Here is a 43,248-nt window from a genome sequence, read left to right as displayed (position 1 = left end):
TCGTGGCTGGGAATGCCGTGTTTGAGCTCCAGAAACTCCCGCAACAGTTCCTCTCGGCCCCTCCCGAAGAATTCGAACTCGGTACAGCTCTTGGCGCCAGCCAGCGTTGCCGCCAAAGCGATGATGACGATATCAGCCAGCGCGTGCCGCGAGTTATCGGCGCGTGGATCCTTGAGAGGTCGGAGCAGGCGCCTGAGTTTGCGCATTTGGGTCTCCCTCGACAATCGAGAGAAACCCAAAGAATCCAGTTCAAATCGCTTTGCAATACACTACCAACGCCATATGCGATTCCCCTACCTGGAGGGGGAGGGTCGACACGCGATCGAGCGTAGCGAGATTGCGTGACGGGGTGGGGTGACGGTCTCTCCACGTCGAACACTGCCCGAGTGGAGAGATCACCCCACCCCGCTCGCGCTGCGCGCGATCGACCCTCCCCCTCCAGGGCACCCCTCCAGGGGAGGGTGAGAGCGCGGATGCGGCGTTACTCAACACGACCTGCTCTGCAATTGCTGCCTCGCCGCGGAATGGGTAATCTGGCGTTCAGGCCACACCCGTGCGACGGGAGCGGCTCAGAACAGGGAGGCAGACCATGGCCAGGCAAAAGGCATCGAGGCCCGCATTGAAGACCGCGGTGAAGAAGCGGAGCGGCGCCAAGCCGGCGGCGCGATCCTCTGCACGCAAGGCCGTGAAGGCGAAGGCGCGCACTGCCGCGCCGAAGAAGCCCTCACGTCCGAAGCAGCGCATCGCCGTCAGCCATCACCGCGAGGAGGACTTCAAGGCCGACGGCCTGCGCGCCTACGCGAAGTATCGCGACCTCGGCATTGCCGAGGCGACCCATGGTCTCGCGCAGGCGCATGTGATCCGCTTGCAAGGCCCCTGCAACCCGGCCGAGGTGTCCAAGCTCCACTATCACGACGTCGAATTCCAGATGGTCTACGTGCTCAAGGGCTGGGTGAAGACCTATATGGAAGGGCAGGGTGAGACCTTGATGAAGCAAGGCAGCGCCTGGACCCAGCCGCCGAAGATCAGGCACATGATCCTGGACTATTCGGACGACGTGGAGCTGCTGGAGGTGATCCTCCCGGCTGAGTTCAAGACGGTGGAGTTGAAGGCCTAAGCACGTCTCTCCGCCCGTCATTGCGAGGAGCACTTGCGACGAAGCAATCCAGACTGTTGCCGCGGATACATTTTGGATTGCTTCGCTTCGCTCGCAATGACAAGCGGAGAGACCTACGCCAGCACCCCCACCACCGCCCCCATCAGACACGTCGTCAGCGTCCCCGACACGATCGACTTCAACCCGAGCGCGTTGATCTCCTCGCGCCGCTCGGGCGCCATCACCCCTAAGCCGCCGATCATGATACCGAGGCTGGCGAAATTGGCGAAGCCGCACATTGCATAGAGCATGATCAGGCGCGAGCGCGGATCGAGCGTATCGGGCGGCAGCTTCGAGAAGTCGACATAGGCGATCAATTCGTTGAGCACGGTCTTGGTGCCCATCAGGCTGCCGGCGGTGATCGCTTGATCCCACGGCAACCCCATCAGCCAGCACACCGGCGCCATGACGAGGCCGAGCAGCCGCTGCAGCGAGATCGCGGCGCCGCCGACGTGCGGGAGCAGGCCGAGGATTGCGTTGATGAGATAGACCAGCGCCACCAGCACCAGCAGCATCGCGACGATGTTGATCAGCAGCTCGATGCCCGCGCTGGTGCCTTTCACGATCGCGTCCATCGTGCTGGCGACCTCCATTTGCGGATCCTCCAGCGCGCCGCCGGTGCGCTTGTCGGATGTTTCGGGCACCATGATCAGGCTGACCAGGATCGCCGCCGGCGCGCCGAGCACGGAGGCGATGACGAAATGCGCGGCGGCGTCGGGGATAAGCGGGGCCAGCAGCGTCGCATAGAGCACCAGCACGGTGCCGGCGATGCCGGCCATGCCGCCGGTCATGACCAGGAACAACTCGCTGCGCGTCATCTGTGCCAGATATGGCCGCACGAACAGCGGCGCCTCGACCATGCCGAGGAAGATGTTGGCGGCGGTCGAGAGCCCGACCGCGCCGCCGACGCCGAGCGTGCGCTCCAGCAGCCAGGCCATGCCGCGGACGATCGGTGGCAGCACGCGCCAATAGAACAACAGCGTCGTCAACACGCTCATGACCAGCACGATCGGCAGCGCCTGGAACGCCAGGATGAAGTCCGCGCCCGGCACTTTCAGGTCGAAGGGCAGGGGCCCGCCGCCGATGTAGCCGAACACGAAGGAGGAGCCGGCCCGCGAGGCCGCCGAGATCGCGCCGACTGCGTCGTTGATAGCACCGAAAGCATGGGCGACGACCGGCAGCTTCAGGAGCACGAGCGCGGTGACGAAGGTCGCGACGAGGCCGATCGCCGCCTGGCGCAGCGACACGGCGCGCCGATTCTCCGCCAGCGCGAAGGCGATCAACAGCAATGCGAAAATGCCGAGTGCCGATTGCAAGCGCAGCATGGTGTCCCCAAACCCTCAATGATTATGGCCGCGCCTGCGCTGCAAAGGCAATGCCGGGAGCAGCTGAAACGCCCCAGTGTTGACAAGCGGGGCCACCTCGGCCACGCGGGAGGCCTTCAACATCGAGGGAAAGAGCGGTCCGAGGGTGACCCAACAGGTGATGCCAGAGCAGCCAATATCCGGACATCGGCCGGTCAGCGCCGGCGCGCTTCTCGCCCACCGCGCCTTCCTGTTCTTCCTGCTCTCGCGTAGCCTGTCGCGCTTTTCCAGCCAGATCGCGGCGGTCGCGATCGGTTGGCAGATCTACGATCTCACCGGCTCAGCCTTCGACCTCGGCATGGTCGGCCTCGTCCAGTTCCTGCCTACCGCGCTTCTGGTGTTCGTCGCCGGCCACGCCGCCGATCGCTACGAGCGTAAGCGCGTGGTCCAGCTCTGCCAGCTCGTGGAGGCCGCGACCGCGCTCTATCTCGCGACCATCACCTATCTCGGCGCGGTCAGCGAGGTGCAGATCTTCATTGCAACCTTCTTGCTCGGGATCGCCGGCGCGTTCGAGAGCCCGACCACGGCGGCGCTGCTGCCGCTGATCGCCCCGCAGGGCTCGCTCCAGCGCGCGACCGCCGTCTCCAGTGGGGCGGCGCAGGTCGCGACCATCACGGGACCTGCGCTCGGCGGGCTTGCCTACGCGGTCGCCCCGCACCTTGCCTATGCCGTGATGGCCCTGTTCTGGGTTTTGGGGATGATATTGACCGGCTTCATCCGCCCGCGCCCGCAGGCGATCGCAAAGGAGGGGATGGACTCGGACAACATCTTCGCCGGCGTCCGCTTCATCCGCAGCAATCCGGCAATCCTCGGTACCATCTCGCTCGATTTGTTCGCCGTGCTGTTCGGCGGCGTCACGGCGCTGCTGCCGATCTATGCCCGCGACATCCTCCAGACCGGCCCGGTCGGGTTAGGGGTGCTGCGCGCCGCGCCCGCGGTCGGTGCCTTGCTGATGACCATGGTGCTAGCGCGATACGCCATCTCCCGGCATATGGGCCTTCGCATGTTCCAGGCCGTCATCGTGTTCGGCCTCGCCACCATCGTGTTCGCGTTGTCGTCCTGGATGTGGCTGTCGGTGCTGTCGCTCGCCGTTTTGGGTGCCGCCGACACGATTAGCGTCGTGATCCGGTTCTCGCTGGTGCAGCTGTCGACGCCCGATGAGATGCGCGGCCGGGTCGGTGCGGTGAATTTCCTGTTCATCAACGCCTCGAATCAGCTCGGCCAATTCGAGAGCGGCCTCACCGCCGCCCTGTTCGGCGCCATGCCCGCCGCCGTGCTCGGCGGCGTCTGCACCGTCGCGATAGCACTGCTCTGGATGAAGCTGTTTCCCAGCCTGCGCAAGGTGGAGAGCTTGGAGTAGGCTTCCGCTCTCTCCACGTCATTGCGAGGAGCTCTTGCGACGAAGCAATCCAGAATCTCGCCGCGTAGGCAGCCTGGATTGCTTCGCTGCGCTCGCAATGACGATTGTGGAGGCGGCGCGGGGATTTAGCTGACGTCACCCCGCGCGCTTGATGGCCATTGCAATCCCACGCCGCCTACTGTGCATGGGGTTGTTTTCGCGTTTTTTGTTCAGCCGCGCCCGACGAACGGCATCTTGGTCGCCATCACCGTCATGGTCAGCACGTTGGCATCGAGCGGCAGGCTGGCCATATAGGCCACCGCGTCGCCGACGGCCTTGGCGTCCATGCGCGGCTCGTGCTTGGTAGTGCCGTCGGGCTGCAGCACGCCGGGGCCATTGACCATGCGGTCGGTCATTGGGGTCGCGGCATTGCCGATGTCGATCTGGCCGACGGCGATGTCGTACATGCGGCCGTCGAGATTGCTGGCCTTGGTGAGGCCGGTGATGGCATGCTTGGTCGAGGTATAGGCCGCCGAGAACGGCCGCGGCGCGTGGGCCGAGATCGAGCCGTTGTTGATGATGCGGCCGCCGCGCGGGGTCTGGTCCTTCATGATGCGGAAGGCGTGCTGGGTGCACAGGAACGGGCCGGTGAGGTTGGTGTTCACCACGGCCTGCCATTGCTCGAGGCTGAGGTCCTCGAAGTTGACGGCCGGCGCGCCCATGCCGGCATTGTTGAAGAGCACGTCGAGGCGGCCATAGGTCGCCTTCACCTTGTCGAACAGTGCGGCGATGGAGTCGGGCTTCGTCATGTCGGCGGTGACGCAGAGGCTTTTCCCCGCGGGACCGAGCTTTGCCGTTTCCTCGAGCATGTCGAGCCGGCGGCCTGTGAGCACCACGGTGAAGCCGGTGTTCATCAGTGCCAGCGACGCCGCGCGCCCGACGCCAGTGCCGGCGCCCGTCACCAAGGCGATCTTGTTCGCTTCACTCATCGTTTCCTGCCTTTTCTCTTCTGCTGTCAGGTTTTGGGTTCTTTGTCGTTCTTGTAGGGTGGGCGCGGAATGTTCTGATGAGCCGCGCGCAAGGCCGCCGACCAGCGTGAGCGAAGGTCGTGGAAATAAGGCTCGCCCGCCTCGATGCGATGGTTGAGATCGGCTTCGCAGGCATCGTTGCGCACCACCAGCACGTCGATCGGCAGGCCGACGCCGAGGTTCGAGCGCATCGTCGAATCCATCGAGATCAGGCCGGTCTTCAGCGCCTCATAGAGCTCGACGTCGTAATGCATGGCGCGGTCGAGCACCGGCTTGCCGTATTTGTGCTCGCCGATCTGCAGGTAGGGCGTGTCGGTGGTGCACTCGATGAAATTGCCGGCGGTGTAGACCATGAACAGGCGCATCCGCGCGCCCTTGATCTGGCCGCCGAACAAGAAGGAGACGTCGAAGGAGACGTCCTCGGATTTCAGCGCCGGCCCTTCGGTGGCGTGCACCGCCCGGATCGCCCGGCCGATGCGCTGGGCGGCCTGGAACATGGTCGGCGCGTTCATCAGCGTCTCGATCTCGCCCGTGTTGGGGTCTTCGAGGCCCTCGGTCAGCGTCGACAGCACCGACTGGCTGATGGCGAGGTTGCCGGCACTGGCGATCGCCATGATGCGCTCGCCGGGCTTGGAGAAGATGTGCAGCTTGCGGAAGGTCGAGACGTTGTCGAGGCCGGCATTGGTGCGGGTATCGGCGATCATCACCAGACCGTCCCGAACCAGGATTCCGCAGCAATAGGTCATTTCCAGTCCCCGAACGCGTTTGCGCGGAATTACTAGCCAATTTCAGGGGCCGCTCCAACCCCCGATTGGGTCCGTCATTCCGGGGCGCGACGAAGTCGCGAGCCCGGAATCCATTCATCCACGAACTCTGCGGCCAGATGGATTCCGGGTTCGCGCGACGTGCGCCCCGGAATGACGGTGTGAGACAGCAATCTAGTCCGCCGCATCGACGAGAAACGCCTCATCAACCGGCACGCCGAGCGCCGTCACCAGCCGGTTCGTCTCCGCGGCCATGCCGACGATGGCGAGCAGCTCGCCATATTCGGCCTCGCTCATGCCCCTGGCCCGGGCCGCGGCCGTGTGGGAGTGGATGCAGTAGCTGCAGCCATGCGCGATCGACACCGCAACATAGAGCATTTCCTTGACCTTGGGATCGAGCGCGCCGGGAGCCATCACCTCCTTGATGCTCTCCCAGGTCCGCCGCAGCGTCTTCGGATCATGGGCCAGTGCGCGCCAGAAATTGTTGACGAAGTCCGATTTCCGCACCCTGCGGATATCGTCGAAGACGGCGCGCGCCTCGGCCGAGAGTTCATCGTCCGAAAGCAGTTTCACAGTCGCCATGGCTACCTCGCGGGTCTGATCTGACGCCGCAATTGTAGCACGCCGAATGTGTTGGGCTGGCGGCCCCTAGCTCTGCCGCTGGGACTGCGATTGCGACTGCCCGCCGCGGCCGGCCTGTTCGACCTTCACCGCCACCGTCAGCGTTTCCGTGCCGCCGCCGTAGCGCGTGCCGCGCACCGGGGCCGCGCCGAGATAGTCGAGCCCGATCGCGAGGCGGACATGAGCGTCGGTGGCGCAGATGCTGTTGGCGGGATCGAAGCCGACCCAGCCGAGATCGGGCACGTAGGCCTCCGCCCAGGCATGGCCGGCCTCCTGGTGCACGGTGTCGTCCGCACGCAGAAAATGCCCGGAGACGAAGCGCGCCGGCACGCCGCCGGCGCGGGCGCAGGCGATGAAGATGTGCGCGTAATCCTGGCAGACGCCGCGCTTGAGCGTGAACGCCTCCGCTGCGGACGTGCCGCTGTTGGTGGGGTCCTCGTCGAACGTCATGTGATCGGCCACCTGCGTCATCAGCGTGTGCAGGAAGCCGAGCGTGTCGCCCTCGGCCTCGCTGCGCAATTGGCGCGCGACCGCCGCCATCGCCGGATTGACCGAGGTGAGGTCGGTGGAGCGCAGGAACATGCCCGGGGGGAAGCGCTCATCGCTGCCGCGCAGCACGCCGCCGGTGTCGTGGGTCTCGATCAGCCCTTCGGCCGTGATCTGGATGTCGCCGACAGGGCCGCAGGACAGCACGTGGGTGACGTTGCCGAACGCGTCCTCATGCATGTCGAGCTTGGTGTCGGTGGAGACATCGATCTGCCATTCCGCGACGTACTGCCCGTCATGGCTGCCCGGCGTCATGCGCAGGATCTGGATCACGCTGGTGGCCGGCGGCTCGTAGCGATAGGTCGTGGTGTGCTGGATTCGCAGGCGCATGGTGAATTATGTGCTCCGTCATTCCGGGGCGATGCGCCAGCATCGAACCCGGAATCTCGAGATTCCGGGTTCGCCCTTCGGGCGCCCCGGAATGACTAAAGATCAGATCAAATACTGCTTCGTGATGATTTCGCCCAGCCTGGAATTGTCCGCGATGAATTCCTGAATGAATTCATGCACGCCATGCTGGAAAATGTCATTCATGTTGCTGTGTTCCAGCCGGTTGCGGATGCCGCGGGCGTGGCGCTGGGCCGGGCCCTGGCGGCCATAGGCGACGCCGATCTGGTCGAGGTTGCGGACGAGGTTGCCGTAGCAGCTGGCGAGCGAGCGCGGCAGCGTGTCGTTGAGGATCAAGAGGTCCGCGATCAGCCAGGGCTTCAGCGTCTCGCGATAGACCCAGTGATAGGCCGTCAGCGCCGAGACCGAGCGCAGGATCGAGCTCCACTGATAGAAATCGAGCGGCCCGCCGACATGCTCCTCCTCGGGCAGCAGCACGTGGTACTTTACGTCGAGGATGCGCGCGGTGTTGTCGGCGCGCTCGAGGTGCACACCCATGCGCGAGAACCAATAGGCGTCGTTGCGCAGCATGGTCCGATAGGCCGAGCCGTCGAAGCGGAGCGAGGTCTCCTGCACGAAGCGAAGGAACTTGGCGAGATCTTCGCGCGTCGAGGTGCCCTTGCTCCACACCGCCTGAAGCTCGATCCAGGCCGAGTTGATCGTGTCCCACATCTCGCTGGTGAGCGCGGTGCGCACCGAGCGCGAGTTCAGCCGCGCCGCTTCGATGCAGTTTCGGATCGAGGACGGGTTGTTCTGTGAGAACGAGAGATACTCGACGACGTTGTGCTCGTTGGCTTCCTCATAGGCCTGATAGAAGCTCGCGGCGACGCCGGCGGTGAGCAGCGCCGAATCCCATTCATTGGTCTTGCCGATATAGGCGGCGGGAAGCGCAGTGACGCGCAGCGTCGCATCGATGGTGCGCGCGAGATATTCGGCCCGCTCGACGTAGCGGGCGAGCCAGTAGAGGTTTTCGGCGGTTCGCGACAGCATCTCTCTACTCGTCCAGAATCCAGGTGTCCTTGGTGCCGCCGCCCTGGCTCGAGTTCACCACCAGCGAGCCTTCCTTGAGCGCGACGCGTGTGAGCCCGCCGGGCACGATGGTCGTGCTCTTGCTGCCCGTGAGCACGAAGGGGCGAAGATCGACGTGACGTGGAGCGAGGCCCGACGCCGTGCAGGTCGGGCAGGTCGAAAGCGCCAGCGTCGGCTGGGCGATGAAACCTTCCGGCTCGCGCTTGAGCTTGTCGCGGAACGCTTCGATCGTCGCCTTGGTCGCGGCGGGGCCGATCAGCATGCCGTAGCCGCCGGAGCCGTGCACTTCCTTGACGACGAGCTCGCTCAAATTGTCCAGCACATAAGCGAGGTCCTTCGGCTCGCGGCAGCGCCAGGTCGGCACGTTCTTCAGGATCGGCTCCTCGCCGAGATAGAATTTCACGATGTCGGGCATGTAGGAGTAGATCGCCTTGTCGTCGGCGATGCCGGTGCCGACGGCGTTGGCGAGCGTGATGTTGCCGGCCGCATAGGCCGACATCAGTCCGGGGACGCCGAGCACCGAATCGGGACGGAAGGTGAGCGGATCGAGGAAGTCGTCGTCGACGCGCCGATAGATCACGTCGACCCGCTTCAGCCCTTCCGTCGTCCGCATGAACACTTCGTTGTTCTTGACCACGAGGTCGCGGCCTTCGACCAGCTCGATGCCGAGCTTGTCGGCGAGGAAGGAGTGCTCGTAATAGGCGGAGTTGTAGACGCCGGGCGTGAGCAGGGCCACGGTCGGCTCGCTGGATGCGCTTTGCGGCGCGACCGAGCGGAGCGCTGCGAGCAGCTCGTCGGGATAGCGCTCGACCGGCGCCACCTTGTGGCGGGCGAACAGATCCGGAAACAGCCGCATCATGATCTCGCGGTTTTCCAGCATGTAGGACACGCCGGACGGCGTGCGGGCGTTGTCCTCCAGGACGATGAAGTCCTCGGCGTCGACCCGGACGATGTCGATGCCGGCGATGTGCACGTAGACGTCGTGCGGCACCTGCTGCCCGTTCATCTCGGGACGGAACACCGGGTTCTGGAAGATCAGATCGTCGGGCACGATGTCGGCGCGGAGGATGTCGCGGCCGTGATAGATGTCGCGCAGGAACATGTTGAGCGCGCGCACGCGCTGCTTCAGGCCCTTCTCCAGCACCGCCCATTCCTTGGCGGACATGATCCGTGGAATCACATCGAAGGGAATCAGGCGCTCGGTGGACTCGGAATCGCCGTAGACCGCGAAGGTGATGCCGATCCGGCGGAACAGGAGCTCGGCCTCCTGGCGGCGATATTCGAGCGCCTCGGGAGGCGTCTCCTTGAGCCAGCGTGCCAGCTCCTGATAGGCGGGGCGGAGGTCCCCGCCGGGAATGTTCATTTCATCAAACGCGACTGCCATAGATCCCGACTTGTCTCCGCAAGGCGTTGCGCCATGAGCCAGGTCGCGTCGGCCTTGATGAGACCGCAACGTCCTGTGGCCATGCGTCAACAGTGCATGACTTTCATGTGGTAGCAAGGGCCGGGCCAGCGCGATAAGCATGGAGAGGGGGCATTTGCCGGGGACGGCCGGCGGCGTGCCTGAAAAAATGGCTGAAGACTGCTTATTTCAGAAGCAAAACCGCGTGACTTCAACGCGTTACCTCGGCAAAGTCGGCGTCACAGGTGAGGGACTTAAGGCATGAGCGAGATCGTCACGGCGGGCATTCTGGTCATTGGAGACGAAATCCTGTCCGGCCGGACCAAGGACAAGAATATCGGCTTCATCGCCGAATACCTGACCAATATCGGCATCGACCTGAAGGAGGTCCGAATCGTCTCCGACGACGAGCCCGATATCATCGCTGCACTGGATGCATTGCGGCATCGCTACACCTACGTCTTCACCACGGGCGGCATCGGACCGACCCATGACGACATCACCGCAGATAGCGTCGCCAAGGCGTTCGGCGTCGGCATCGATCATCACCCGGAAGTGGTCGCCCGCTTCCGCGAGCGCTGGAGCGAGCAGGACCTCAACGAGGCCCGCCTGCGCATGGCCCGCATCCCCGACGGTGCCGAGCTGATCCAGAGCGCGACCATCCTCGCGCCCGGCTTCAAGATCGGCAATGTCATCGTCATGGCCGGCGTGCCCTCGATCATGCAGGCGATGATGGACATCGTCGCGCCCAAGCTGAAGTCGGGCGTGCGCATGCTGTCGGAGTCGGTCCGCGCCAATGCGCGCGAGGGTGACATCGGCGGCCCGCTGCGCGCGATCGCAGCTGCCCATCCCGACACCATCATCGGCAGCTATCCCTTCATGGACGAGGAGCAGAAGCCCAACACCAACCTGGTGGTGCGCTCGCGCGATCCGGAGAAGCTCGCGGCGGCAATGGGCGCGGTGAAGGAAATGCTGGCGGGATTGAACGTCAACCGCTAGCAGGGAATTGCCGGACGAGATTGCAGGAGAAAGGTGATGGCTGGTGAAGCACCGGAACTGAATGCGCAGGAGAAGGCCGGCAAGGCGTTCCCGGTGTCCTGGGACCAGTTCCACCGGGATTGCCGGGCGCTGACCTGGCGGCTCAACGAGGTCGGCCCGTTCCATGCGGTGATTGCGATCACCCGCGGCGGCCTGGTGCCCGCCGCGATCGTGGCGCGCGAGTTGGGGGTGCGCGTGATCGATACGGTCTGCATCGCCAGCTATGACCACACCAAGCAGGGCGAGCTCCAGGTCCTCAAGGGCATTTCGGACGCGACCATGACGCTCGGCGGCGGCACCGGCAAGGGCCTGTTGATCGTCGACGACCTCGTCGACACCGGCAAGACGGGCAGGATGGTGCGCGAGATGCTCCCCGATGCGCATTTCGCCACGGTCTACGCCAAGCCCATGGGACGCCCGCTGGTCGACACTTTCATTACCGAGGTGTCGCAGGACACCTGGATCTTCTTCCCCTGGGACACCGCGCTGTCCTACCACCCGCCACTGCGCGACGGCGCGGCGTGAGCTTCTTCACCTCGCCCCGCTTGCGGGGAGAGGTCGCGCCGAAGGCGCGGGTGAGGGGGACTCTCCGCGAGTCCCATAGTCACCGAATTCGCGGAAGCAGCCCCTCACCCCGACCCTCTCCCCGTAAGAACGGGGAGAGGGAGTGGACTCTCACCATGCCCCTCCAAAACCGCGTCACGCCCACCGGCGACATCATCGCCACGCCGCACCGCGGCCTGTTCACAGGCAATCGCGGCATCATCCACGATCCCGCGACCAAGACGCTGTTGAAGAACCGCTGGTCGACGCCGGCCTGGATCACATGCCTGTGCGAATTCCGCGGCTGGCGGCGGCCGGTGATGGCGCGGCGGAGCTGGACCGAGCTGTTCTTCCTCGACGAGGCGACGGCCTTTGCGGCCGGACACCGGCCCTGCTTCTTTTGCCGGCGCGACGACGCCAAGCGATTTCGCGCGGCGTGGGAGAAGGGCAATGGCGCGAGCGACGTCAGCGCCAAGGCGATGGATGCCGTTCTGCATCGAGAGCGTCTCGATCGCGGCCGCAAGCGATTGCACTCGCTCCCGATGCCGCTGGCGGACCTGCCCGACGGCGCGATGGTGCAGCAGGGCGAAGACAGCTTTCTGGTGATGCAGGGACAGGCGCTACTGTGGTCGCCGGCGGGCTACGCGTCGCATACACGCGTGGTCGATCAGGCGATGTTGCTGACGCCGCCTTCCACTCTGCGCGCCATCATGGCCGGCTATCGGCCCGTGCTGCATCCGACGGCGTCGTGCTGAAGCACCGAGGCCTCGTGATCACCCCAGTCTCTCGCGCGCCAGCGCCGCCCCCGCGCCAAGCGCCATCAGCTTGGCTTCGGCGATCTCGCGCCGCATCGGCGCCATGCCGCAATTGGTGGTGGCGATGATGTTGCTCTTCGGTACGAATTGCGACACCGCCTCGATCACCTTCACGACGTCCTCGGCGGTCTCGACCGTGTCGCTGGCGACGTCGATGACGCCGGCCTGCACGATCTTGTTCTTCAGCAGCGCGAGCAGATCGAGCGGCACTTTGGAATTGCGGCACTCGATCGCGACCTGCTGGATCGGGCTCGCATCGATCGCCGGAAAGATCTGCTCGTATTGCCGCCATTGGCTGCCGAGCGTCTCCTTCCAGTCCGTATTGGCCTTGATGCCGTAGCCGTAGCAGATGTGCACGGCGGTGGCGCAGCTGAGGCCCTGCGCGGCGCGCTCGAGCGCCTTGATGCCCCAATCGTTCACCTCGTCCATGTAGACGTTGAAGGCGGGCTCGTCGAACTGCACGAGATCGACGCCGTCGGCCTGCAAGGCCTTGGCTTCCTCGTTCAAGAGCTCGGCGAAGGCAAAGGCCATCTTCACCCGATCGCCATAATAGCGGTCGGCAATGGTATCGATGATGGTCATCGGGCCGGGCAGGGTGAATTTCAGCTGCTTCTTCGTGTGCGTGCGCGCGACGCGCGCCTCGAAGTCATGGACGCGGCCCTTCAACTGAAGCGGGGCCACCACCTGCGGCACCATCGCCTTGTAGCGATCTTTCCGGATGCCCATCTCGACCTTGTGGGCGAAATCAATGCCCTCGATCTTCTCCAGGAAGCCGTGCACGAAATGCTGCCGGGCCTGCTCGCCCTCGGTCACGATGTCGATGCCGGCGTCCTCCTGGATCTTCAGCCAGATCAGCGTCGCGTCGCGCTTGGCGCGGGCAAGCTCGTCGCCTTCAGCCTTCCAGGGCGCCCAGAGCATGTTGGGCTCGGCGAGCCATTCCGGCTTCGGCAAGGAGCCGGCGATCGTGGTTGGAAACAGCATGGCGGCCCTCCCGGCAGGTTGTTGCGCCCCTTCCTGCCATGTCCTAACGTCGAGGTACAGAACAACGAAAGTCGGCCGCAGGTCCGCGCCGGAAGGAAACAGGCCTCCGCTCTTCCCCCCGTCATTGCGAGGAGCCCTTGCGACGAAGCAATCCAGGCTGTCTCGGCAGAAAGATTCTGGATTGCTTCGCTTCGCTCGCAATGACGGAAGACAGAGTGTGCCGAATACAAGAAAAGGAAACCCCATGATCGAATTCTTCTTCGACTGCTCCAGCCCCTGGACCTATCTCGCCTTCCACAACATCCGGCCGCTGGCGAAAGAGCTCGGCGCCGACATCACCTGGCGTCCGATCCTCGTCGGCGGCATCTTCAACACCGTCAATCCGAGCGTCTACGCCCAGCGCGAGAAGCCGGTGCCGCTGAAGGCGCGCTACATGAAGAAGGATCTCGCCGACTGGGCGCGCTCTGCGGGCCTTGCGATCAAGATGCCGCCGACGGTGTTTCCGGTGAACAGCGTCAAGGCGATGCGCGGCTGCCTCTGGCTTGGTCAGGGCATGGTGCCGTTCGCGACCTCAGTGTTCGAGGCCTATTGGGGCGAGGACAAGGACATCTCGCAGGATGGGGTGCTCGCGGAGCTCTGCAGGAAAGTCGGCATCGACGAGCAGAAGTTCTTCGCCGGCATTGCCGAGCAGGACATCAAGGACCAGCTCAAGGCCAATACCGAGGAGGTCATCGCGCGCGGCGGCTTCGGGTCGCCGACGATCTTCGTGAACAAGACCGACATGTATTTCGGCAATGACCGCCTGTCGCTGATCCGCGAAGCGCTTTTGCGCAGCAAGGCGAGCGCGGCCTGATGGTGCGCGCCGTCGTCTGCCGCGAGCTCGGCCCGCCCGAGGGTTTGCTGCTGGAGGAGTTTCCGCCGCGCGCGCTGAAGCCGGGCGAGGTCCGCGTCGCCATCCGCGCCGCCGGTCTGAACTTTCCCGACGTGCTGATGGCTGCCGGCGAATACCAGCTCAAGCCGGAGCTGCCGTTCACGCCGGGTGTGGAAGCTGCCGGCGATGTCACCGAGGTCGGGCAGGAGGCAACGGGCGTTGCGGTTGGCGACAAGGTCATCGTGAAGATGCGCTTTGGCGCATTCACCGATGAAGCGGTGGTGACGCCGTCGCAGCTCACCCCAAAACCGTCCACGTTCGACTATGCGGAGGCCGCGACCTATCTCGCCGGCCACGGCACGGCCTATCATGCCTTGATCGATCGCGGCCGGGTCGCGCCGGGCGAGGTGCTGCTGGTTCACGGCGCCGGCGGCGGCGTCGGACTTGCCGCGGTCGAGATCGGCAAGATGCTGGGTGCGACCGTGATCGCGACCGCCTCCAGCGACGAGAAGCTCGCGATCGCGAAATCGCGCGGCGCCGATCATCTCATCCGCTACGACCGCGAGCCATTTCGCGATGCCGTCAAGCGCATCACCGACGGCCGCGGCGCGGACGTCGTGTTCGACCCCGTCGGTGGCCAGGTTTTTGAAGATTCGATGCGCTGCATCGCCTGGGGCGCGCGGCTGTTGGTGATTGGCTTCACCGGTGGCATCGGCTCGGCCAAGACCAATCTCTTGCTGATCAAGGGCGCCAGCGTGCTCGGCGTGCGCGCCGGCGAAGCGGTGCGCAAGAATCCTGCGCTCGGCGAGGTCCGCCTGAAGGCGCTCTTGCGATGGGCGGAGGAGGGCAAGCTGCGCCCCAACGTCTCGCACCGCCTACCGCTGGAAGACTACGCGAAGGCGATGCGGCTGCTGATCGATCGCAAGGCGATCGGGCGGGTCGCGCTACTGATGTGACGCCCGCGCGACGGTGTCGCGGCCGCCCGGCCCGTAGCCGAGGCAGGTCCGCACGATCTGGCCGCAGACGGCGTCACGCGCATTTCCGATGTCGGTATTCCCGGCATATTGCACGTCCGTGACCTTGCCGCGCGCAAAGCGCAACTGGACGCGACAATAGCCCGAAGGCGCTTGGCCTCCGATGTTCAGGCCGGGTGGAAGCGTGAGCGTGGGCGGCGCGATGCCGCCGGGAGGGCTCGCCGCGTGCTCGTACATCCAGATCTCGCCCGAACCGTCCTTGGCGGTTCCGGCCGGCAGGCCGGCGCACATGCGGATCGCCGACTGGTCGAGACCGATCAAGCTGGCTCGTCCGCGCTGCGCCCACTCGGCGTCCTGCTCGGCACAGCCGACAAGGACGAGTGGCGCGAGAGCCGCCATTCGCAGGCAAAGTTGCATCGGCATCGCTTCCTGTGCGGTGCGGACGATAACGCAAGGTGGTTTTGCGATGCAGCAGGCTGTCGGCCGACTGTCCATGCGCACTTGGCATGGATCAAACAGCCAAGTTGCGCGTTATGGCGCGCTAGGCGCTCGTCACTTGTACTCGCGCTCCGTCCACCACGGGAAATAATCCGGCATGTCGGTCGAGACCTTGTTCTTGAACTGCGCCGGACGCTTCTCCAGGAACGCCACCACGCCTTCCTTCACGTCCTCCGAGCGGCCGCGGGCATAGATGCCGCGGCTGTCGACCTTGTGGGCTTCCATGGGATCGTCGGCCCCCATCATGCGCCACATCATCTGGCGGATCAGCGCGACCGAGACCGGCGCGGTCTTGACGCAAAACTCTTTGGCCAGCGCACGTGCGGTCGGCAGCAGATCGTCCGGCGGGACCACCTTGCTGACGAGGCGGCCGGCAAGCGCTTCCTCCGCCGGGAAGACGCGGCCTGAATAGCACCATTCCAGCGCCTGCGAGATGCCGACGATGCGCGGCAAGAACCAGCTCGAGGCGGCTTCCGGCACGATGCCACGCTGGGAGAACACGAAGCCGAACCGCGCGGCCTCCGAGGCGATGCGGATGTCCATCGCGAGCTGCATGGTGACGCCGATGCCGACGGCCGGGCCGTTCACCGCGGCGATCACGGGCTTGAGGCACTTGAAGATGCGCAAGGTCACCTGGCCGCCGCCGTCGCGCACCTGCGGATCGCTGTAATCGACCTTGCCGTCGGCCAGGCGCTTCACCGGTCCGCGCCGCGCGTCGCGGTCGAACGTGTCGGCGCCGGACGAGAGATCGGCGCCCGCGCAAAAGCCGCGGCCGGCGCCAGTGACGATGATGGCGCGGACATTGTCATCCTTGTCGGCGGCGTCGAACGCGTCGATCAGCTCTCCTTGCATCTGCGCGTTGAAGGCGTTGAGCTTGTCGGGCCGGTTCAGCGTGATGGTGAGGATCTGATCGGCGACCTCGTACTTGATCGTCTCATACGCCATGGTGGTTTCCTTCCTTGTTTCTTTGCCGCTCTCTCTAGCACGTCATTCCGGGGCGCGCGAAGCGCGAGGCCGGAATCCATCCATCCAGCATTTGCGCGGATGAATGGATTCCGGGCTTGCGCCAAGAGGGCGCAACCCGGAATGACGAGCGAGCGTTCTTACGCCGGCGGCTTCGGCCAGGGCCGCTGCGGGCCGCGCAGACCTTCGAAAGCCTTGGCCATGCCGAGCACGCCGATGTCGTCGAAGCGGCGGCCGACGATCTGCACGCCGATGGGAAAACCTTTTGCGTCGAAGCCGCCGTTGATGGAGATCGCCGGGTTCTCCGCCATATTCCACGGCACGGTATAGGCGATGTGCTCGAACGGCTTCATGGGATCGTTGGTGGGCGAGGCCCATTCCGCCGGAAAGTTCACGTTCGGCGCGGTCGGCGAGATCACGTAGTCCAGCTCGCAAAAGAGCTTCGCCGCAGCCGCGCGGATCGCCATGGTCTGGTTGAAGCCGCGGATGACGTCGACGCCCGAGAGCTTCGCCCCGGACTCGCCCCACTTGAAGATATAGGGCAGCACCTTGGCCTGCTCGGCCGGCGTCAGCCTGGACAGATCGTCCCACATCCGCGCACGCCAGAAATTGTCGAGACCGTCGAGCATCTCGCGCGTCAGGATGCCGTCGACTTCCTTCACGACTGCGCCCGCGGATTCGAACGCGTTCGCGGCCTTCACCGCGACCTCGCGCACCGGTGGCTCCAGCGCCAGGCCGCAGCCGGGATCGAGCATCAACCCGATGCGCAGCTTTCGCGGAGATTTCTCCAGCCCCTTCCAGTTCAGCAGCTCGGCCGGCAGGCTCATGCCGTCGCGCCGGTCGGGCTTTGCGATCGCGCTCATCATCAGCGCGCAATCGTCGACCGTGCGGGTCATCGGGCCTGCGACACGGCCGACATAGGTGGGGTCGATCGGCACGCGGCCAAAACTCGGCTTCAGGCCGACGAGGCCGCACCAGCCGGCGGGCAGGCGAACCGAGCCGCCGATATCGGTGCCGAGATGCAACGGGCCGTAGCCGGCCGCAGCCGCGGCGCCGGCGCCGGCGCTGGAGCCGCCCGGGTTCTTGCTGAGGTCCCACGGGTTGCGCGCCAGCGCATGGAACGAGGAGAGCCCGGAGGACAGCATGCCGTAATCGGGCATGGTGGTCTTGGCGAAGATGATGCTGCCGGCCTCACGCAGCCGCGCGGCCGGCGGCGCATCCTTCTCGGCCGGCACGAGCTTGACGCTGGCTGCTCCCAGCGGCACCGGCACGCCCTTGGTCGCGATGTTGTCCTTCACGGTGACGGGCACGCCGTCGAGCGGGCCGGAGGGCTCGCCGCCGGTCCAGCGCGCGGTCGAGGCCTTTGCGGCCTCGCGCGCGCCATCGGGGTCGAACGCATAGAGCGCCTTCAGATGCGGTTCCCACGCCGCGACATGCGCGAGCACGTCCTCCAGCACCTCGCTCGGCGAGAACTGCTTGGCGCGATAGCCCGCGATGAGGTCGACCGCGGACAGATCGTGCAGCGAGGTGACCGTTTCCTCGACGCTCTTCTTATGCATTGCCACCCACCGGCATGCGCGTCTCGACGATGCGGGCGAACATGCTGGCGCCGATCGGCAGGATCTTGTCGTCGAGCACGAAACCGGGATTGTGCACGGGCACCGAGCCGTCATGTCCGACCCAGAAATAGGCGCCGGGAATGGTCTGCAGCATGTCGGCGAAATCCTCGCTGCCCATTTTTGGCTGGGTGCGGGTGATCACGTTGGCGGGATCGACGATGGTGCGCGCGACCTCCTCGACCACCTTGGACTGCTCGACCTGGTTGACCAGGACACCGAACGTGTCGCGGATGTCGGCTTCGATCGTGCACTGATACGCGGCCGCGATGCCGGCGCAGATGGTGCGAATGCGTTCGGCGATCAGGGCGCGGACTTCATTGGAGAAGGTGCGGATGGTGCCGCACAGATGCGCATCGCCCGGAATGACGTTGTAAGCGGAGCCGGCATGAATCTGGGTGATCGAGATCACCGCGGCCTGCAGCGGGTCGACGTTGCGGCTGACGATGGTCTGGATCGCCTGCGCCAGCGTCGTCGCGATGATCACCGCATCCTTGGAGCGCTCGGGCATCGCGCCGTGCGCGCCGTAGCCGGTGATGCGCAGGTCGAAGAAATCGGCGCCGGCCATTGCGGGCCCCGGCAGGATCGCGATCTCGCCATGGTTGAGATCGGGCGCGTTGTGCAGGCCGTAGAGCTCGTCGCAGGGAAATTTCTCGAACAATCCGTCCTTGATCATGGCGCGGGCGCCGCCGAGGCCTTCCTCGGCCGGCTGGAAGATCAGGTGCACGGTGCCGTCGAAATTCCGGGTCTCGGCGAGATAGCGCGCGGTGCCGAGCAGCATGGTGGTGTGGCCATCATGGCCGCAGCCGTGGAAGCGGCCTGGAATCTTCGAGCTCCACTTCAGGTTGGTGTTCTCTTCCATCGGCAGCGCGTCCATGTCGGCGCGAAGCCCGATGCGCTTGCTGCCCGAGCCCTTGCCGTTGATGACGCCGATCACGCCGGTGCCGCCGAGACCGCGATGCACTTCGATGCCCCAGCTCTTCAGCTTGTCGGCGACGATGCCGGAGGTGCGCACTTCCTCGAAGCCGATCTCGGGATGGGCGTGGAGGTCGCGCCTGATGGCGGTGAGCTCGTCGGCGTAGCCGTCGATGCGGTCGATCGTGGGCATGTGTTCTCCAGTCAGCGTGAGGGAGGCGTGAAAACGGGGCCGTTCGGCTTGATGCGGATGCCCGGGCGCAGGCGCGTCCAGGGCAGCGAAGCGGTGTCGGCGGGCATCGCGCCCGGCGCGGCACAGATCATCAGCTTCTCGGCGATCGGCTCGAAATCGGCGCGGAAATGCACCGAGCTCTTGTTGACCAAAATCTTCTGTTCGGTCGGCTCGATGCCGACATAGCGATACATCGCCTGGTCGGCGAGCTGCGCCTTGTGCGAGGAGACGACGACGCGGACATCGCCGATGCGCAAGGCTGCGGACGGGCCCATCTCCATCTCGCGGCCGCCGTAATAGGGACCGGGCGCGATGAAGCGGCCGTCTGAGAGCTGCTCGACCACGAACGTCTCGCGATAGGGCTCGTCGCCGGGGATGCCGGACTTGCCGCCGAGCGCCAGCGTCACGGTGGCGCCGACGCCGGCTGCGTGCGCGGCCTTGGCCGATTCCGGATCGTAGATGGCGCCGGTTGCGCCACTCGCCTTGTTGCGCACCAGCGCGCGCAGCATGCCCGTCGTATCGGAATCGCCGCCGGCGCCGGGATTGTCCTGGGTATCGGCGATAATGATCGGCTTGCTGGCGCTTTTGGCAAGCTCCATGGCGTGGCGCACGCCGTCGTCGGGCGACCAGATCTTGCCGTCGAAATCATCCTCGTGACTTTCGACCAGCTTCAGAAGCGCGTCCGCCGCACGGTCGGCGTCTTCCTGCGTCTTGCCGTAGGCAAATACGCTGGGGCCGCAGTCGCGGAAATCGGCGGCGGGAAAGCCGGGCGCGAAGGAGAGGGTCGGAACGGCATCGCCCTCCAGCGCGGCGAGCTTTTCGTAGATGCCCTTGGTGGGCTGGTCGTTGGTGCATTGCCAGCTGATCGGGATCAGGAACGGCAATTGCCGGAAGGCCTTTGCGAAACGCTGCTTCGTCTCTAGCAGCAAGGCGAGATGGCGGGCGCAGGCGCGGCCGGTCTCGGCCATGTCGATATGGGGATAGGTGCGGTAAGCGATCAGCGCGTCGGCATGCTCCATCATCTCGGGCGTGACGTTGGCGTGGAGATCGAGGCTGGTGACCAGCGGAACATCCTTGCCGATGACGCGGCGCACGCGCGCGAGGATCTCGCCTTCGCCGTCGTCGAGATGCTCGGTCACCATGGCGCCGTGCAGGTCGAGATAGACCGCATCGATCGGGCCCGCGGCGGCGATGCCGTCGACCATGACTTTCACGATGCGCTCGAAGGCGTCCTTCGTGACGTGCGCGGAGGGGCTCGCGCCGCAGGCGATCGTCGGAATAAGTTCCCAGCCGTTCGCTTCAGCGCTGTCGACGAAGCCGGCGAGGCCGACATTGATGCGCCGCATCACCTTCAAGACGTCGCTTCCTTGCGTCATCGCCGGCCAGCCGCCGCCATGCTGGAAGTCGGCGAAGGTCGCCTTGGTTGGAGCGAAGGTGTTGGTCTCGTGCAGGAAGCCGCCGACGGCGATGCGTGTCATCAATTCAGGTCCAGCGTTGGAAAGTGCGCGACGTTAGCCTTGGGCTTGCGAGGAGAGCAAGACGGGAAGCAATCGTGCCACGCATAGGGTCAAGCTGTTTTGGGAATGCTGCGGATGCGGCGCGTGTGAGTCCATGACTCTCTCGCCGTCATTCCGGGGCGCGCCCTCTTTGGCGCGAACCCGGAATCCATCGGGCTACAAATGCCGCGGCCTGATGGATTCTCAGGTGCGCAGTTGCGCACCATAGCTCATCGCGTCGCGATGCCCCGGAATGACGAGTAGATAAATCTACGCCGTCGCCCCCACGCCTTCCTCCACCGGCCGGAAGTTCGCAAAATCCCAGTTGCGCCCGGGTGCCGCATCCAGCAGGGCCTTGGTGTAGGCCTCCTTCGGATGCGTGAGCACTTCGGCGGCCGGTCCCTGTTCGACGACGCGGCCGTGCTGCATCACCACGACCTCGTCGCAGATCTGGGCTGCGACGCGCAGATCGTGGGTGATGAACAGGATGGCGATGCCGAGCCGCTTCTGGATCTCGTCGAGCAGCTCCAGCACCTGCGCCTGCACCGAGACGTCGAGCGCGGAGACCGCTTCATCCGCGACCAGCACGTCCGGATCGAGCGCGAGCGCCCGGGCGATCGCGATGCGCTGGCGCTGGCCGCCGGAGAATTGGTGCGGATAGCGCGTCACGGCGTCGGCGGGCAGGCCGACCAGCTCGAGCAGCTCGCGCGCCCGCTTCATCGCGTCGGTGTGCGCCACGCCGTAATTGACCGGGCCTTCGGCGATGCTCTCGCCGACCGTGACGCGCGGGTTGAGCGAGCGGTAGGGATCCTGGAACACAATCTGGATCTTCTGCCGGTGCGGCTGCAGCAGGCGGCGCGAGATGTCGGCGATCTCGCGGCCGGCGAGGCGCACGCCACCGGAGGTCGGATCGATCAGCCGCACGATGCAGCGCGCAACCGTCGACTTGCCCGAGCCGCTTTCGCCGACGATGCCGAGCGTGCGGCCCTTGCGCAGGGTGAGCGTGACCTTGTCGGCAGCGACGACCTCGCGGCCTTTGCCGAAGAAGGCGCGCTCCTTGTAGACCTTGCTGAGCTCGTTGGCCTCCAGCACCACTGGCTCGCGGGTTTCCTCGCGCGGCGCTCGCGGCACCAGGCTCGGCACCGAGGAGAGCAGGTTGCGGGTGTATTCCATGGTCGGATTGCGCAGCACGGTCTCGAGCGGGCCGGTCTCGACCAGGCGGCCCTGCCGCATCACCGCGACGCGATCGGCAATCTCCGCGACCACGCCCATGTCATGCGTGATGAACAGCACGGCGGTGCCGTGATCGCGCTGGAGCTCGCGGATCAGGGTCAGGATCTGCTTCTGCGTGGTGACGTCGAGCGCGGTGGTCGGCTCGTCGGCAATGAGCAGCTTCGGTTCCAGCACCAGCGCCATCGCGATCATGATGCGCTGGCGCTGGCCGCCGGAGAGGCGGTGGGGGTAGGAGGCGAAGATGCGCTCGACCTGGGGCAGGCGCACCTGCTCCATCATGTCGAGGATACGCTGCTTGCGCGCCTTGGCGTCGAGACTGGTGTGGGCGCGCAGCACCTCGTCGATCTGGCGGCCGACCGGCACCACCGGATTGAGCGCGGTCATCGGCTCCTGGAAGATCATGGCCATCTTGGTCGCGCGGAGCTGGCGCAGGCGGCGGTCGGTGGCGGTGAGCAGCTCCTCGCCGACCAGTTTCACGCTGCCGCCGGTCGGCACCAGCGTGCCCTTCGGCAACAGGCCCATGGTGGTGAGCGAGGTCACCGACTTGCCCGAGCCGCTCTCGCCAACGAGGCACAGCGTCTCGCGCTCGCGCACCTGGATCGAGATGCCGTCGATGATGTTCGCGCCTTTCGGCTGCTTGCCGATGGAGACGACGAGGTTGTTGATGTCGAGGATGGTGTTGGTCATGCCGCAGAACTCTCGCTCGTCATTCCGGGGCGCGCGTTAGCGCGAACCCGGAATCCGTTGAGCCGCAATCCAAGTGGTGAAATGGATTCCGGGTTCGCGCCAAGGGGCGCGCCCCGGAATGACGGTGCTACTCGCATCACTTCCCCTCCCGCTGCTTCATGCGCGGATCGAGGGCGTCGCGGGCGGCGTCGCCGATCAGGTTGATGCTGAGGATGGCAATGGAGAGCAACAGGCCAGGCCAGAAGATCAGCGACGGCTTGATCTGGAAGTACTGGCGGCCCTCGGCCATGATGTTGCCCCAGGTCGGCGTCTCCGGCGAGATGCCGGCGCCGAGGAAGGAGAGGATCGCCTCGGTCAGGATGGCGCTGGCGCAGATATAGGTGCCCTGGACGATCAGCGGTGCGATCGTGTTCGGCATCAGATGGCGCCACATGATCTTCGGCAGGCTCGAGCCGACCGAGATCGCGGCCTCGACGTAAGGCTCCTCGCGGGCCGACAGCACGACCGAGCGGACCAGGCGTGCCACGCGCGGAATCTCGGGGATCGTGATCGCGACCAGCACGGTCCAGAGGCTGGCGCCGGAGAGCGACACCACGGCGATCGCGAGCAGGATGCTCGGCATCGCCATCAGGCCGTCCATGACGCGCATCATCACGGAATCGACCAGCTTGAAGAAGCCGGAGACGAGGCCGATCAAAAGGCCGATGGCGATCGACAGGATCGCCGAGCCGATGCCGATCAGCAGCGAGACGCGGCCGCCATAGATCACGCGCGACAACAGGTCGCGTCCGTAGGCGTCGGTGCCGAGCAGGTATTGTGCCGAGGACTGCTTCAATCGCTGCGACGGCGCGAGCTGGATCGGGTCATGCGGCGCGATCAGCGGCCCCAGGATCGAGATCACCACAATCAGGGCGAGCAGGCATGTCGCAGTGGCGATGATCGGCGTCGAGGTGAGGAATCCGAATCGCGGCCGCAGCGGCGACGTGATCGGAATGGAGGACTGGGGAAGGGTATCGACCGACATTTTGTTCTTGTCCTTGCCTCAGTACCGGATCCGGGGATCGAGCAGGGTGTAGGCGACGTCGATGAGAAGATTGACGACGACGTAGATCAGCGAGGTCAGCAAGATCATCGCCTGGATCACCGGATAATCGCGCGCCAGCACCGCATCGACGGTGAGACGCCCGATGCCGGGGATGTTGAACACGCTCTCGGTGACGACGACGCCGGAGATCAAGAGCGCAAAGCCGGTGCCGATCACGGTGATCACGGGCACGGCGGCGTTGCGCAGCGCATGGCGCATCATCACAGCAACCTCGTTGATGCCCTTCGCGCGCGCCGTTCGCACGTAGTCTTCGCCGAGCACGTCGAGCATCGCCGCACGCGTCATGCGCGCGATCAGTGCGATGTAGATGAAGGAGAGTGCGCAGGTCGGCAGGATCATGCGCTCGAAGAACGGACCGAAGCCGTTGAAGATGCTGCGGAAGCCCTGGACCGGCACCCAGCGCAGTTCGATCGCGAAGACCTGGATGAGGAGATAGCCGACCACGAATACCGGCACCGAGAAGCCGAGCACGGACAGACCCATCACGAAACGGTCGATCCAGGTGCCGTGCTTCCACGCCGCGATCACCCCCAGGGGAACTGCGACGATGACAGCGAGGATGATGGTGCACAGCGCGATCGAGATCGAAGGCTCGACGCGCTGGCCGATCATCTTCATCACCGGCAGGTTGGAGATCAGCGAGGTCCCGAGGTCGCCGTGCAGCAGCTTGTTCACCCAGGTGATGAACTGCACGACCAGCGGCTCGTTGAGACCGAGCGATTCGCGGATGCGCTCCAGCCGTTCCGGGGTCGCGTTGTCGCCGGCGAGGATCGCGGCGGGATCGCCGGGGGTGAGGCGGAGCAGGAGGAACACGAACAGCGCGACCACGCCCATCACGGGCACGGCGGCGAGAATTCGGCGAAGGAGATATCCGAGCAAGTTGGATCCGTCAGTTTAGAGTCATCGGCGGCAATCGCGAGAGGTCAGTTCTGCCACCAGCCTAACATTTCAGCAATTCCCGTGCCACGAGGGCCACAGTTTTTGCGGTGCAGCCAGTCTTCGTAGGGTGGCAAAGCGGAGCGTGCCCACCAACTTTAGCTCAGGAAAAACGTGGGCACGGCGCTTTGCGCCTTTGCCCACCCTACGGAAGCTTCGTGATCACTCCAGCGTCGCCAGCAGCCCCGCCATCAGGCGGCCTCGCTCAACGAGACTCTCGACTTCGATATACTCCTCGAGCGTGTGGGCATTGCCGCCGCGCACGCCGAGGCCGTCGAGCGTCGGAATTCCCATCGCGCCGGTGAAGTTGCCGTCGGAGCCGCCGCCGGAGCTTGCATGCGGCAATTCCATGCCAAGGGATTTGGCGATGCCGCGCGCCTTCTCATACAGCGCCATGGTGCCGGCATCCGGCTCCCAGACCGGCCGCGTCACGCCGCGCGTGACCTTGAAGGTGACGTCGTCCTTGGTGCCCGACAGCGCCAGCATCCGCTCGACACCGCGATCCAGATCGGCCTGGCGCTTGGCCATCGACAGCGCTTCGCCGGTCGCCGTGGTGGCGACGCAATTGACCCACTGACCGCCGTGGACGACGCCGACCGAGAAGGTGCAGTCCTCCGTCGTCATGGCGTCGATGCTGAGAATCTGCCGCGCCATCTCGCGGATCGCCGAGCGGCCCGCCGACAGCGTGGCGCCGGCGTGGCTCGGCCGGCCCGTCGCTTCGAGATTGAATCGTGCGATGGCGTAACGTCCGGTGGTGACGCCGTTGTCGGCGCGGCCGGGCTCCGGCACCAGCACGTATTTGTTGCGCGCGGCCTCAGCCTCGATGATGTCGCGCGTCGAGGGCGTGCCGACCTCCTCGTCCGGCGTGAACAGCACCGTGATCGGCAGCGGCGTGGTGAACGACGCGCGCGCCAGCTGCCGGATCGCTTCCAGCGAGAGATAATTGCCGCCCTTCATGTCGTAGATGCCGGGGCCGTAGCACTTGTTGCCCTCGCGCCGCCATTTCAGCTTCTCGATGGTGCCGACCGGGTGGACGGTGTCCATGTGTCCGGCGATCAGGATGCCCGGCCCGCCCTGCTTCGGATGCGGAAAGCGCGCGCGGATCACGCCGCCGAAGCCCTGGCGGCCGGCGATGCGCTCGATCGTCGCACCCATGATCGCCATATCCCGCGCCGCGATATCGAGCATGCGGTCCACGGCGCCCGCGTTCCAGGTCGGGCTTTCGCATTCGACCCAGCCGCGCAGGCCCTCGAGCATTGCCTCGGAATCAAAGGGAAGATTGGCAGGATTCATCTCAATGTCTCTCGAGCTCGGAAAGATGGAACGCGCATTGCATCGACGCGGGCAGGACAAGTGGAGGTGTTGTAGAGCCAAATCGATCCCTTTGGAGCCCGTGCATGCGCCGCAAGGGCTTGCAACGAAACTGGATTGACGCGCTCGGCACTGTCTGCAAGTCTCGAAAGACGAAGGCATTGCATGAGGTTAGTTCGCCCAAAGAACGAACCGGATGCTCAACCAATAATCCGCCTTTGAACAGTTTCACGTCAGGAGAACTTTCTATGTTCCACTTCATGCGCCGGGGGCCTCGCGCGTTCGCCTCCACAATTGCGCTGTCGGTCGTCGCTCTTTCGACCGCGCTGGCCACGCCAGTGCTTGCGGCCGGCAAGACCCTCACGGCGGTGATGCATTCGGATTTGCGCATCATCGACCCGATCTTCACCACGGCCTACATCACGCGCGACCATGGCTACATGGTTTACGACACGCTGGTGGCCACGGATTCGAACTTCAAGGTCCAGCCGCAGATGGCGGACTGGAAGATCTCCGACGACAAGCTCACCTACACCTTCACGCTGCGCGACGGCCTGAAGTGGCATGACGGCACGCCCGTGACGGCCGAAGATTGCGTCGCTTCGCTGAAGCGCTGGGCCGCGGTCGACGGCATGGGCCAGAAGCTCATGGACTTCACCGCCAGCATCGAGGCGACCGACGCCAAGACCATCACGCTGAAGCTGAAGGAGCCCTACGGCCTCGTCCTCGATTCCATCGGCAAGCCGTCCTCGCGCGTCGCCTTCATGATGCCGAAGCGCCTTGCGGAGACGCCGCCGGACAAGCAGATTCCCGAGCAGATCGGCTCGGGCCCCTTCAAGTTCGTGCAGGGCGAATTCCAGCCCGGCGTGAAGGCGGTCTACGTCAAGAACACCGATTACGTTCCGCGCAAGGAGCCGGCGAGCTGGACCTCCGGCGGCAAGGTGGTGAAGGTCGACCGCGTCGAGTGGCTCACCATGCCGGACTCGCAGACTGCGGTGAATGCGCTGCAGTCGGGCGACATCGACTTCATGGAGAACCTGCCCTTCGACATGCTGCCGGTGCTGGAAGCGAACAAGGAGCTCAAGATCGAGGTCCTAAACAAGTTCGGCTTTCAGACGCTCGGCCGGATGAACTTCCTTCATCCGCCGTTCGACAACGTGAAGGTGCGGCGGGCTGCCTTGCTGGCGATCAACCAGAAGGACGTGCTCGACGCGCTGGTCGGCAATCCGAAGTACCAGAAGATCTGCGGCGCTTTCTTCGTGTGCGACACGCCGCTCGCGACCGATGTGGGCTCCGAGACCCTGGTGAAGGGGAACGGCATGGCGGAAGCCAAGAAGGCACTGGCCGAGTCCGGTTATGACGGCACGCCGATCGTGATCATGGCTCCCGGCGATGTCACGACGCTAAAGGCACAGCCGATCGTGGCGGCCCAGCTGCTGCGCGAGGCTGGCTTCAAGGTCGACCTGCAGGCGACCGACTGGCAGACGGTGGTGAGCCGCCGCGCGAGCCAGAAGCCGCCGAAGGAAGGCGGCTGGAACATGTTCTTCACCAACTGGGTCGCAGCCGACGTCTCCAACCCGATCGCCAATCTCTCGATCAGCGGCCTGGGCAAGAAGGGCTGGTTCGGCTGGGCGGAGGACGCCAAGATCGAGCAGCTCAAGGACGCCTTCGTCCGCGCGGCTTCGGTCGACGAGCAGAAGAAGATCGCCGCCGACATCCAGAAGCAGGCCTATGAGCAGGTGATCTACATCCCGCTGGGGCAGTATCTCATCGCGAGCGGCTGGCGCAAGTCGCTGAACGGCGTGCTGGATGGTCCCGCGACGCCGGTATTCTGGAACGTCGACAAGTCAGAGTAAGCGGGGACACCTGGTTCCAGTAAAGCGAACGGCGCCGCAGGTTTCCTGCGGCGCCGTTTCCTTTTGAATGATTCCTTGCGCGAATTTGCGTTAGCAGTGGCTGTCGCGCACCTGCTCAAGCCCTTCACTTGCGAATGGCAGGTTTCTGTCTGGCCGCTCTTCGGCGTGCTGCAAAGTGGGCTGCTCGAGTTCCGTCGCGGGCTGATCTAGTCTGCTCTCTTGTTCCATCTCGGCATTCCTCTCGATTGCTGCAGCACAACATCGAGAGGAGAGGGAAGTTCCTCACGCGATGGGACGATGATGCGGCTTGAACAGCCGTCCCTTCTCGACCACCAGCACGATCGCGAGCGCCGCCAGCGTCGACAGGAAGAAGCCGATCGAGAACGGCAGCAGCGTGCCGTCGAAGCTCTGGCCGATCGCCATGCCGACCACGATCCCGATCAGCGTGGTGATCGAGCCGTAAAGCGAAGAGGCGGTGCCGGCGATGTGGCCCTGCGGCTCCATCGCGAGCGCAGTGAAGTTGGCGACCATCATGCCGAACGAGAACATCATCAGGGCCGAGAGCACCATGAACAAGGCGAGCGGCAGCAAGCCGAGACTTTCCGTCAGCAGCATCACGCCGGCCACGGCGGTGTAGAGCGTCAGCGCGCCATGCGAGATCACGCGCATGCCGAGCCGGCCGACCAGCCTCGCATTGAGGAAGCCGGCGACGGCGGTGCCGGCGGCGATCGCGGCGAAAGCGAGCGGGAAGTAATGGCCGAGATGATAGATGCCGGTGAAGACCTGCTGGGCGCAGAAGACATAGGCGAACAGTGCGCCGATGACGCTGCCGGCGGCGGTGGCATAGCCGATGGTCTGGCGATGGGTCACAGTCTGCCGGAACGCCGAGAGCACGTCGGCGGGCGCCAGCGATCGGCGCTCGGACTGAGGAAGAGTTTCAGGCAGCCGCAGTACGCACCATGCGAGTGCGAGCAGGCCGTACAGCATCAGCACCACGAAGATGCCGCGCCACGCCGTCACCAGCAGCACCGCCTGTCCGAACGAGGGGGCGACCACGGGCACCGCGATGAACACCATCATGGCAAGCGACATCACGCTCGCCATGCGGCGGCCGACATAGCAATCGCGCACGATCGAGGTCGCGATCACGCGTGTCGCCGAGGTGCCGAGCCCCTGGAGCGCACGCGCCAGCAGCAGCGTCTCGAACGAGGGGGCGGCGACCGCCAGAACGCTCGCCACCGCGTAGACCGCCATGCCGCCGAGCAGCACCGGCCGGCGCCCGAAACGGTCCGACAGGGGACCCATGACGAACTGGCCGGCGCCGAAGCCGATCAGGAAGGTCGACAGCACCAGTTGCAGATGGTTCTCGACGGGGATCTTGAAGGCGGCGCCGATATTGGGCAGTGCCGGCAGCATCATGTCCATCGCGAGCGGATTCAGCGCCATGATGGACGCGATCACGATGACGAATTCTGGAAAACCCATCGGGCGGTGTCCCGAGGACACCCAACCGTCGGCATTGACGTCGGACAAGAAGCTTACCCCCGCAATCGAACGACTTATCTAGCCCCGGTGCTGCGTTGCACAACCCATGTTTCGGGATGGCTGGCAGGCGGGGCAGGAGCGGTCAAAAACAGGTGAGAGCCCGTCGCCGGCCGATGGTCATCCTCGACCGCATCGCCGTGCACATCGAAGCGTTTTCCGTAGCTGCGTCACCGGAGGGGCCGGCAACCAGGGATTCACCATAAGATCGAGCGCGGCACGCCGGAGAGATGAATCGGCAACCCGTCCTGTCCATTGTGGCCGGACCGGCTGCCGCAACGGCGCCGGAAGAATCCAGGCCAAACAGGGTCTCGCCCGTGTCCGACATATCCGGTGCAGCACGATGGTTGCCTGCGGCCAAGGCTGGCAGGCGCAACGTCTGGCTTGCCGGCGTGGTCGCGCTGACGGCGCTGCTGGTGCTCGGCAATCTCGCCAACGATGCTTCGCTCGACCTACCATATGGCTGGGACGTGCGGGTCAATTGCGCGGCGGTCGATGCGCATGCCGAAGGGCTCGATCCCTACTTCGTCAAGAACCTGAAGGGCACCACGTATTCTTATCCCTATCTGCCGGTGACGCTGGACGTTTTCCGTCCCCTCTGCGCGGGCGGCGTTCTGCTCGATCATTACAGGAGCATCTTTCTCGTCCTCGCCGTGCTCTGCGGGCTGCTTCTGCCCGGCCTTGGCCGAACGCCTGCGAGCGCACGCGATGCTGGCTTGAAGGTGCTCTGCGCACTCGGCGCGTTCGTCGGTTTCGAATTTGTGCTGGCGTCGGGGAATTTTGCGCTGCTGAGCGGAGTGCTGACCGCGATCGCGCTGAAGCTCCTGCTTCGTCCGCTCGCGTCCGAACGAGATTCGAGCTTTGCCGAGCGCATCGCCGGCGCGACGCTGCTCGGCCTGGTGACCTCGTTCAAGCTGGTGTTCGTCCCGGTGCTGGCGGCGCTCTATTTCCTGCCGCTGCCGCGCGGCCGCAAGCTGGCCTTGATCGCGGCGGCAGCGTTCGCCTTCGCCTTGCCGCTCGCGCTATCGCGCTTGCTGTATCCCGATCTGTTCGCGAGCTGGCTGCTCGCGATCGCGGGACAGATTCCCGGCCAGCATGCTGTCGGCCTCGTCGAGACCAATCCGTCGCTCTTGCTGCTGGCGCGCGACCTCATGGTCCAGGCCGGCTTCGGTGACGGCAAGCCGGCGATGCTGGCGGCCTATGCGTTCGCGGCACTCGCGCTCGTGTGCGGGAAGGGGCACCGCTCCTGGCGCAGCTCGATCGCTGGCTGATGGATCACCCCCGCACGGCCATGCGCATCACGGTGCTCGCCATGTTCGCGCTCTATCTCAGCTCGCCGCGTCTGAAGGAATATGCCTTCTTCGAACTCGCGCTCTATGCCGCGATCCTCATCGTCGATCTTCCGCCCCTGGCGCTCGCCGCCATTCTCGGCGTCGGCCTCGCCTTTCCGGCACTGGTCTCGCTTCTGGGTGCGCCGATCGAAGGCACCTTCATCCTCCTCGTCAGCGCGCTGATCTGCTTCTGGATCGTGCTGCTCGATTTCCGCGCAAAGCCCGAGCGCCTCGAGCAGGGATGATTCAATCGAGTGGTGCGGGCAGCCGGGGTCGAACCGGCACAGCGCTTGCGCACCGAGGGATTTTAAGTCCCTTGCGTCTACCAATTCCGCCATGCCCGCTTGATCCAACGAGATCAAACATTTAAGTCCGTTCCGGCGGTCTGGAATTGGCGCGTTCGTCGCCGGAGGGACGGTTCTTCCTTAAGCGAGCCGGGGGCACAAGGCAAAGCCTCAATCCGGACATCTGTTGCTGCTTTAGAGCATGATCCGGAAAAGTGTGTAGCGGTTTTCCGAAAAGATCATGCTCAAACAATAAACTAAAGCGCGATCACGATTCATCCTGATCTTATCGCGCTTTAGGCATTCTCAATCCAACGGGACTATTCATCCGGCATGGCTGCTTCGTTTTCCTTTTCGCTGCGCGGCGTTGGCACTCTGTTCGCGCTGCTTGCGGCTGGCCTCGCGCTGTCCGGCTGCGCCAGCGTGAGCGAGACGGTCGCACCGGCCTTCGCCGATCCCGCCAAATTCGAATTGTACGACTGCAAGCAGCTGGAGGCCGAGCGCAAGAACCTCGCCAATCGCACCGCCGATTTGCAGAGACTGATGGACAAGGCGCAGACCGGGGCCGGCGGCGCCGTCGTGTCCGAGCTCGCTTATCGCAACGACTATGTCGCCGTGCGCGGGCAGGCCCAATTGGCCGAGGACGCCTGGCGCCGCAATAGGTGCCGGGAGACGCCGCCTGAGGCGCCGCCGCCTCCGGCATCGCCCGCGGCCAAATCCGCGTCGAAATCCGGCAAAATGGCCCGCTGAGGCATTTGCCGGCGGGGCTTCGTTTCAAGGCCGCCAGCCGTAGATCCAGTCCTGCCGCGCCAGCATGCGCTCCGGGCCGAGCGCGCGGATCGCAAGATCGCGTGCGAGCGCCAGCGGCCCATTGAGATGATAGATGCGGCCCTGCTGCCGCGCGGTCCGCTGCACCCGCCGCACTCGCGCCTGGCGGCTACGGCCGTATTGCGTCAGCGCGGCGGCAACCTCCTTGCTGCTCTCGGCGGCCTCGAGGCTCAAATGCCGGGCGAGCACGGCGGCATCCTCGATCGCCATGCCGGCGCCTTGCGCTGCGAACGGCAGCATCGCGTGCACGGCATCGCCGAGCAGCGCCACCGAACCCTTGCTCCAGGGGCACCCCTCGGGCACGCCGAACAGCGCCCATTTGCGCCAGCTGTCGACCGCGGCGAGCAGCATCCGCGCCGCCGGCGGCCAGCGTGGGCCGGCAAAGGCGTCCATCACCTCGCGGGCATCGCCGGGGGTGCTCCAGCCCGACCGGTTCCAGGTGCCCGGCAACACCGCCACTACATTGATCTGGCGCCCGCCCGCGATCGGATAGGCGACCAGATGGGCGTTCGGTCCCATCCAGAGCTGCACCCGGCGCGCGGTAAAGTCCTTCGGTAATTGCGTGGCATCGAGCGTGCCGCGCCAGGCGATCAGACCGGAAAAGCGCGGCTGCACCTCGGGAAACAGATGCTGGCGCACTGTCGACCAGATGCCGTCGGCGCCGATCAGCGCGCTGGCAAGATCGCTGCGGCGGATCGTGCCGCTGCGATGGACCACGGTCAGGCCCTTGGCGTGAGGCGCGACGTCCTCGAAGGTCGCGCCCAGCTTCAGGTCGATGTCGGAATGGTCGGCGACGGCGCCGGCGAGGGCCGATTGCAGGTCGGCCCGGTGCACCACCCAATAGGGCGCACCGGCGCGCGCGGATGCGGCGTCGCCGAGCGGCATGCGCAAGAGCTCGCCGCCGGCTCGCGCGCTCATGATCGAGAGTGCTTCCGGGGTGACGGCGCGCAGCTTGAGGCGTTCGGTGAGGCCGAGATCGACCAGCACGCGGCTGGCATTGGGGGAGAGCTGCAGGCCGGCGCCGACCTCCTCGAGACGTTCGACCTTCTCCAGCACGACAATGCGGAAGCCGCGGGCTGCGAGCGCGAGCGCGGCCGTCAGGCCACCGATGCCGGCACCGGCAATGACGATCGTTCGGGAGAGCGCCACCCCTTAACCGATGGACGCGGTCAGGCCACCTTGTCCTTCAGCACGCATTCCGGCGGGCGAGCTTCGCCCGCCTTCAGGTCGGCCGCGAAGCGATACAGCGTCGAGCAATAGGGGCAGATGATTTCGTTGTCGTTGCCGAGGTCGAGGAAGACGTGCGGATGGTCGAACGGAGGATTGGCGCCCACGCACATGAACTCTTGCGAGCCGATCTCGATGACGGGAACACCGGCATCGTTATGGAAGTGCGGGACGACATGGTCGGACATCGTAGTTCATCCTGGAGTGGCAATGGCGGCAGACACAATCACGAACTGACGCGGCATCTTTGAGGCGCCGCGGACCATAAAGGCGGGTGCAGATGATTGCTAGTCCGACGGAACCCAAAAGCTTCGCAAGTGCCCCATGCTCATTTGCTCATGCAAATTCGACACAATCTTGCGGCCTGAGAGAAGCCCTTCTTTCGTCGGGGACGTTGTGTCGCAATTTTGGCATACTATCTCTGTGGTTGCGTGAAATCGGGACGAAAGGCGTATCGTTCCGCGCGAGCGATCTTAGGGCATCCGGGCTTTTCCACATGAAGTGGCTGCGAATCAGTACGGCGTTGGCGGGAATGGCCGTGTGCGGCTTCGTGCTCGCGCAGGTGGCGCCGCATGCCCGCGAGGCCGGCGCGATCCTGGCCGCCCAGGACGATCCGGCCGCGCTCTCCGAGCTGAAGCTCGATGCACTGCTCCGGCACAACGACCGCCTGGTTCAGGACAATATCGAGGCCGCGCTCTCGGCCGGCGATGCCGATCTCGCCGACAGTTTCGTTAACTTGGCGCGCAAGCGCAACATCGCGCTCCCCGACGACCTGTTGAGCCGCGTCGGCGACGCCGTCAAAGCGGAGAATTCCACCGCGCATTTCGCCAAGCGCTTCGCCACCGGTCTCGTCACCGGCAACGCGGACGACGTCGCGAGCCTCTCCGGGACCGTGGCCGGCGATCTCTTCGTGTTCGGCGACATCAGGGACGTGGTGCGCGAGGGCAAGCATCTGGCCATGGGCGAGGACACCGACCGCCTCGTGCTCGGTCTTGCGGCGGCCGGCCTTGCGGTGACGGCGGCGACCTACGTCTCGGTCGGCGGTGCCGCGCCGGTGCGCGCCGGACTGACGCTGGTGAAGGATGCGCGCAAGCTCGGACGGCTCGGCGAGGGGCTCGCCGCATGGGCGGGTCGCTCCGCGCGCGAGGTCGTCGACACGCCGATGCTCCGCAACGCGGTGGCATCGGGCTCGGTGCTGCGTCCCGGCCAGACCGCGAGCGCGATCAAGGCCGCGTTCCGGGCCGAGAAGGCCGGTGCGCTGGTCCGGCTCGGCAAGGACGTCACGCGCGTCGCCGGAAAGACCGGCACGCGCGGGGCGATGGATACGTTGCGCATCGCCGAGGGTCCGAAGGACGTGGCGCGCGCGGCGCGGCTTGCGGAAGCGCAAGGCGGCAAGACGCGCGCGATCATCAAGCTGCTCGGCCGCGGCGCGCTGCTGCTCGTCGGCGGCGCGTTCGATCTGGCGATGTGGCTGTTCGGCGCGGTCGTGACGCTGTTCGGCCTGCTCTCCTCCATCAAGGCGACCGCCGAGCGCCTGACCCAGGCCTGGTGCGATCGCAGGCGAGCGCGGCGGCTGCGCCGAGCGCAGATGGCGGCCGACGCCGCTTTGGAAGGCGCGGCCGCGACGGCCTGAGGCGCGATCCGCTTCGGGCTATTGTTTGAGCATGATCTTGCCGGAAAACCGCTGCACACTTTTCCGGATCATGCTCTAAGATCGCGTCATTCCCCTCAACATCTCACGGAACTGATGATGCCGAGCTTTCACAACGGCGCCGTTGAAATTGCCTATCTCGACGAAGGCGAGGGCGATCCGATCATCCTGGTGCACGGCTTTGCCTCCAGCAAGAACGTGAACTGGGTCTACCCGACCTGGGTGTCGGAGCTGCGCAAGAACGGCCGCCGCGTGATCGCGCTCGACAATCGCGGCCACGGCGAGAGCGCAAAGCTCTACGAGCCCACGCAATATTCGATTCCAATGATGGCCGGCGACGTGCTCGCGCTGATGGATCATCTCGCCATCCCGCAGGCCGACATCATGGGCTATTCGATGGGCGGACGAATGACGGCCTGGCTCGCCCTCAACCAGCCGCAGCGGCTGCGCTCCGCGATCCTCGGCGGCATCGGCATCGGCGGCCTGATCGAGGGCACCGGCCCCGGCGAGAACGTCGCCAAGGCGCTGGAGGCGCCCGCGCTGGACGACGTCACCGATCCTGTCGGCCGCACGTTCCGTGCGTTTGCCGACCAAACCCGCTCCGACCGCCGTGCGCTCGCCGCGTGCCTGCGCGGCACGCGCGATCTTATGACCCGCGAGGAAGCCGCGCGCATCGACGTTCCGGTGCTGATCGCCGTCGGCTCGACCGACGACGTCGCGGGAAGCGCCAGCGCGCTCGGCGCCATCATCCCCGGCGCGGAAGTGCTCGACATCCCGAACCGCGACCACATGCGCGCGGTCGGCGACAAGGTCTACAAGACCGGCGTGCTCGACTTCCTCTCACGGCGTGGCTGAGGCGACCTTTGCTGAGGCGATGACGTCGGCGCCCTATTATCCTGAAATGTCGCATTACGAGGCAGAGCCATCCACTCCTTCGGCGACCGTCACGCCTTCATGCGCAGATATCTGGAGTTCCCTAAGGCTTCGCAACGGGGAATGGCCTCTACTCGCGTGACGATTGTTTAACCGAAATCCGCGTTAACGTTGCAGTGTTCCATGGGCCTTGCTGCCGATTGAGTTACCATCGGCAAGAGCGTTTTTCAGCCCGGAGAAGCAAATGAAAGTGGGCTTGGAGCTAAGGCGGGTCCTGCGCGGGATTGCTTTCCTGTCCGTGCTCTGGCCCTTCTGTTCTGCGGCAATCGCGTCTGACGCCGAGACTTACCAGACGGCTGCTGCCGTTGCCGTAAGCAAGCTGGACTTTGACCGAGCCATTCAAATCTACTCCAAAGGGCTCGAACAGCAATTCAGTCTCAAGGACCGGGCGGAGCTGCTGCGGATGAGGGGTGTAACCGCTCAGCTGGCAAAAAGATGGGATCAAGCCGAAGCCGATTTTACCGCGGCCGTCGAAATGGTCGGCTCTACCGACCCGCGCGCTTATCGGGACCGCGGCCTTTTCTATCACCACCAAGGTCACTTCGAGCTTGCGCTGGCCGACTACACCGCCGCGGCGAAGCTGTTCCCCGATGATGGAGTTTTCCCCCACGGTCAGGGACTGGCGCTTATGGAGCAGGGCAAATTCGACGAAGCGATCAAACGGTTTGACGAAGCGATAAAGCTTGAGCCGAGATCAGGTCTATTCATGCTTGGAAGGGCCGAGGCCTACAATCGTTCGGGCCGACCGCAAACCGCGCTGGAGGATTACGACAAGGCGTTGGCACTCGGACATCTCTCGCTCAGCGATACCTTTCGACTTCGCGTGGGCGTCGGAGCCGCTCATGTCAAATTGAAGAATGAGAAGGCCGCGATCGAAAGCTTGGATAAGGCTGTCGAACTGGACCCCAATTCGACGACAGCCCTCAGGTACCGAGGCCTAGCCTATGAACGGGCAGGCGAGCTTGATCGTGCGTATCGCGACTACGAGACCGTCTTAAGACTGCATCCAGGCGACGAATTGGCCGTGACGCGGCTGCAGAGGCTCCGCGCGAAGTAGGGATCAGACAAATCGGCGGACATCGCGGAAGGTCGGCTTATGGGCCAAGAGAGGCTTCGCCTCCGATATCCCTGGGACCTGGAGCTCAGTCTCTTGGCGCGCCTCAGTATCGATAACGACCGCTGCTTCACGCTGCCTTGTCGCTGAACGCAGCGGGAAGCGTTTCGAGGAACGACATCACGCGTTGTGTGCGCAGGGGCGGGCGGCGGCCGGAGGTGCGCAGCATCCACAGGGGTTCCCCAGGCGCGCGCCACGGCGCCAGCACTTCGACCAGCCGGCCGGCGCGCAGGTCTTCGTTGACGAGCCATGCTGGCCCCCAGCCGATTCCAAACCCATTCGCGATCAGAGCGAGCGCAGCGTGCGCGTCGTCGCAAATGTGCTTGGGCTTGGGCGTGATGCGAATGGGTCCTTTGCCGCTGGCGTCGGCGAAGCGCCAGGTCAGGATCTGACCGCTCGCGGGATTGCGGAAGCCGACGTGGTCGTGCGCGGAAAGCTCAAAGGGAGTAGCCGGCGTGCCGCGCGCCTTCAGATAGGCCGGCGCGGCGCAGGCGATCCAGAAGAAGGTGCAAAGCCGCCGCGCCTGATGGCCGGGCGCGCGGTCGAGGGGCCCTGAGCGGATCGCGACGTCCACGCCTTCCGCCGCGAGATCGAGAATCTCGTTGCGGAATTTGACCTCGATCTCGATTTCCGGCCGTTCGCGCAGGAACGCGGGCAGTCGCGGCAGGATGCAGGCGCGCGCGAAGGAAGCGGGCGCGGTCACCCGCACCCGTCCGCCATCGTCGCGGGTGACTTCGCCGAGCGCGGATTGGACACGGGCGAGACTTTCGGCCAACGCGCGTCCGGCCGCCATCAGCCTGTCGCCCTCTTCGGTCAGCGCCAGCGAATGGGTCGAGCGATGCAAGAGCCGCAAGCCGCGAGCCTGTTCCAAGCGGGCGACCGCCTTGGACATCGCCGATGTGGTCGTCCCCGCCCGCCGCGCGGCTTCGGCGAAGGAGCCCGCCTCGACGACGCGGACGAAGGCGAGGAGGCGCGAGACGTCGGGAGGTAAGTTCGCTGTGGACATGGAGTCCACATAATCATGGCTTCTTGGTCGCTACAAGCGCGCCCCCCGACTGGCTAAACAGGGAGCGTCAGCGCGCGCTCTGCGGCGCTAAAAACGCGGGAAGCCCCATGAACCTCGTCGAAATCACCCTGCAAGCCCTCGACGCCGCCGAGCGCGCGATTCCGCCCGGCCAGCCGGTTTATATGCTCAATCTGCTGCGCTACCGCGCGCAGGCGCGTTACGAGGATGGCTTCGACGCCGCGCCCTGCTCGGGCCGCGAAGCCTTTCATGAACGTTATAGGCCGGCATTCCGGCGTCTTGCGGCCGGTAAGCCGCTCGCGCGGATGTTTTCCGGGCCGGTCCTGACCAGCCTCGTCGGCTCGCCGGGCGAACGCTGGGACGAAGCGGCCATCAATGAATACGGCGATTTCGCCACCTTCCGCTCGATCGTCGACACCGAGACTTACCGACGCGAAGTCGCCCCGCATCGGCACGCTGCGCTCGAAGATTTCCGGCTGTTCGCGCTCGCCAAGGAGATGTGAAAAATTGTGGGTGAATTACGGTGACAGCACTGTCACCGTAATTCCCTGATCGAGGGCCGCGCTCCCGGCGAGAACGTCGCCGAGGCGCTGGAAGAACCGTCCCTCGACGAAATCACCGATCCCGTCGGCCGCACCTTCCGCGCGTTTGCCGACCAGACCCGCTCCGACCGCATGCAGCGCAGCATCATTCGATCACCTCGTCGGCGGTCGCGAGTAACGCAGTCGGGATACTCAGGCCGAGTGCGTTGGCGGTCTTTAGATTGATCACCAAGCGGAAGCGTTCGGCCTGCTCGATCGGGAGTTCGGCGGCTTTCGCGCCCCGCAGGAGCTTTGCAACATAAGCGGCGGCCCGACGATGGAGCTCGATGAGATCAGCGCCATAGGCGAGAAGGCCTCCTTCGACCGCCTCTTCACGAAAATAGTACACCGCGGGAATTCGGTATTGTGCGGCGAGCTCAATGATCTCCCGCCGGTTGGTGCGCGCGATGGGGTCCGCAAGCACGAGCAGGCCCTGGACATGCCTCGACGCCATGGTGTGGAATCCCCGACCTATGTCTTCCGCTGAGCGTTTCACCACCGGAAGAATCTCGAAGTGTCGTTCCGCGGCGGTCTTCTGAAAGCCGGCCATCAACTCGGCATGATACCGGTTGTCTGGGTCGAGCAGGACCGCAAAACGCGATGCTCGCGGCAGTAATTCCGCCAGGAGACCGAGATTCTTGCTGCTTCCACCGACGGCGGTCAGTCCGGTGACGTTTCCGCCGGGCCGCGCGAAACTTGCCGCCAACCCGACACCGACCGCGTCGGCGGTGGCAGTTACAATGGGGATCGTGCTGGTAAGCGCTTGGACGGCAAGGGCCTCGGGCGTAGAGGGCGCTACGATCACCTCAACATCCAGAGTGACCAAGTCGGCGGCAAACTTTGCCAGTTGCTTCGGATCGTTCTTCCAGAACCGGCGCTCGATGATGATGTTCTGGCCCTCGGCATACCCATGCTCGCGTAGCCCATGCTCGAAGGCATCGATTCGTTCATGATGAACCGACGCCAGAAGGCCCACACGAGGCATCTTCTTCCTGGGCTGATCGGTGGGCTGCGCGCCCACCGCCAGCGGCCAAGCTGCAGCCGAGCCCGCAACAGCCTTGATGAAATCACGGCGGCGCATCTCGCTGGCACCTTATGAGATAACACGTCGTTCAAGTTAGCACGAACAGGTAATGCCGTGTGGACCCTCGCGCGTCATCTTTTAGCCAGAACCGGTCATCGATTAGCACGAGCGCATCAAGGCTGCTGGCGCGGGGCCTGCGACCAATCCCGTCTCGGTTATGATAGGTTCGCATCTGAGGAGAAAGAACTCGCCACATCTACGCACCGGAATTCTGCTCGGATGAGGTCGGGAGCGGCTGTCGCGGATTGATGTGGAAAATGCCGTCAGTCCCTCACGGCTGGTGATCTCTGCAATCGTGCCATCTTCCAGACTTGCGAACCTTGCTGTCCTCTCCAAGCCGCCGCGCCAGCGCCATCAGCACCACGAACGTCGCCACCCACACCATCCGCGCGCCGTAGCGGTCGTGGGGCCCTGAGATCACGCCGCAGATGAAGGCGTTGCCGAGCAGGGCCAGCGTCACTGTCCCAGCCAGCAGCGTCAGGTCGTCCAGCCGGCGGCTGGCGAGTGCCTGGGCGAGCAGCGCGACCAGCGCCAGCATCGAGGCCAGCGCGACGGGGACGTGCAGCCAATTCACGTCATCGAAACTGACACCCCAATTCTGCTGCCGCGCCGCGCGCATCGGCGCGGCCTGCGCGGGGATGTAGCGCTCGATGATGCCGCGGGTGTGCGGGATCCAGCCGTTGGTGCCTTCGCCGGTCGCCACGTGCAGCAATTGCTGCCCCATCGCCCGCAGCGCCGCGCCGGCTTGCCAGGCCGGATAATCCTTCAGCGACTGCACGACGATATAGCCCATCTCGTCATTCATGCCCTCGAAGCGGCCGAGCGTGTTGAACATGCTCTTGCCCCACAAGAATTCGTCGGCGCTCGCCGGCAGCTCGTTGCGATAGGGGCAGAGCTTGTAGCGTTCGCGCGGGCAACGGTCGTTGAGATATTGCGCGACGATGCCGTCCTGCATCATGCGGCCGAAGGCGACGCCGTAGCCGCCGGGCGTCCAGGCCAGCTTGCCGGACAGCGCGTAGTTCGCCGACACCAGCATCAGGCCGCCCGCGACGATCGTGAGGCTCGCCTGAGCCAATCCCGCAATGGGCAGCCGTTTGCCCACGAACGGCCGCGCCATCCAGCCCGCTGCGCAAAGTCCGAGCAGCACGCCGAGCGTGGCGCTGTGGGTCGCCGCGGCAAAGGCGGTGAAGACGAACAGCGAGATCTTCTCGAGCGTGGAGGTGCGGCTTGCGCCGACCACCAGCAGGAACAGCGCCAGCACCGAGAGCCCGGCAAAGATGTCGGTGAGCAGCATGCTCGCAAGCCAGGGCAGCGCGGTCGACAGCATCAGCGAGAGGCTGATCGCGACGAAGCGAACGGTCTGCATCAATTCCAGCACGCGAAGCGTGAGCTGCAGCAGCCATAGCGTTGCCAGCGATTGGACAGCAAGGTTGATCCAGAAGCCAAAACCCTCGCCATAATGCAGATAGAGGCCGAACACAGTGGAGCGGCTGGGGACGAGGTAGCCCTCGTACCACCGCGCCAGATAGCCGCCGGTATCCCATTGCAACAGCGGATAGCCGTTCCAGAGCGCCGGCGCGATCATCAGGAGGGGCAGGGCCACCGCCGCCAGCCGCAGCCAAAGCGACCCTGCGGCGCGCGCGCGCAATTGATCGGTGGTGATGCTCAAATCCGCTCCGTCCTCGCTTTTGACCAATGACCGCAATAACGGCTCAACGAGAATTCACCAATAGTTTGAAGCCGCCCGGCTTGATTTTGGCGGAACTCTGACCACGTTGAGACGACCTTGCCGTTTGGGGCGCTAGAAGAAACCGTTGTGTTTCAAAGCCTTGGCGTGGCCAATCGGGCAGGGTGCTGTTCACTCCTGGGCAAGCCCGTCAGGACTTTGTCGCCTAGATTGTGCTATACAGCCCGCAAAAGACGCCCATTCGAGAGAGCAAATCCCATGGCAGTGCATCAGGTCAATCCGGGAGGAAAGCTCGCATCGCTCGATCCGATCTGGGACCGGATCCGCAGCGAAGCGGAGGACATCGTCCGCCGCGAGCCCGAGCTTGCGACCTTCATCTATTCGGCGGTGCTGCATCACGGCCGGCTGGAAGATTCGGTGGTTCACCGCGTCGCCGACCGGCTCGATCATTCCGCGCTGTCGGGCGATCTCGTCCGCCAGGCCTATATTGAGGCGCTGCGCGACGACCCCGATCTCGGCAACGCCTTCCGCGCCGACCTCGTTGCCGTCTACGACCGCGATCCCGCGACCTCGCGCTTCATCGATCCCTTGCTCTACTTCAAGGGCTTCCATGCCATCCAGACTCATCGCCTCGCGCACTGGCTCTATCTGAAGGGCCGCAAGGATTTCGCCTATTACCTTCAGAGCCGATCGTCGGCGGTGTTCCAGACCGACATCAATCCCGCCGCGCGCATCGGCCGCGGCATCTTCCTCGACCATGCCACCGGTTTCGTCTGTGGCGAGACGGCAGTCATCGAGGACGACGTCTCGATCCTGCACGGCGTCACGCTCGGCGGCACCGGCAAGGAGAACGAGGACCGTCACCCGAAGATTCGGCACGGCGTGCTGATCGGCGCCGGCGCAAAGATTCTCGGCAACATCGAGATCGGCCATTGCGCGCGCATCGCCGCCGGCTCGGTCGTGGTCAAGCCGGTGCCGCACAACGTCACGGTTGCAGGCGTTCCCGCCAAGATCGTCGGCGAGGCCGGCTGCGCCGAGCCGTCGCGCACCATGGACCAGATGATCAACGCGATGGGGCTCTGAGCGGGCCCTTGATGCTGCGAAGGGCCGGATTTTCCGGCCCTTTTCGTCCCCAAATTCTTTGACAATTCGTGCTGGCGGTTCGCTGCATCTCGTCCTAAAACCCGCCGACCATTTTCGATCGGAGACTTGCCGTGGACGTCAAAGAAGTCAGAAAGCTCGACGCATATCTGAAGCGCGTATTCGGCAATCCCAAGATCCGCGTCGTGCCGCGGCCGAAGAAGGACGATTCCGCCGAAGTCTATATCGGCGAGGAATTCATCGGCGTGCTGTTCGTCGACGACGAGGACGACGATCGCTCGTTCCAGTTCCAGATGGCGATCCTCGAGGACGATCTGGTCGACCAGGAATAGTTGGTCGCGAGCGAAGCGGAGTCTTCGCTCCTGCGCGCCGTTCTCCGCGTCCCGGACGCGCTGCAACGCTCCTTAGCGTTGCAGTGCAGAGCCGGGACCCAGGAAGCCACACAGCGCATCTCGGACATGGGCCCCGGCTCTGCAGCGCACCGTCGAAGCGACGCTGCGCTACGTCCGGGGCACGCGGCGAGATCGAGGTCACTTTCTCCACGCCGTCATTGCGAGCGTAGCACAGCGGCGCCAGCATTGCTTGAGCAACACTCCGACGAGCTTTACGTGCTCAATTGCAGACCTCGACGTTGGTTGAATACTTTTGCTCAAGCCGACAGCCGGGGCGAACTGGGCGACAACCACCAATTCCCACGCCGCAAACTATCTGCCCACTCGTCTGAGGCTTCGCAGGCTTGGATTCAACCTGCTTCCACTCGGCGTCTCGGTTCGTGGCGTCCTCGCGTGTCGCGACCGGCTTCTTGTCCTGGACCTTCTCGCATTCGTTGTCGTCATTGACGCGATAGCCGGCGCGGCAGGTGATCTTCACGCAAGTGTCGGCGTCAGCCTTGAAGCCGCGATTGCAGACCAGCGGACAGACACGGCCTGGCTTGGCCTTGATGGCGTCGAGCGCCTCGAAGCTCGCGAGCTTGGGGTCGAATTTCGTTCTCGCATATTGGTTGAACAGCGTCAGTGAGCGCTGTGATGACGCATTCCAGTCGCCATCGGCGGCGGCGGTCAGACAACCCACGCGACGAAGCTCGGACTGCACGAGCTTGGCCGTCTCTTGCGGCGACATACTCGGCATCGACTGAGTTGGGGCCACTGCCGCGAC

The 43,248-nt window shown here is 64.9% G+C and carries 43 protein-coding genes, 1 tRNA gene and 1 pseudogene (1 of these 45 cut by a window edge); 19 read left to right on the top strand and 26 right to left on the bottom strand.

Annotated elements, in window-relative coordinates; translation table 11 throughout:
- On the bottom strand, positions 1 to 206 hold a 206-nt coding region (locus HZZ16_RS08665), incomplete at its 3' end, for a transposase family protein (RefSeq protein WP_197948051.1).
- Between the two features lie 383 nt (positions 207 to 589).
- On the opposite strand from HZZ16_RS08665, the gene HZZ16_RS08660 reads away from it, so the two are divergent.
- On the top strand, positions 590 to 1,117 hold the full coding sequence (locus tag HZZ16_RS08660) for a cupin domain-containing protein (RefSeq protein ID WP_197948050.1): 528 nt from the start codon (positions 590 to 592) through the stop codon (positions 1,115 to 1,117).
- A 113-nt stretch (positions 1,118 to 1,230) separates the two neighbouring features.
- On the opposite strand, the gene HZZ16_RS08655 is transcribed toward HZZ16_RS08660, so the two are convergent.
- On the bottom strand, positions 1,231 to 2,481 hold the full coding sequence (locus HZZ16_RS08655; protein ID WP_197948049.1) for a NupC/NupG family nucleoside CNT transporter: 1,251 nt from the start codon (positions 2,479 to 2,481) through the stop codon (positions 1,231 to 1,233).
- Between the two features lie 160 nt (positions 2,482 to 2,641).
- Here HZZ16_RS08655 and HZZ16_RS08650 point away from each other — a divergent pair, with 160 nt between their 5' ends.
- Positions 2,642 to 3,880 (top strand): MFS transporter, encoded by a 1,239-nt coding sequence (locus tag HZZ16_RS08650; RefSeq protein WP_197948048.1) that lies wholly within the window; start codon positions 2,642 to 2,644, stop codon positions 3,878 to 3,880.
- A gap of 209 nt (positions 3,881 to 4,089) precedes the next feature.
- On the opposite strand, the gene HZZ16_RS08645 is transcribed toward HZZ16_RS08650, so the two are convergent.
- The 6 genes from HZZ16_RS08645 to HZZ16_RS08620 all read right to left on the bottom strand — a co-directional run bounded on the left by HZZ16_RS08645 (position 4,090) and on the right by HZZ16_RS08620 (position 9,618).
- Positions 4,090 to 4,848: an SDR family oxidoreductase gene (locus tag HZZ16_RS08645; RefSeq protein WP_197948047.1), complete on the bottom strand. Its 759-nt coding sequence runs from the start codon at positions 4,846 to 4,848 to the stop codon at positions 4,090 to 4,092.
- A gap of 26 nt (positions 4,849 to 4,874) precedes the next feature.
- Complete coding sequence (locus tag HZZ16_RS08640) at positions 4,875 to 5,633, bottom strand: proteasome-type protease (protein WP_036015360.1); 759 nt, start codon at positions 5,631 to 5,633, stop codon at positions 4,875 to 4,877.
- A 192-nt stretch (positions 5,634 to 5,825) separates the two neighbouring features.
- The gene (locus tag HZZ16_RS08635) at positions 5,826 to 6,233 is read right to left on the bottom strand and encodes a carboxymuconolactone decarboxylase family protein (protein ID WP_197948046.1); all 408 of its coding nucleotides are present in this window, start codon (positions 6,231 to 6,233) and stop codon (positions 5,826 to 5,828) included.
- A 66-nt stretch (positions 6,234 to 6,299) separates the two neighbouring features.
- A complete protein-coding gene (locus HZZ16_RS08630) occupies positions 6,300 to 7,148 on the bottom strand; it encodes a transglutaminase family protein (RefSeq protein WP_197948045.1) in 849 nt (282 codons plus the stop codon).
- 102 nt (positions 7,149 to 7,250) lie between these two features.
- A complete protein-coding gene (locus HZZ16_RS08625) occupies positions 7,251 to 8,195 on the bottom strand; it encodes an alpha-E domain-containing protein (protein WP_036015356.1) in 945 nt (314 codons plus the stop codon).
- Between the two features lie 4 nt (positions 8,196 to 8,199).
- Complete coding sequence (locus HZZ16_RS08620) at positions 8,200 to 9,618, bottom strand: circularly permuted type 2 ATP-grasp protein (protein WP_197948044.1); 1,419 nt, start codon at positions 9,616 to 9,618, stop codon at positions 8,200 to 8,202.
- A gap of 279 nt (positions 9,619 to 9,897) precedes the next feature.
- Between HZZ16_RS08620 and HZZ16_RS08615 the strand changes: the two genes are divergently transcribed.
- The 3 genes from HZZ16_RS08615 to HZZ16_RS08605 all read left to right on the top strand — a co-directional run bounded on the left by HZZ16_RS08615 (position 9,898) and on the right by HZZ16_RS08605 (position 11,972).
- Positions 9,898 to 10,635: a competence/damage-inducible protein A gene (locus HZZ16_RS08615; protein WP_197948043.1), complete on the top strand. Its 738-nt coding sequence runs from the start codon at positions 9,898 to 9,900 to the stop codon at positions 10,633 to 10,635.
- Between the two features lie 36 nt (positions 10,636 to 10,671).
- Positions 10,672 to 11,199: a xanthine phosphoribosyltransferase gene (gene gpt / locus HZZ16_RS08610; protein WP_197948042.1), complete on the top strand. Its 528-nt coding sequence runs from the start codon at positions 10,672 to 10,674 to the stop codon at positions 11,197 to 11,199.
- 155 nt (positions 11,200 to 11,354) lie between these two features.
- On the top strand, positions 11,355 to 11,972 hold the full coding sequence (locus tag HZZ16_RS08605; RefSeq protein WP_197948041.1) for a hypothetical protein: 618 nt from the start codon (positions 11,355 to 11,357) through the stop codon (positions 11,970 to 11,972).
- Between the two features lie 18 nt (positions 11,973 to 11,990).
- On the opposite strand, the gene HZZ16_RS08600 is transcribed toward HZZ16_RS08605, so the two are convergent.
- Positions 11,991 to 13,013 (bottom strand): methionine synthase, encoded by a 1,023-nt coding sequence (locus HZZ16_RS08600; RefSeq protein ID WP_197948040.1) that lies wholly within the window; start codon positions 13,011 to 13,013, stop codon positions 11,991 to 11,993.
- A gap of 244 nt (positions 13,014 to 13,257) precedes the next feature.
- On the opposite strand from HZZ16_RS08600, the gene HZZ16_RS08595 reads away from it, so the two are divergent.
- A complete protein-coding gene (locus HZZ16_RS08595; protein WP_197948039.1) occupies positions 13,258 to 13,866 on the top strand; it encodes a 2-hydroxychromene-2-carboxylate isomerase in 609 nt (202 codons plus the stop codon).
- Positions 13,866 to 14,840, top strand: coding sequence for an NADPH:quinone oxidoreductase family protein (locus HZZ16_RS08590; RefSeq protein WP_197948038.1), 975 nt, complete (start codon positions 13,866 to 13,868; stop codon positions 14,838 to 14,840). The genes HZZ16_RS08595 and HZZ16_RS08590 overlap by 1 nt, the downstream gene beginning before the upstream one ends.
- On the opposite strand, the gene HZZ16_RS08585 is transcribed toward HZZ16_RS08590, so the two are convergent.
- The 9 genes from HZZ16_RS08585 to HZZ16_RS08545 all read right to left on the bottom strand — a co-directional run bounded on the left by HZZ16_RS08585 (position 14,829) and on the right by HZZ16_RS08545 (position 25,832).
- Positions 14,829 to 15,275: a hypothetical protein gene (locus HZZ16_RS08585; protein WP_197948037.1), complete on the bottom strand. Its 447-nt coding sequence runs from the start codon at positions 15,273 to 15,275 to the stop codon at positions 14,829 to 14,831. The two genes, HZZ16_RS08590 and HZZ16_RS08585, sit on opposite strands and share 12 nt — an antisense overlap.
- Positions 15,276 to 15,410: 135 nt before the next feature.
- Complete coding sequence (locus HZZ16_RS08580; RefSeq protein ID WP_197948036.1) at positions 15,411 to 16,301, bottom strand: crotonase/enoyl-CoA hydratase family protein; 891 nt, start codon at positions 16,299 to 16,301, stop codon at positions 15,411 to 15,413.
- A 158-nt stretch (positions 16,302 to 16,459) separates the two neighbouring features.
- Positions 16,460 to 17,878 (bottom strand): amidase, encoded by a 1,419-nt coding sequence (locus tag HZZ16_RS08575; protein WP_197948035.1) that lies wholly within the window; start codon positions 17,876 to 17,878, stop codon positions 16,460 to 16,462.
- Complete coding sequence (locus HZZ16_RS08570) at positions 17,871 to 19,043, bottom strand: M20 aminoacylase family protein (RefSeq protein WP_197948034.1); 1,173 nt, start codon at positions 19,041 to 19,043, stop codon at positions 17,871 to 17,873. The genes HZZ16_RS08575 and HZZ16_RS08570 overlap by 8 nt, the downstream gene beginning before the upstream one ends.
- Before the next feature lie 11 nt (positions 19,044 to 19,054).
- Positions 19,055 to 20,560 carry a M81 family metallopeptidase gene (locus HZZ16_RS08565; protein WP_197948033.1) on the bottom strand — a complete coding sequence of 502 codons (1,506 nt, stop codon included), beginning with the start codon at positions 20,558 to 20,560 and terminating at the stop codon, positions 19,055 to 19,057.
- A 288-nt stretch (positions 20,561 to 20,848) separates the two neighbouring features.
- Positions 20,849 to 22,498 carry an ABC transporter ATP-binding protein gene (locus HZZ16_RS08560; protein WP_197948032.1) on the bottom strand — a complete coding sequence of 550 codons (1,650 nt, stop codon included), beginning with the start codon at positions 22,496 to 22,498 and terminating at the stop codon, positions 20,849 to 20,851.
- A gap of 136 nt (positions 22,499 to 22,634) precedes the next feature.
- Positions 22,635 to 23,522, bottom strand: a complete 888-nt coding sequence (locus HZZ16_RS08555; RefSeq protein WP_197948031.1) for an ABC transporter permease — start codon at positions 23,520 to 23,522, stop codon at positions 22,635 to 22,637.
- A gap of 18 nt (positions 23,523 to 23,540) precedes the next feature.
- Positions 23,541 to 24,482: an ABC transporter permease gene (locus tag HZZ16_RS08550; protein ID WP_197948030.1), complete on the bottom strand. Its 942-nt coding sequence runs from the start codon at positions 24,480 to 24,482 to the stop codon at positions 23,541 to 23,543.
- A 219-nt stretch (positions 24,483 to 24,701) separates the two neighbouring features.
- Entirely contained in the window at positions 24,702 to 25,832 is a 1,131-nt protein-coding gene (locus HZZ16_RS08545; RefSeq protein ID WP_197948029.1) for a M20/M25/M40 family metallo-hydrolase, read from the bottom strand.
- Positions 25,833 to 26,098: 266 nt separating this feature from the next.
- Between HZZ16_RS08545 and HZZ16_RS08540 the strand changes: the two genes are divergently transcribed.
- Together HZZ16_RS08540 and HZZ16_RS37885 are read left to right on the top strand one after the other, a co-directional pair.
- Positions 26,099 to 27,706: an ABC transporter substrate-binding protein gene (locus HZZ16_RS08540; RefSeq protein ID WP_197948028.1), complete on the top strand. Its 1,608-nt coding sequence runs from the start codon at positions 26,099 to 26,101 to the stop codon at positions 27,704 to 27,706.
- Between the two features lie 75 nt (positions 27,707 to 27,781).
- Positions 27,782 to 27,916 carry a hypothetical protein gene (locus HZZ16_RS37885; RefSeq protein WP_283815762.1) on the top strand — a complete coding sequence of 45 codons (135 nt, stop codon included), beginning with the start codon at positions 27,782 to 27,784 and terminating at the stop codon, positions 27,914 to 27,916.
- Between the two features lie 72 nt (positions 27,917 to 27,988).
- On the opposite strand, the gene HZZ16_RS08535 is transcribed toward HZZ16_RS37885, so the two are convergent.
- On the bottom strand, positions 27,989 to 29,239 hold the full coding sequence (locus HZZ16_RS08535) for a multidrug effflux MFS transporter (RefSeq protein ID WP_197948027.1): 1,251 nt from the start codon (positions 29,237 to 29,239) through the stop codon (positions 27,989 to 27,991).
- Between the two features lie 326 nt (positions 29,240 to 29,565).
- Between HZZ16_RS08535 and HZZ16_RS08530 the strand changes: the two genes are divergently transcribed.
- Both HZZ16_RS08530 and HZZ16_RS37125 read left to right on the top strand, forming a co-directional pair.
- Positions 29,566 to 30,519 (top strand): hypothetical protein, encoded by a 954-nt coding sequence (locus tag HZZ16_RS08530; RefSeq protein WP_246510017.1) that lies wholly within the window; start codon positions 29,566 to 29,568, stop codon positions 30,517 to 30,519.
- Entirely contained in the window at positions 30,519 to 30,824 is a 306-nt protein-coding gene (locus HZZ16_RS37125) for a hypothetical protein (protein WP_246510015.1), read from the top strand. The genes HZZ16_RS08530 and HZZ16_RS37125 overlap by 1 nt, the downstream gene beginning before the upstream one ends.
- A 10-nt stretch (positions 30,825 to 30,834) precedes the next feature.
- On the opposite strand, the gene HZZ16_RS08525 is transcribed toward HZZ16_RS37125, so the two are convergent.
- A tRNA-Leu gene (locus HZZ16_RS08525) sits at positions 30,835 to 30,923 on the bottom strand.
- A gap of 273 nt (positions 30,924 to 31,196) precedes the next feature.
- Here HZZ16_RS08525 and HZZ16_RS08520 point away from each other — a divergent pair.
- Positions 31,197 to 31,613 (top strand): twin-arginine translocation pathway signal, encoded by a 417-nt coding sequence (locus HZZ16_RS08520; RefSeq protein ID WP_197948026.1) that lies wholly within the window; start codon positions 31,197 to 31,199, stop codon positions 31,611 to 31,613.
- Positions 31,614 to 31,637: 24 nt separating this feature from the next.
- On the opposite strand, the gene HZZ16_RS08515 is transcribed toward HZZ16_RS08520, so the two are convergent.
- Both HZZ16_RS08515 and HZZ16_RS08510 read right to left on the bottom strand, forming a co-directional pair.
- Complete coding sequence (locus HZZ16_RS08515) at positions 31,638 to 32,840, bottom strand: FAD-dependent monooxygenase (RefSeq protein ID WP_197948025.1); 1,203 nt, start codon at positions 32,838 to 32,840, stop codon at positions 31,638 to 31,640.
- A 20-nt stretch (positions 32,841 to 32,860) separates the two neighbouring features.
- Positions 32,861 to 33,106: a zinc-finger domain-containing protein gene (locus HZZ16_RS08510; RefSeq protein WP_007602543.1), complete on the bottom strand. Its 246-nt coding sequence runs from the start codon at positions 33,104 to 33,106 to the stop codon at positions 32,861 to 32,863.
- A gap of 308 nt (positions 33,107 to 33,414) precedes the next feature.
- Between HZZ16_RS08510 and HZZ16_RS08505 the strand changes: the two genes are divergently transcribed.
- The 3 genes from HZZ16_RS08505 (at position 33,415) to HZZ16_RS08495 (ending at position 36,559) form a co-directional block, all read left to right on the top strand.
- Positions 33,415 to 34,551, top strand: coding sequence for a hypothetical protein (locus HZZ16_RS08505; protein ID WP_197948024.1), 1,137 nt, complete (start codon positions 33,415 to 33,417; stop codon positions 34,549 to 34,551).
- A gap of 117 nt (positions 34,552 to 34,668) precedes the next feature.
- Positions 34,669 to 35,424: an alpha/beta fold hydrolase gene (locus tag HZZ16_RS08500; protein ID WP_197948023.1), complete on the top strand. Its 756-nt coding sequence runs from the start codon at positions 34,669 to 34,671 to the stop codon at positions 35,422 to 35,424.
- A gap of 262 nt (positions 35,425 to 35,686) precedes the next feature.
- A complete protein-coding gene (locus HZZ16_RS08495) occupies positions 35,687 to 36,559 on the top strand; it encodes a tetratricopeptide repeat protein (RefSeq protein ID WP_197948022.1) in 873 nt (290 codons plus the stop codon).
- Between the two features lie 127 nt (positions 36,560 to 36,686).
- Here HZZ16_RS08495 and HZZ16_RS08490 read toward each other — a convergent pair whose 3' ends face one another.
- The gene (locus tag HZZ16_RS08490; RefSeq protein WP_197948021.1) at positions 36,687 to 37,622 is read right to left on the bottom strand and encodes a LysR family transcriptional regulator; all 936 of its coding nucleotides are present in this window, start codon (positions 37,620 to 37,622) and stop codon (positions 36,687 to 36,689) included.
- Between the two features lie 107 nt (positions 37,623 to 37,729).
- Between HZZ16_RS08490 and HZZ16_RS08485 the strand changes: the two genes are divergently transcribed.
- Complete coding sequence (locus HZZ16_RS08485; RefSeq protein ID WP_197948020.1) at positions 37,730 to 38,143, top strand: hypothetical protein; 414 nt, start codon at positions 37,730 to 37,732, stop codon at positions 38,141 to 38,143.
- Positions 38,144 to 38,188: 45 nt separating this feature from the next.
- A pseudogene (locus tag HZZ16_RS37120) lies at positions 38,189 to 38,317 on the top strand (alpha/beta fold hydrolase); the annotation flags it as partial.
- A 10-nt stretch (positions 38,318 to 38,327) separates the two neighbouring features.
- Here HZZ16_RS37120 and HZZ16_RS08480 read toward each other — a convergent pair.
- Positions 38,328 to 39,302: an ABC transporter substrate-binding protein gene (locus tag HZZ16_RS08480; RefSeq protein ID WP_197948019.1), complete on the bottom strand. Its 975-nt coding sequence runs from the start codon at positions 39,300 to 39,302 to the stop codon at positions 38,328 to 38,330.
- Between the two features lie 274 nt (positions 39,303 to 39,576).
- Positions 39,577 to 40,974, bottom strand: a complete 1,398-nt coding sequence (locus HZZ16_RS08475; RefSeq protein WP_197948018.1) for a hypothetical protein — start codon at positions 40,972 to 40,974, stop codon at positions 39,577 to 39,579.
- A gap of 276 nt (positions 40,975 to 41,250) precedes the next feature.
- Here HZZ16_RS08475 and cysE point away from each other — a divergent pair, with 276 nt between their 5' ends.
- Both cysE and HZZ16_RS08465 read left to right on the top strand, forming a co-directional pair.
- Positions 41,251 to 42,075 carry a serine O-acetyltransferase gene (gene cysE / locus HZZ16_RS08470; RefSeq protein WP_145640657.1) on the top strand — a complete coding sequence of 275 codons (825 nt, stop codon included), beginning with the start codon at positions 41,251 to 41,253 and terminating at the stop codon, positions 42,073 to 42,075.
- A gap of 131 nt (positions 42,076 to 42,206) precedes the next feature.
- On the top strand, positions 42,207 to 42,425 hold the full coding sequence (locus HZZ16_RS08465) for a DUF3126 family protein (protein WP_007602550.1): 219 nt from the start codon (positions 42,207 to 42,209) through the stop codon (positions 42,423 to 42,425).
- Positions 42,426 to 42,705: 280 nt separating this feature from the next.
- Here the strand turns inward: HZZ16_RS08465 and HZZ16_RS08460 are convergent, their stop codons facing one another.
- On the bottom strand, positions 42,706 to 43,248 hold the 3' portion of the coding sequence (locus tag HZZ16_RS08460) for a caspase family protein (protein WP_197948017.1). It continues 1,281 nt past the right edge of the window; only the last 543 of its 1,824 coding nucleotides appear in the window; its start codon lies off the right edge, out of view; the stop codon is at positions 42,706 to 42,708.

This window comes from Bradyrhizobium glycinis (assembly GCF_016031655.1).
GTDB lineage: Bacteria > Pseudomonadota > Alphaproteobacteria > Rhizobiales > Xanthobacteraceae > Bradyrhizobium > Bradyrhizobium glycinis.
Note: the sequence above shows the minus strand (reverse complement) of the source record. Positions and strands in the feature narration are given on the sequence as shown.

Coding starts and splice junctions, on each gene's coding strand:
- HZZ16_RS08495 (WP_197948022.1), top strand. CDS start 35,687: ATGAAAGTGGGCTTGGAGCTAAGGCGGGTCCTGCGCGGGATTGCTTTC.
- gpt (WP_197948042.1), top strand. CDS start 10,672: ATGGCTGGTGAAGCACCGGAACTGAATGCGCAGGAGAAGGCCGGCAAG.
- HZZ16_RS08605 (WP_197948041.1), top strand. CDS start 11,355: ATGCCCCTCCAAAACCGCGTCACGCCCACCGGCGACATCATCGCCACG.
- HZZ16_RS08625 (WP_036015356.1), bottom strand. CDS start 8,195: ATGCTGTCGCGAACCGCCGAAAACCTCTACTGGCTCGCCCGCTACGTC.
- HZZ16_RS08490 (WP_197948021.1), bottom strand. CDS start 37,622: ATGTCCACAGCGAACTTACCTCCCGACGTCTCGCGCCTCCTCGCCTTC.
- HZZ16_RS08585 (WP_197948037.1), bottom strand. CDS start 15,275: ATGCAACTTTGCCTGCGAATGGCGGCTCTCGCGCCACTCGTCCTTGTC.
- HZZ16_RS08485 (WP_197948020.1), top strand. CDS start 37,730: ATGAACCTCGTCGAAATCACCCTGCAAGCCCTCGACGCCGCCGAGCGC.
- HZZ16_RS08645 (WP_197948047.1), bottom strand. CDS start 4,848: ATGAGTGAAGCGAACAAGATCGCCTTGGTGACGGGCGCCGGCACTGGC.
- HZZ16_RS08595 (WP_197948039.1), top strand. CDS start 13,258: ATGATCGAATTCTTCTTCGACTGCTCCAGCCCCTGGACCTATCTCGCC.
- HZZ16_RS08640 (WP_036015360.1), bottom strand. CDS start 5,633: ATGACCTATTGCTGCGGAATCCTGGTTCGGGACGGTCTGGTGATGATC.
- HZZ16_RS08615 (WP_197948043.1), top strand. CDS start 9,898: ATGAGCGAGATCGTCACGGCGGGCATTCTGGTCATTGGAGACGAAATC.
- HZZ16_RS08655 (WP_197948049.1), bottom strand. CDS start 2,481: ATGCTGCGCTTGCAATCGGCACTCGGCATTTTCGCATTGCTGTTGATC.
- HZZ16_RS08540 (WP_197948028.1), top strand. CDS start 26,099: ATGTTCCACTTCATGCGCCGGGGGCCTCGCGCGTTCGCCTCCACAATT.
- HZZ16_RS08480 (WP_197948019.1), bottom strand. CDS start 39,302: ATGCGCCGCCGTGATTTCATCAAGGCTGTTGCGGGCTCGGCTGCAGCT.
- HZZ16_RS08565 (WP_197948033.1), bottom strand. CDS start 20,560: ATGACACGCATCGCCGTCGGCGGCTTCCTGCACGAGACCAACACCTTC.
- cysE (WP_145640657.1), top strand. CDS start 41,251: ATGGCAGTGCATCAGGTCAATCCGGGAGGAAAGCTCGCATCGCTCGAT.
- HZZ16_RS08500 (WP_197948023.1), top strand. CDS start 34,669: ATGCCGAGCTTTCACAACGGCGCCGTTGAAATTGCCTATCTCGACGAA.
- HZZ16_RS08660 (WP_197948050.1), top strand. CDS start 590: ATGGCCAGGCAAAAGGCATCGAGGCCCGCATTGAAGACCGCGGTGAAG.
- HZZ16_RS08630 (WP_197948045.1), bottom strand. CDS start 7,148: ATGCGCCTGCGAATCCAGCACACCACGACCTATCGCTACGAGCCGCCG.
- HZZ16_RS08580 (WP_197948036.1), bottom strand. CDS start 16,301: ATGGCGTATGAGACGATCAAGTACGAGGTCGCCGATCAGATCCTCACC.
- HZZ16_RS08570 (WP_197948034.1), bottom strand. CDS start 19,043: ATGCCCACGATCGACCGCATCGACGGCTACGCCGACGAGCTCACCGCC.
- HZZ16_RS08520 (WP_197948026.1), top strand. CDS start 31,197: ATGGCTGCTTCGTTTTCCTTTTCGCTGCGCGGCGTTGGCACTCTGTTC.
- HZZ16_RS08505 (WP_197948024.1), top strand. CDS start 33,415: ATGAAGTGGCTGCGAATCAGTACGGCGTTGGCGGGAATGGCCGTGTGC.
- HZZ16_RS08635 (WP_197948046.1), bottom strand. CDS start 6,233: ATGGCGACTGTGAAACTGCTTTCGGACGATGAACTCTCGGCCGAGGCG.
- HZZ16_RS08620 (WP_197948044.1), bottom strand. CDS start 9,618: ATGGCAGTCGCGTTTGATGAAATGAACATTCCCGGCGGGGACCTCCGC.
- HZZ16_RS08575 (WP_197948035.1), bottom strand. CDS start 17,878: ATGCATAAGAAGAGCGTCGAGGAAACGGTCACCTCGCTGCACGATCTG.
- HZZ16_RS08510 (WP_007602543.1), bottom strand. CDS start 33,106: ATGTCCGACCATGTCGTCCCGCACTTCCATAACGATGCCGGTGTTCCC.
- HZZ16_RS08545 (WP_197948029.1), bottom strand. CDS start 25,832: ATGAATCCTGCCAATCTTCCCTTTGATTCCGAGGCAATGCTCGAGGGC.
- HZZ16_RS37125 (WP_246510015.1), top strand. CDS start 30,519: ATGGATCACCCCCGCACGGCCATGCGCATCACGGTGCTCGCCATGTTC.
- HZZ16_RS08600 (WP_197948040.1), bottom strand. CDS start 13,013: ATGCTGTTTCCAACCACGATCGCCGGCTCCTTGCCGAAGCCGGAATGG.
- HZZ16_RS08650 (WP_197948048.1), top strand. CDS start 2,642: ATGCCAGAGCAGCCAATATCCGGACATCGGCCGGTCAGCGCCGGCGCG.
- HZZ16_RS08560 (WP_197948032.1), bottom strand. CDS start 22,498: ATGACCAACACCATCCTCGACATCAACAACCTCGTCGTCTCCATCGGC.
- HZZ16_RS08590 (WP_197948038.1), top strand. CDS start 13,866: ATGGTGCGCGCCGTCGTCTGCCGCGAGCTCGGCCCGCCCGAGGGTTTG.
- HZZ16_RS08555 (WP_197948031.1), bottom strand. CDS start 23,522: ATGTCGGTCGATACCCTTCCCCAGTCCTCCATTCCGATCACGTCGCCG.